This window comes from Streptococcus xiaochunlingii, assembly GCF_006385805.1.
GTDB classification, from domain to species: Bacteria; Bacillota; Bacilli; order Lactobacillales; family Streptococcaceae; genus Streptococcus; species Streptococcus xiaochunlingii.
The window spans coordinates 57,326-114,996 of the sequence record NZ_VFSG01000003.1; the positions used below are offsets into that span (position 1 = coordinate 57,326).

The following is a 57,671-nucleotide window of genomic DNA, read 5'->3' on the forward strand; positions in this document are numbered from 1 at the left end:
CCAAGAGGCTGGTTTTGTCCTTTCCTTTGGCAAAGTGGATGCCAGCTACCTCTACCGTGATTTGGTTGATGCTGTGCGGGAGGAGCAGAGCTTCCATATGGCAGCCAGCATTTTTAAAGAAGAGAAAAACTAGGAGGGGCTATGAGTGAACGGACGTATTCTCAAGTAAATACCGGGATTAGTGTACGTGAAGCTAGTTTTTTGAGCCCGGCTCAGTTTGATGCCCTTCTGAATAGCTCCGATGCAGAAGCGCGTGCTAATCTCTTGCAAGGGACGGCCTATGCCTTGGAGGCAGATCAACTGCGTCAAGTCCAAGTGGTCGAGCAAGCCTTGATGAAGCACCTTCTAGCAGAGTACGATTGGGCTTATCAGGTGGCTCCGAACCCTGCGGTAGTCGACCTCTTCGCCCTCAAGTACACCTATCACAATCTCAAGGTCTTCTTGAAAGAGCGAGCAACGGGGCGGGATTTGAACTTCCTATTATTGGATGCAGGTCCCTATTCCTTAGCGGTTCTTGAACAAGTAGCCAAGACCTTTTCTTCAGAGAACTGCCCAGAGTTTATGGCTCAAGAAGTCGCAGCAACCTGGCAGGAATATGTCGACTATCAGGATATTCGGGTTCTGGAGATCGGCATGGATTTGGCTTACTTTGATCATCTCAAACGCTTGGCGAAAGATCTGGACCATCCACTTTTAAAATCCTTGGTCACCTTGACCATTGATTGTTACAATGTCATCACAGTTGAGCGGGCCCTCAGTTTGAAAAAGCCGAACAGCTTTATGAAGCAACTTTTGTCTGATGCAGGGAGCCTCTCAGCAAGAGAAGTCATTCAGTGTGTCGAGCAGGGCAACCTCATCAGTTGGTTCCAACAAGTCAATCCCTTGCCTTATAATGTGGAATTGACACAGTACGAAGAGCAGATGCGAGCAGGCAGAGTAACTGCTGAGACAGTGGAATATCTGGAGCATGTGCTTAAGTACCGAATTTTGGAACAAGCTTCCTTTGAGACAGACGGGCCCTTGCCTTTAGCTCGCTATCTCTTTGGAAAAGAGCTGGAGGTGAAGAACCTTCGTTTGGTCTTGACGGGTCTGGATAATCAACTCCCGATTGACAAAATAAAAGAAAGGATGAGACCAATCTATGGCCAGTAAAACGCAAAAAATTGCCGTTGTGGGAAACCGTGATGCCATCCTTCCTTTTCAAATGATTGGCTTTCAGACCTTTCCCGTAGCAGAGGCTCAGGAAACCATCAATACCTTACGTCACTTGAGCCAAGAAGATTTTGGCATCATCTATCTGACGGAAGATATGGCTCAGGAAATCCCAGATACCATTGCCTACTATGATCGCCAAGTAACCCCAGCCGTCATCTTGATCCCTACTCATAAGGGAACGACTGGATTGGGGCGGCAGCGAATTCGGGACAATGTCGAAAAAGCAGTCGGACAGGATATTTTATGAGAACAAATGAATTTGGCCAAGCGATTGGCGATGCCATGCCTGATTTTACACCGGGGGGTCTGCCAGCTATTGAGCGGATCGAAGGTCGCTATACCGTGATCGAGCGCCTCTCAAAAGAAAAACATGGAGCAGATCTTTATCAGGTCTACGGGCCGGACTCTCCAGCAGCGATGTGGACCTTTCTGTTCAAAGGCCCTGCCCACAATAAAGAGGAGTGGGACCGCTTATTGGATGATCTCATGACAGATCAAGGTCGCTTTTACTATGCGATTGTAGACAAAGATTCAGGCAAGGCTTTGGGGACTTTCTCTCTCATGCGGATCGATCAAGCTAATCGGGTGATCGAAGTCGGAGCAGTGACCTACTCACCAGCGCTCCAAAAGACACGCATGGCTACGGAAGCCCAGTATCTCTTGGCGCGCTATGTGTTTGAAGATTTAGGCTACCGCCGCTATGAGTGGAAATGCGATGCCTTAAACCAAGCATCTCGCAAAGCAGCTGAGCGCTTAGGGTTCACCTATGAAGGCTGTTTCCGTCAGGCTGTTGTTTATAAAGGTCGTACCCGTGATACAGACTGGTTGTCTATCATTGACCAAGAATGGCCAGCTATCAAACAGCGCTTCGAAGCCTGGTTGGATCCAAGCAATTTCGATGCCAATGGCCAACAAAAGCAAGCTCTAAGAGAAATAGCACAAAAGTAAAACAAAGAAACAAAGGATTCCCAGGAGGAATACATGACTCAAGGAAAAATTATTAAAGTTTCCGGTCCCTTGGTGGTCGCATCAGGGATGCAGGAGGCCAATATCCAAGACATTTGCCGGGTCGGCGATCTTGGTTTGATTGGCGAAATTATTGAGATGCGGCGGGATGAAGCCTCTATCCAAGTATATGAAGAAACGTCAGGAGTAGGACCAGGTGAACCAGTGGTAACAACCGGAGCTCCCCTTTCTGTCGAGTTGGGACCAGGTTTGATTTCTCAGATGTTTGACGGGATCCAACGTCCCTTGGAACGCTTCCAAGAAGTTACAGCCAGTGACTTCCTTATACGTGGAGTTCAAGTTCCAAATCTAGACCGTGACACCAAATGGACCTTCGAGCCAAGTGTGGCAGAAGGAACAGAGGTAGTTGCCGGAGACATCGTCGGTACGGTTCAAGAGACCAATATGGTGGAGCACCGTATCATGGTACCGTTTGGAGTCAGTGGGCGTGTGACCAAGATCGCAGCAGGTTCTTACACAGTGGAAGAGCCAGTTTATGAGATCGAGCAGGCAGATGGTAGCCTCTTTACTGGTACTTTGATGCAAAAATGGCCGGTTCGTCGAGGACGTCCCTTTGCACAAAAACTGATTCCAGTAGAACCTTTGGTTACAGGCCAACGGGTCATCGATACCTTCTTCCCTGTGACTAAGGGTGGAGCTGCAGCTGTTCCTGGTCCTTTCGGAGCTGGGAAAACAGTTGTGCAACACCAGGTGGCTAAGTTTGCCAATGTAGACATCGTAATTTACGTTGGTTGTGGGGAACGTGGAAATGAAATGACGGACGTTCTGAATGAATTTCCAGAATTGATCGATCCAACGACTGGTCAATCCATTATGCAGCGGACGGTTCTGATTGCCAACACTTCGAACATGCCAGTAGCGGCGCGTGAAGCTTCCATCTACACAGGGATTACTATTGCTGAATACTTCCGTGATATGGGCTATTCCGTTGCCATCATGGCCGATTCGACATCGCGCTGGGCGGAAGCCCTTCGTGAAATGTCTGGTCGTCTAGAAGAAATGCCAGGGGATGAAGGCTACCCAGCCTATCTTGGTAGCCGGATTGCTGAATATTACGAGCGTGCAGGTCGGGTTAAGACACTCGGAACCACTGCGCGTGAAGGTTCGATTACCGCCATCGGTGCCGTTTCCCCTCCAGGTGGAGACATTTCGGAGCCGGTGACCCAAAATACGCTGCGGATCGTCAAGGTCTTCTGGGGACTAGATGCTCAGTTGGCGCAACGCCGCCATTTCCCAGCCATCAACTGGTTGAGTTCTTATTCCCTTTACCAAGATGAAGTGGGCCAATATATCGATCAGCATGAGCAGATTAGCTGGGCAGAAAAAGTGACCCGCGCCATGAACCTGTTGCAAAAAGAGAGTGAATTGCAAGAAATCGTCCGCTTGGTTGGTCTAGATTCCTTGTCTGAGAAAGACCGCTTGACCATGAATGCGGCCAAGATGATCCGCGAAGACTACCTACAACAAAATGCCTTCGATGAGGTCGATACCTATACCTCCTTCAGCAAGCAGGTTGCCTTGTTGACCAACATTTTAACCTTTGACCAAGAAAGTCAAAAAGCGCTGGAATTGGGAGCTTACTTCACAGAAATCATGGAAGGAACCGTGGCTCTTCGAGACCGCATTGCCCGGAGCAAGTTCATCCATGAGGACCAGTTGGCAACCATCCAAGCTTTAAAAGAAGAAATCGTAGAAACCCTACACCAAATCGTCGCAAAAGGAGTAGTAGACAATGAGCGTGATTAAAGAATACCGTACTGTCAGCGAAGTTGTTGGCCCCTTGATGATTGTCGATCAGGTTGAAGGGGTTCACTACAATGAACTGGTAGAAATCAAGCTTCATGATGGAACGACCCGTCAGGGACAAGTCCTCGAAGTCCAAGAAGACAAGGCCATGGTCCAGCTATTTGAAGGATCTAGCGGGATCAACTTGGAAAAAGCTAAAGTCCGCTTTACGGGACGTCCCCTAGAACTCCCAGTGTCTGAAGACATGGTGGGACGCATCTTTAACGGGATGGGCAAACCGATTGATGGAGGTCCAGAGATTATCCCAGAGAAGTACTTGGACATTGATGGACAAGCCATCAACCCTGTTTCGCGGGACTATCCGGATGAATTTATCCAGACAGGGATCTCAGCTATTGATCACTTGAATACCTTGGTTCGGGGACAAAAGCTCCCAGTCTTCTCAGGTTCTGGTCTTCCTCACAAGGAATTGGCGGCTCAGATTGCTCGACAAGCGACGGTTCTTAATTCGGAAGAGAACTTTGCCGTGGTCTTCGCGGCTATGGGGATTACCTTTGAAGAAGCCGAGTTCTTTATGAACGACCTTCGCGAGACAGGGGCGATTGATCGCTCGGTCCTCTTTATCAATCTAGCTAATGACCCCGCTATCGAGCGGATTGCGACTCCTCGGATCGCCTTGACCGCAGCAGAATATTTGGCCTATGAAAAAGACATGCACGTCTTGGTTATCATGACCGACATGACCAACTACTGTGAAGCCCTTCGGGAAGTATCTGCTGCCCGCCGTGAGGTTCCAGGACGTCGGGGCTATCCAGGTTACCTTTATACCAACCTCTCAACCCTCTACGAACGTGCAGGACGCTTGGTTGGAAAGAAAGGATCTGTGACCCAAATTCCGATCCTCTCTATGCCAGAAGATGATATCACCCACCCCATCCCTGACTTGACAGGCTACATCACCGAAGGTCAGATTATTCTGTCCCGCGATCTCTACAATAGTGGTTACCGCCCACCGATCAATGTTCTTCCCTCCCTTTCCCGTTTGAAGGACAAGGGTTCTGGTGAAGGCAAGACTCGGAAAGACCATGCGGCGACCATGAACCAGCTCTTTGCGGCCTATGCCCAAGGGAAACAAGCCAAAGAATTAGCCGTGGTGCTCGGAGAATCCGCCTTGTCCGATACCGACAAACTTTATGTCAAATTTACGGATCGCTTTGAGAAGGAGTACATCAACCAAGGCTTTACCACCAATCGGACCATTCAAGAAAGTCTGGATCTAGGTTGGGAATTGCTGGCTATCTTGCCACGGACAGAGCTCAAGCGGATTAAGGATGACATGATTGACGAATACCTCCCAAAAACTTCTCAGGAAGCACAAGCCTAGGAGTAGAAAGGAGGAAGTCAGATGGCACGATTAAATGTCAAACCCACTCGGATGGAGTTAAACACCCTCAAAGAGCGTCTGAAAACGGCAACCAGAGGACATAAACTTCTCAAGGACAAACGAGACGAGCTCATGCGACGCTTCATCGAATCGGTCCGTGAAAATGACCGCCTCCGTCAGAAGGTTGAGGCAGCTCTCATTGGCAATATGCAAGAGTTTGTCCTGGCCAAATGTCTGGAAAACGACCTCATGGTCCAGGAAATCTTTGCAGTTCCGACGCGGGAAGTCAGCCTGCATATCGAGACGGAGAACATCATGAGTGTGCGTGTGCCCAAGATGCATGCCCATATTGACAATCCATATGGAGACGATGAGGGAGACGTGGTCTACAGCTATGTGGCTTCCAATAGCCAGATGGACAACACCATTCAAGAAATGGAAGAGCTCCTTCCAGACCTGTTGCGCCTGGCAGAGATTGAAAAAACTTGTCAGCTCATGGCCGATGAGATCGAAAAGACACGCCGTCGGGTCAATGGATTGGAATATGCGACCATCCCCGATCTCAAGGAAACCATCTACTATATCGAAATGAAACTCGAAGAAGCCGAACGCGCCAACCTGGTCCGAATGATGAAGGTCAAATAAGATACAAAGCCGTTAAGCAACTCAAAGGAAAATAGGGAGCAGGACAGAAGCACTGTTGTATAGAATGCTTCGTTGTCCTGCCCCCACAAGGCTGATTAGGATTTTTCCGAGCTCTTAAAGCGAGAGAAAAATCCAATCAGCTACTGTGCCTTTGAAGTTAGTACTATTACAGTTTGCGTTTTACACACAGAATTTAGGGCGTGTTCAATTAATAAGATACAAAGCCGTTAAAACAGCACCTCAAGTGATGTCTACAGGACACGAACTTGGGGTGTTTTTTAGCCTCTATTCAACTGAAAAATCTTCTAAAATCCCTTCGTTCAGGACTCTCAAAGGCTTCTGATACAATGAATTTGTTTGATTATCCAAATAGTACTAACTATCGTTAATTATTAAGAGATTGTAACAAGAAAGGACTAATGTTACAAATTAGGGTCAGTTAGATTAAAAGAAAAGAAGAGCCATTTTAAAGACAAAAAATGTGGTAGAATATTAAATGTATCTGTCTGGAGATAAATCTCCGATAATAAGAAAACGAGGAAAGAACGTATGAAGAAAGTAAATAAAAAAGCTTTGATCGCTTCTACTGTTGCTATGGCGGTTTTGCCATTTACAACTGGTAAAGCAGAATCAAATGGGGACTGGGTTGCCCGTTCTGTAGATGAAATTCGTGCAGATATTTCAACTTCAGAAAACAAACAAACCTACACAATCAAGTATGGAGATACCCTAAGCACGATTTCGGAAGCTTTGAATGTTGACGTAACTGTTTTGGCAAACTTGAACCAAATTAGCAACATTGATTTGATTTTCCCAGGAACTGTCTTGACAACAACTGTCAATGATCAGAACCAAGTGACAGGTGTAGAAATCCAAACTCCTACAGCAGGCAATGCTGATGCAACTGTGACAACTTCTGCTGATTTGACAAACAACCAAATCAAAGTAGACAACCAAACTGTTGCAGTGGGTGATTTGACAAAACCAGTAGCAGATGAAAGCAACCAAGCTGTAGAACTCCCTCAAGCACCTGCAGTTGTAGCAGCAGTGGCAGAGCAAGTATCAGAAAGCTTGTCAACTCCAGAAGCGCCAGCTGAAACACCTGCACCAGCAGCTCCAGTAGCAGAGGAAGCCCCAGCACCAGTTGTTGAAGAAGCACCTGCGCAACCTGCTGCAGCGCCAGCTGAAGTAGCGGCTCCTGTAGAAGCACCAGTTGTTGAGGAAGCCCCAGCGACTCCAGTAGCTGAACCAGCTCCAGTCGTAGAAGTTCCAGCAGAACCAGAAGTTACTGCGGTTGCTTCAACACCACAATATGGTGCACCAGCACCAGTTGTTGATACGACAGCTTCAACTCCTTCAACAGCAACTCCAACTTCAAATGAAGGTCTTCGACCTCAAACAATTAAATTCAAAGAACAAGTGATTAATGAACTTGGCTTGACTGATATCGGTGGTTACCGTCCTGGTGACCCAGAAGATCACGGTAAAGGTCTTGCGATAGACGTTATGGTTCCAGAAAGTTCAGCGATTGGTGATCAAGTAGCTCAATATGCAATCGATCACATGCAAGAAAATGGAATTTCTTACATCATCTGGAAACAACGTTTCTATGCTCCAGTAAATAATATTTATGGACCAGCAAACACTTGGAATGAAATGCCAGACCGTGGTAGCGTAACAGAAAATCATTACGACCACGTACACGTATCATTTTACGAATAATTAAGACATAGCAAAGAATCAGGATATTCCTGATTCTTTTTTTGTATAAAAATAGATCCCATTGCTCAATGGGACCTAGCGGATTAAAGGATGATATCAGATTTTTCAACCTGATAGAGAGCCATACTCATAAACAAAGCAACAACAAGAAGAATAAGAATCCCGGGTGTCCAAGAGTGGAAGATTTGTTGGCTTGAACCAAATAAGATAGGTCCAAGTGCAGCAAAGACGTATCCTCCCGTTTGAGCTAGTCCAGAGAGCTGAGCAGTTTTCTCAGGAGAGCTAGACTTCATGGAGAAGGTAACCATGAGGTAAGGGAATAAGATACTCGTAAAACTTCCGATTAAGATATTCAGGATCAACCAGTAAATGAAGTTGTCTGTCTTTAGTAACAGCATGGCTATTCCAGTAAAACCAGCTAAAACAGTCGTTATCAGCATGATGCGACGGTTTCGTTTAGAAAGGCTGGTAGTGAGACTTGGAATGGTCATAGAGAAAGGAAGACTCATCAGGGTGAATACAGATGCTAAAATTCCTGCATTGGCTTGACTGATGCCGGCTTGGGTTGCCATAGTAGGAAGCCAGGTCATCGTGGTATAGAATAAGAGAGACTGGAGACCACAGAAAAGCATGATGGCCCAAACCTTGCCATTCTTATACCAACTAGTCTTATTTTCATTAGAAGAAGAGCTTTTTTTCAAATAATGATTATGACGAGCATTAGGGAGCCAGATCACAAGTGCAAGCGTACAGACAACGGTTAGCACCCAAACCAGACCTTGCCAAGAGGTGGCTTGAGTAATAGGGACAGCGACAGAAGAAGCTACCGCAGTAGACAAGCCCATTGCAGTGATATAAAGGGTTGTTAAGAAGCCAAGACGTTTTGGTTCATTAGCTTGGATCAAGCTTGGTAGAAGGACATTGATAAAGGCAATAGCAGCACCAATCAAAAGAGTTCCCACATAGAGGAGAGGCAGATTGATGGTGCGTAGAGCAGATCCAATCGTCATCAGGATCAAGACTCCGAGAAAGAGTCGCTCAATCCCAAAGCGTCTCGCCCAGCTAGTAGCAAAAGGAGAGAAAATAGCGAATGTTAGGAGGGGTAGACTCGTCAAGAGGCCAAGAGAACTCACCTCGACACCAAAGCTAGCAGCAATATCTGATAAGACAGTGGAGAGGGTCGTAAATGGGGCCCGCAAGACCACTCCTAGTAAAAGGATCCCTGGAATGAGAAAACGTGAATGGGTTTGTTTCATAATGTGCCTCCTTGTTAAAATGAACAGTATCCGTATCATTATAGCACAAGAACTTGGAGGAGGCAAAAGGAATTATCGAGGGACAAAGCCCGTAAAATAGCTATTTCGCCTACAAATATAGGAAATAATAGAAAGATAGAGCTGAAAAAAATTTTTGAAGGTTTTAAAACTTTCTTCACACATCCTTTTTATAGGAGTCTAGTTATCTCCGCTCAAACTGCGTCAACGTACCTAAACTCGCTGATGCTCGTAAAAAAATAAGGAACGTAGTTCTCACTAGCGTTCGAACTGCATCAATGTACCTAAGCTCACTAACGTTCGCCAAGGTACATAGAAAAAAGCCACCTGATTTGGTGGCCTTTATGGGAGATTATTATGAAAAAGTTTAGGATTTTCTATCAAACAAAGTTAGGAGGTCTTCATTTGATGGTACTAGTATAAATCGGAAAACTTAAAGAAAACTTAAGATAAGTTCCTGTAATTTTAAATCAGTCTTAAGACGGATAGTTTGATTTTTAGCTGTCATTCGATCTCATTCTAGGTGAACTTGCATTATTGTCAGAATTGTGAGAAAATAGTCTTCATCAAAGGAGGGAAAGAATAGCGAGATGAGAGAGGATATCAAGATTAACGACCGTGCCTTGGCACTGGAGAAACAATTGATTGAGAAGTTAGAGCTTGTGTTTGATACCGATGTTGAATTGGACGTCTACAACCTCGGTTTGATTTATGAGTTGGATCTGGATGAGGAAGGGACTTGCAAAGTAGTCATGACCTTTACCGATACCGCTTGTGACTGTGCGGAAAGTTTGCCTATCGAAATCGTCGCCCGCCTAAAAGAAATTGACGGTATCGAAGACGTCAAAGTAGAAGTAACCTGGTCGCCAGCTTGGAAAATTACACGAATCAGCCGATACGGGCGCATCGCCCTTGGTCTTCCTCCGAGATAAATCAATAAAACTCACTTTACAAATTCGTAAAGTGAGTTTTTTCATATCTTATTGTTTACCAGACTGTTCCATATTCCAGAAGTCGGTCACGGCACCGCGTGAAGCAGAGGATACCGTGTGGGCATACTTACCGAGAACACCACGGCTATACAGTGGTGGCAAGGTTGTTTCAGCCTTCCGTTTGGCCAACTCTTCGTCTGAGACGTGCATGGTGATTTCTTTGGTATCTTGGTCAACTGTTACCAGATCCCCTGTGTGGAGGTAGGCGATTGGACCGCCGACCTGAGCTTCAGGCGCGATGTGTCCAACAACGAGACCATACGTACCACCAGAGAAGCGTCCGTCTGTCAAGAGGGCCACCTTGTCTCCTTGGCCTTTACCAACGATCATGGATGACAAGGACAGCATTTCCGGCATACCAGGACCACCCTTAGGTCCTACGAAACGAACAACAACAACGTCGCCATCCACGATTTCATCCGAAAGAACCGCTTCAATGGCTGCTTCTTCTGAGTCAAAGACCTTAGCAGGACCAGTGATGTTACGAACTTTCACACCTGATACTTTGGCAACCGCCCCTTCTGGAGCCAAGTTCCCTTTCAAGATGATCAATGGACCATCCGCACGTTTTGGATTTTCAAGTGGCATGATGACTTTTTGACCTGGTGTCAAATCAGCAAAGGCTTCCAAGTTCTCAGATACTGTTTTACCAGTACATGTGATGCGATCCCCATGAAGGAAACCATTCTTAAGAAGGTATTTCATGACGGCTGGCACACCACCGACATTGTAAAGGTCTTGGAAGACGTATTGACCAGAAGGTTTCAAGTCAGCCAAGTGAGGCACACGCTCTTGGAAATCATTGAAGTCTTCAAGTGTCAAATCCACATTGGCCGCATGAGCGATCGCAAGCAAGTGAAGGGTCGCATTTGTTGAACCACCAAGGGCCATTGTGACTGTAATCGCATCTTCAAAGGCTTCACGGGTCAAGATGTCAGATGGCTTCAGTCCCATTTCAAGCATTTTGACAACTGCACGGCCTGCTTCTTCGATATCGGCTTTTTTATCAGCTGATTCAGCAGGGTGAGAAGAGGAACCTGGCAAGCTCAACCCAAGGACTTCGATCGCTGTCGCCATGGTGTTGGCCGTATACATACCACCACAGCCACCAGGGCCAGGGCAGGCATTACATTCCAGTTGCTTCACTTCTTCAGCAGTCATGTCACCATGGTTCCATTTCCCGATCCCTTCGAAAACAGAAACCAAGTCGATATCCTTGCCGTTCAGATTACCAGGGGCAATGGTCCCACCATAAGCAAAGATCGCTGGGATATCCATATTGGCAATGGCGATCATCGAACCAGGCATGTTCTTATCACAGCCCCCGATCGCTACAAAGGCATCCACGTTGTGACCGCCCATAGCCGCTTCGATAGAGTCTGCTATGATATCACGAGAAGTCAAGGAGAAGCGCATCCCAGGCGTTCCCATAGCAATCCCATCCGCAACCGTAATGGTTCCGAATTGAACCGGCCAAGCTCCCGCATCTTTTACACCTTCTTTGGCCAATTTTCCAAAATCATGAAGGTGCATGTTACAAGGCGTGTTTTCTGCCCAAGTAGAGATTACCCCTACGATTGGTTTTTCAAAGTTTTCATCAGTCATCCCAGTTGCCCGAAGCATAGCCCGGTTAGGAGATTTAACCATGCTATCGTAGACGCTACTGCGATGGCGAGTATCTAATTCTGTCATCTGATTCCCTCTCACGTATTTTTTTATTATTATAGCACAATTTACAGTCCAACGATAGAAGAAAATTCTTGAATTTTCAGACAATTTAGCTCAATCGCTTGCTTGCTAAAATAATTTACAGTTATATCTTGACTTTTGCGAACAAAGTGATATCATTTAGATATCATAAAGAAAGAAGGGCTCGTCCCATGGAAGAAAAAATTTTAATCCAAAAGAGAAACGGCTTAGCTGTTCTTGTAGGCTTGCTAGTTGGAGATCTTGTTTTAGTTTTTGCCTTTATTAGTGCGATTGCTAGTTTACCAGAAGGTTTCCCGCTTGCAATTGGAGTTATTACCTGTATTTTTCTCTTTATTGCTAGCCTGGTGTGCTATGCGGGGATCAAAATTATTAAACCGCAAGAGGCCTTGGTCTTGACCTTGTTTGGGGACTATATTGGAACCATTCGCGAAGCGGGTATTTACTTTGTCAATCCCTTCTGTGTCGCTGTCAATCCTGCCAATAACACCCGCTTGGGACAAAGTGGTGATGTCACCACCAAGTCCCCCATGTCTGTCAGTAAAACAGCAGAAGGCAACAATATTTCCATAGAGACAGGTAAAAAGAATATTTCTTTAAAAGTGATGACCTTGAACAACTCTCGCCAGAAGATCAATGACTGCTTAGGGAATCCTGTAGAAATTGGTATTGCAGTTACTTGGCGCGTAGTGGATACGGCTAAAGCAGTCTTCAATGTGGATAACTACAAAGAATATCTCTCATTGCAGTGTGATAGTGCCCTTCGTAATATTGTCCGTATCTATCCTTATGATGTAGCTCCTAATGTCGATACGACAGGAGATGGGCAGGCAGATGAGGGTAGTCTCCGAGGCTCCAGTGAAATCGTGGCCAGTCGCATTCGAGAAGAGATTCAAGCGCGTGTTAAAGATGCTGGACTCGAAATACTAGAAGCTCGTATTACCTACTTGGCCTATGCTCCAGAAATCGCAGCTGTGATGCTTCAACGCCAACAAGCGTCTGCCATTATCGATGCGCGGAAGATGATTGTCGATGGAGCAGTTGGGATGGTTGAAATGGCCCTTGAACGCTTGAGCGAAGGAGAGATTGTAGAGCTAGACGAAGAACGGAAGGCTGCCATGGTTTCAAATCTCTTAGTCGTTCTCTGTGGCAATCATGATGCACAACCAATTGTCAACACAGGAAGTCTTTACTAAAGATGGCAGAAGCTAAAAAAAAGCAGATTCCCCTTAGATTGTCAGCCAAGTTATATGCTGCTATCGCATCATGGGCAGAAGATGACTTTCGATCGGTCAATGGGCAGATCGAGTACCTGCTGACAGAATGTGTCAAACAACGAAAAAAGGATGGCAAATACGTTTCGGAAACGATTGATGAGCCATTTGAAATAGACCTTTAAGGAGAACTCCTGTCCCATTTGATGAGGCGGGAGATTTTTTTTAACAATTTTTTGTCAAGTAACTTTACTTTACAAAAAAGTTTTGTTATACTGTTAAAGTTGATGAAAATCAAACCTAATTGAATTTATATCTTAAAAGGAGAAAAACGAAATGGCAGTACCTGCACGTCGCACATCAAAAGCGAAGAAAAACAAACGTCGTACGCACTACAAAGTAACAGCTCCATCTGTAAACTTTGACGAAGCAACTGGAGATTACTCACGTTCTCACCGTGTATCACTTAAAGGATACTACAAAGGACGTAAGATCGCTAAAGCTGCATCAGCTGAATAATAGAAGGGAGATACCATGCGCGTAAATATTACACTTGAACACAAAGAATCTGGTGAACGCTTGTACCTTACTTCTAAAAACAAACGTAACACTCCAGACCGTCTTCAATTGAAGAAATACTCACCAAAACTTCGCAAACACGTTGTGTTTACAGAAGTGAAGTAAGCATTCAATACGGATTAATACAGAAGAAAAACGCTGATTTCAAGCGTTTTTTCTTTTTGCCAAATGCGATATATTGCACTGTATTTCAATTCAAACTCTACCTTTTTCTCTACCTTTTTCATACCTAGTTTAGCTATGTTTTTAATCAATAGTATATAATATAAAAAAGGAGAAACAATCGTGAAAAAGAAAGCTAATATATCTGAAGACAAGATTTATCGTTACACACTGTCTCGAACTTGGGACTCTACAAAACCTACAGTTTTATTTATTGGATTAAACCCTTCAATAGCAGATGAAAATATTGATGATCCTACAATTACTAGATGCATAAATTTTGCAAAAGATTGGGGATATGGAACTTTACTTATGGCTAATTTATTTGCTTTTAGAACTACTTATCCGAAAGAAATATATTTAATTGATGATCCTAATAGATTTAACTATATGGCAACCAACTTCTAAAAGTGCTATTTTCTATTGTCGATAGAGTTTGCCTATATTCCAAAGTAAGCACATCGAGAGGTTTTTCTATTGCTTTATTGACATAAAATTGTACCTCTACTCTATTCCTTATATTTTTCTATCATCTTTTGTGATACAATAGTATCAATTTATTTCTAGGAGGATAAGATATGATTTCTACTATTGGTATTGTGAGCTTGTCTAGTGGCATTATCGGAGAGGACTTTGTCAAACACGAAATGGACTTGGGTGTCCAACGTCTCAAGGACTTGGGACTCAAGCCTATCTTTTTACCTCATTCACTAAAAGGCTTAGACTTTGTAAAAGAACATCCTGAAGCTCGTGCAGAGGATTTGATTCAAGCCTTTTCTGATGATAGTATCGATATGATCCTATGTGCCATCGGTGGAGACGATACCTATCGCTTGCTACCCTACCTCTTTGAAAATGACCAACTACAAAAGGTTATCAAACAAAAGATTTTTCTTGGCTTCTCGGATACAACCATGAACCACCTCATGTTGCATAAGCTAGGGGTCAAGACTTTTTATGGTCAATCATTTTTAGCAGACATTTGTGAGTTAGATAAAGAAATGTTGCCATATAGCCTCCACTACTTCAAAGAATTGATTGAGACTGGAAAAATCTCAGAAATTCGCCCTAGTGACGTTTGGTATGAGGAAAGAACTGACTTCAGTCCCAAGGCTCTGGGAACACCTCGTGTCAGCCATGCAAATACAGGTTTTGACTTGTTACAAGGCAATGCTCAGTTTGAGGGAGAAATCCTCGGCGGTTGCCTCGAATCCCTCTACGATATCTTTGACAATTCTCTACACGCAGATAGCACAGACCTCTGCCAAAAATACAAACTTTTCCCTGACTTGTCAGACTGGGAAGGAAAAATCCTCTTGCTAGAAACAAGCGAAGAAAAGCCTGAACCTGATGATTTCAAAAAAATGTTGCAAACTTTAAAAGAAACTGGGATATTTGAAGTCATCAGTGGACTCTTGGTCGGAAAACCTATGGATGAAACCTTCTATGACGACTATAAGGAGGCACTATTGGATATCATTGATAGCAATATCCCGATTGTCTATAATCTAAACGTTGGCCATGCCACACCAAGAGCCATTGTTCCCTTTGGAGTCCACGCGTATGTAGACGCCACGGAGCAAGTCATTCGCTTTGACTATCACAAAGAAAGCTGAGAGGAATTTCTCAGCTTTTTTCTGTATTCTCAAACAATCAATATCTGATTGTTTTTTCTTTTTTTAACAGTTAGTCTCCTTTTGAATAATAAAAATAACTCATGAATTATATCTTTAACGGAATGAAACTCCCAACAACAATTCCTACAATTCTAGGATATTCATCATATGAAAGAAAGACTTAATTTAAGATTCCTTAAGCCTTGTTATACATAGAAATGTTGATTTTAAAAGATTTAGTCTGCGACATAATTAACAATTTTTAGATGTATTACACTATATTGGACAGTAAATGGACAGTGACAGAGTGTTTGAAGGAGAGAGGAAGAGGCCTAAGGGTCTCTTTTATGTAATTACTTTCAGTATTCTAAATAATAATAAATCAATTTCAGAAATTTTTGAACGTAATATAGTCAGAGTCTATAAAATGAATCTTTCTAAGTTTTTAAAAACTAGTTTTTGTATATTACATAACTTTTTGTTTGATCATCATTTTATTGAATTATATTTTGATATAATTAATGAAATAAGATAATAAAAGGTAGAAAATATGCAGAAGATAAAAGAGAGTACTGCTTTTGAAAAAATTCCTGAGATTTCAAAAAAAATAGAAGAAGTGAAAATCACCTCTTTCTATATGTTGAGCACAGATTTATATAAGATAGACAACAATAAACTAATAGAGATAATTACTAAAAAATTTGAAAATCATCCGGCTACGATTATGACACTAATAGGTACAAAAAATAATACTCTTTTAAAAAAGAAATATAAACCATGGAAAATTCCCAAAGAGTTGCAACATTTAAAAAACAAAGTGGATGAGAAAACTAATTATTATTTAGACTTATATTTTGCAAGATTAGAAAAAGGGAAACAGAATTGTTTATTTAGTGCTAGATCTATTCAATTTATTAAATTTGTTTTTGCTCCTTTAATAGAAGTGGATAGTGAGGAAGAATTACATTTTTTCTTTGTGACACTCACTGTTTTTCAAAACGGATCAATAGTTATCGAATTATTTGAAGATTTAAGATCATCATTCTATAGATTTGACTTTTTTTATCCAATTACAATGATGAGATGGCAAATATTTCCTGATTTTGAAAAGTGTGATAGAGAGTATTCTTTAAATACTAATCATCAACTTGATGATATATTGAAGTATATAAAAAAAGAGCTCTCATCAATAAATGGGGGATTGAAGTTAACGGAATGTATATTTTGTTTACATTTTGTCACAAATATGGAGCAGATGAATAAAATGGAGTTTTTTAAAGATGATAAATTGTATACTTGGATGGTTAATGCTCCCTACAACAAGAATAATGTATCTTCAAAATCTAGATCAAAAAATTATCTAACAAACTATTATGATTTAACTAATATCAATTACATAAATAAGGGGAGAAATTATATCATATGGTCTAATGATAATTCTAATAATTTTGAAAAAAATTTTTTGAGACAAGCCAGTTTCTTTTTATCTTCAGCAATTCCATTCTTTCAGCTAGTTTGTCTAGATGAAACCATTATGGATGGACTGGACAAATTCCAACTTTCAAATGATAAACAACTAATAAAATTTAACGAGTGGGTTCACGGTTATAAACGATCTTTTCTATATATCTATCGAATAAATCATATTGCTATTTTTGATTTATTTAATCATTTAAAAGAAAGTTCTTATTTCAAGCATGATGAATATATAGAAAAAATTAAGCAGGAGGAATACGATTTGTTAAAGGATAGAAATCAATTTAATGAGTTGCAGAAGAATAGAGTTATGGAAATTATACTTTTCTTCGTTAGTTTGGTCTCTGTTTTACAAGTTGTAGATATATTTACTAAAAGTAAAAAAATATTATTGATAAGTGCTCTACTTACTATAATTTTGTCGGTTAGTATGCTTATTTACAGAAACCGTAAATGATATTTAAAATTTGATAAAATAAATGTAAATGGCATCCGAACAGTTGATTTGTATAACTGTTCAGATGCTTTTCAATTTCTATCAATATTTTTTCGAATATGACATATTGTACTTGATTATGAATTCTGCCTTATTTTTAAAAAATGATTTGGTATTAATTTTAATTAGAGTAATATTAAAAATAATTATTTCTTTATGAAGATTGTTACTTTATCCGTATTTTCTGATATAAGATTAATGCTATATTACTTAAATAATGTACTCCAAATATAATTACAAATAGGTATAGAGGAGAAAAAAGTTGGATTTCTAAATAATTAAAGCTATATAAAACTGTGACGATTAAAAATAAGTTAAGATCAATTACAGATTCAACATAGTGACCTTTTAACGTAGGCTTAATCTTTTTATGACGTAAATTAAAGTACAAATTTAAGAAATCGGGAAGTTTTTTTAAAAATGTTGGTACAAAAATTGGTAAAGATAGTTTTATTATTTCAAATGTATTATCATAGCTTGAAACCACTAACAAAGTGATCAAACAAGAATTTAGATTTAGAAACTTTTCAAACTTTAAGAAGCGCGATTTCATGTCCCCGACATCAAAAAAGAAAGGACAAACATATCCTTCCTCGTTGTTAAAATTTTCGTCCCCCACTACAGTTAACAAACATATTAAGATTAGTAGTGAGGAAGTTTCCGACTGGAGAGAGTACTCACTACTTTATCTTATCATGAAAATAATTCAATTTTTTCTTAGTTCAATGACTTGATCATATCGACTTTCATTATCAATATGGTGAGCGATTTCTAACACCATCATCGGTAGTGAGAAAATCAAGTCTCGAACCATCTGGCTATTTTCTACGTCAAGAGCTGCAGTTACCTCATCTGCTAATAAAATATCCTTTTTACGAAGAAGGAAGCGGGCTAGTTCAATCCGGACCCGTTGTCCGCCTGAAATATTTTCTCCGTTATTAGTGATTACAAAATCAAGTCCATCAGTTAGTTCATGGTCGAGTTTGACCTGTCTCAAAACAGTCTCCAATTCTTGATCTGAAAAATCTTGTCCCAAACTAAGATTGTAGCGAACAGTATCATTAAAGAGGAAAGGATGCTGACTGATGATACCTACCTGACGAATAAAATAACTTGTTTTTGCTCCATCCCTTGTCCGACAAGTAATCATCCCATCATCCGCCTTTTCTTCCCCTGTGATCATTCGAAAGAGGGTTGATTTCCCACAACCACTTGGCCCTTTGATGAGGACTTTTTCGCCTTGTTGAATGGCTAGATTAAGATCGCGTATAATCTCTCTACCGTTATAAGATTTACTTAAATGAGAAATTTCTAGTTCTTCTACTTGTGAGATCGAATGATTGTCCGATTCACTATCATCTGCTCGATTTAAAATTCCGAAAATCTTTTCTGCCGTTGTTTTGGCTCCTTGTACTTCAACCACATCATACATGATATTTTGTATAGGACCTACCAGTTGACCAGCGGCAATATACATTGCAACCAGGCTAGCCACTGAAACATGATGACCATGCATGGCAAGGAAGAACCCCAATACCAAGGGGAGTACTTGGCTAAGAAAGACCATGAAACCATTACAAAAGAAAACAATATTATGGGTAAAAACAAACTTTTGAATGGCTCGTTGATAACGAAGATTGATATTCCAGACGCGCTGAGAATTTTCAGGCAAGGCTTGATTCATCCGCAAGGTTTGAGCCCCTCGAATACTATCAGAGATTTGGTTATGAACGGCTGTTCTTCCCTGAGACATTTCATCCCCTGAATTCTTTAGCTTATTATTCATTAAGAATTGTGGAATGGGACGTAAGATCGTGAAGAAAACAAAGATAGAACCCAATAAAACATTTTGGGCAATGATATAGATCGCCGTAATCAGCGCTCCAAATCCCCAACATGAAATAGTCATATAGCGTTCAAAAAAGTTATCTCCTAAAAATTCCATATCCTGTGTCAGCATGGTAATCTTTTCATCTTCACTATATTCCCTGTCTTCCATTAACTTATGAAACAATGCCGTTCGGATATTCATGTGAATTTCACGTCGAAAGACATTATTTGCATGATTACAAAATAACATTAGACTATACAAAGCGAAATAGACAGAAAAACCAAAGAGGGCAAATTTCCAAATAGAGGAATAGGTAAGGTTATTTTGATCTATCGATAGTGCTTTGGCAACAACCAAGGGTTGCCCCAAAGCGAGACCCCCATTTGCCAGTGCACCAATAATGGTTAGGTATTTTGTTTTTTTATCAAGATATTTAAAGATATGAATCATAAGTTTCTCCTAGAAAAAATAGAGAGGCTAGCACACCTCTCTGTAATTTAGAAACATTATTTACAATAATTGCAAATTCTGCTCAAGATAACTATAATAATCTCTTGCTATCTCTTTATTATGAGAGATCACTTCTTCCAATTCTTTTGTTATAAAAAAAGAATGATTATTTTTAGTATTAAAATAGACCGTACCTGAATCAAGTTTATGACTTAATACATATCGTGATAATTGCATATTATCACCTCTATTTCTTTGTGAATTATTTTACATATTCATTATACATCTAAGAACAAGTCTTTGTCAACGAATATTCAAAAGATTGAAAAGTTTAAACTTTTAATGATATTCTGAGTTTTCCCCCGTAAGTATTCATCTCATCCATCACAATAAAAGGTTACTGTTGGAAACATATAGGAGATTAGAAACTATGGTATACTAGTGATAATAAATAGTTATCGGTAGGAGAAATTATGAGATTAATAATAATTTTAAATGTCAACTCAGATTCATCCATTCAAACAAAAATTATCGAAAATAGAGAATACACTCGCAATGAATTGAGAGATATTCTCCATAAAAGTTTTTCTAAATTTATTGATGAAATCATATTTTACGATAATTTTGAGAGATTCAAAAGAAGTGTTTTTAATCACCTAGACGATTTTGTGTTAAATTTTGATTTTGGCTATAACAGTCGAATTAGAAACATGAGTGTCCCAGCATTTTGTGAAAATTATAAAATTAAATATTTCAACCCAGACCCATACGTACAAGTTTTATGTCAAGATAAATTTATGACAGAGAAATTTGCAGAAAATTTTGGTATAAAAGTCCCAAAAAGTTTGTTAGTATTTGCTCATTCATACAATAAAGACATTCTAGCGAACTTTGAATATCCAATTATTATTAAACCAAACTATGAATCAGAATCAATAGGAATTACTCAAAACTCTATTGTTGAAAATATGGAACAGGCAGATATAGCACTCAAGCAATTAATGAAGGACTTTGATGGTATTTTAGTAGAAGAATACATCGAAGGAAGAGAAGTAGCAATTACTATTCTGGAAAATGAAGGAGAGTTATTTTTTGAAGAAGTTGAACTTATTTTTCCAGAATCTAATGAATTCAAGTATCAGGCTTATACTTCAGAAATTAAACAAAAAATCGGTATAGAAATCGAAAAAAGTTGCTATTTAAGTGATAAAGATATTATCAACTTAAAGCAACTTTATAAGAACTTGTCTCCAAATAAATTGATACGAGTAGATGGTCGAATAAAAAATGAAGAATTTTATCTAATAGAGATCAATGCCAACCCTGGGTTGTATACAAAATCTATTGTACCTAAAACATTCAATATAAATGGCTTTACGTACGATGAAATGATAAAAACACTCTTTACTCATCATTTAAATTAAGGGTAGTTTCCACGAAGTTTCATACATTAACTTCATTTCGTAATCATTCTTAATAATATCTTCCTCTATTTTATTTTTGTATTCTTCCATTTTTTCGAGGTTATACATTTTTTGATAATAATGATAGAGATTGTAGTAAATCTTATCCAAAAAACGCTTAAAAGATGTCTTTGGGATGAGTTCCTCCAATTCAACAACAATTGACTGACATTCAAGACTACCTACTCTATCCTTCAAGAGATAATAAACAATTAAATTATTGTAAATAGCAAATCGGTCATATTCATCATATGCAGTGACTTTTGCGCTATTAAGTAACTCTGGTATTGCTTCATCAATATCTCCACTATAAAATTTTATTGTAGCCTCGTTATGAAGAATCATATGATTATATACAAGAGATTCACCGAAATAGTCTCGAGCAGTTATTAAAGATTGTTCGGCACGAGAAACATCTCTGTCTACAGCATATAAGTAAGCTAGATAGATAGCATGAAGTCCTGAAAATTCAGAATCTTGTTCCTTAAAAATTCTCTCAGTAATTGACTGAACAATTTTTATACGTTCAGAAAATTGGCTATAAAAAACATTAGATAATCTGATTAAGTAGGGATATAGCGGATGAGTGTCTTGCGTACTTAATTCCTCAAAAATACGTTTCGCTTCTTCTCGTCTTTCAAGTTGTACTAAGTTCATTATTAAAACTAAAGAAAGCTGGAAGTATTGTGATGAGTTTTTATCTAGCTTAACTATATTTTTTTCAATATAGTTGATAGAAGCATCAAATTTTTCACATCGATTTAATAATAATGCTTTGCCAAAAACAACCTTATCAGTATTGTGAGAGATAAAATTAATGAAGGAAAGGGATTGTTGATACAAATTAGCATCATAGGCAATTTTTACAAGTGTCAGTATAAAATCTTCATCAATTGTTTTTACATAATGCTGTATCAGATTGAATTTTTCAAAATAGGCTACACGCCCTTCTTGTGAATCAATTCTTATCAATCTCTCTCGAATTTTAGGGAAAATAGATTTGAGTTGTAAAAATTGGCGGTGAAGTAAATAATGGTCAACTAAAATATCAAGATATTCAGCATTATTAGTTTCGTATAACTTTTGGTTAATATATTTAACTAAAAGAGAACTTAGAGCTAGTCTTAACTTAGGGGAAAATGTTGTAGGGCTAACAACCATATCTATATAATTAGGGATTGATAAGGAAGAGTGATTTTGTTCTAGTAAATCTTTATTTACTAGAAAATCAATATTTTCCGAATCAAACTCCCCGTATAGTTGGGATAAAATTTCCATCAAATCAACTTGAGCTAACCTATTCTTTGTTAAGGAAAGTAAGATTAAAAGGGCTGTTTGTTTGTCTGATAATTCTTCAACAATTTGTTTAATCGTCTGTAATTTTACTGTCCGATCCAACCGTACTCTATTATCAAAATCCTTTAAAATTGTGGAGATTTCTGCTAAATCTCCTTTTTCAACACTGTCATGTAAAATTGTAAAATCTATTTGCTCATAATGCAATTCTAACTCTTCAGTTAATTGTTGGATGTAATGAAGAATATGTTCATTAGAAAGTCGATTTAAGTGATAGGTTTTAAGAAAAAATTTACTACTATTTTTCAAATACTGCTCCACTCTGTTATCGTCACACTCAAAAATAAACAGGCATTGTTGAGAAGTAACTATTAATTTATTAAATAAATCCAAAGAAGAACGATCAATCTGAGAGGCTTGTGGATACAAAATAGATAATTTTCTCTGTTTTAGAACATAATTAGCATATTCAAAGAGATTTTCCACTTGAGCTTTTAGCACAAATGTCTCATATTGAGTAGGTTCTTCTATCAATGAAGGTAAGTCAATCTCTGAAACTTCTAGTCCAATATTATTATCTTTAAAAAATGTTCCAATAAATGCTTTACCAAATATTGCTGAAATTTTCAGCAATATTTTAATAGCTTTATCACTAGTCATTTTTTTGGTGTAAAATTCTTTAAAATCATCATAACCATACTCGCTACTGATTTTATCCAATTCTATAACAAATCTTTTAAATGTTGAAAAATCATTGCTATCATCTAATGGAAGAACTTCTATAAAAGATAAGTTTAGTTTCTTAGATATTTCTTTAATAAATTCGGATTTCCCTACGCCTGAATCAGCTTTAATGATATAAACTTGATTCAATCCACGATTCAAATTATTAGTGTAATCTTTTTGTAAATTACGAAGCTCTTCTTTACGATTGATAAACTTCATGACATTCTCCTACCGATAACTATTTATTATCACTATACAAAATGCTTAAATAAGTTTAAAATAACATGATTATTACTAAAGGAGATATTCGTGGATTCTAAACTTATTTCTAATTACTTAAGTTACTGCGAAACGCATAAGCGTTTAAGCACACATACAATTCGAGCTTACAAAAACGATCTTTTACAATTTTACAATTCAAACTACAATAATGTTGAATCATATATTGAATTTTTAACAAAATCAAATATAAAATCAAACACTCTACGACGAAAAATCGCAAGTTTGAAGGTTTTTTATAACTATTTAAAATTTCAAGATATAATTGATGAAAATCCTTTTAATCAACTACGATTTCAATTTCGGAAGGAAAAAATATTACCTAAAACCATTCCTTATGATATTTTAAAAAGTGTCTACTCATATTCAGAACAGAAAGTTATCTATTCAAAATCTAAATATCAAAAACAAAAAGCTGAAAGAAATTTACTAATCATTTCCTTATTACTTTCAACTGGCATTCGGATTTCTGAACTTTGTCATATTCATCTTAAAGATATTAATTTTTCAAATAGAACACTTCATATTATCGGAAAAGGAAAAAAAGAACGTATCCTCTTTTTAGGAGACCAAACAACCTTTAGTTTATTGAAAACATATATAAATAAATACTGCGTCCGACCTAATGACTATTTATTTACTGGTCAAAATCCTCTTAAAGCACTTTCAGAACAAAGTGTACGTCTAATTTTAAAGAAGCTGGTTAAGAAAAACAACTTATCTATAACTATCACGCCACATATGTTTAGACACAGCTTTGCTACAATGCTACTGGATAAAGATGTAGATATTCGTTATATACAGCAAATACTTGGACATAGCTCTATTTCTGTAACTCAGATCTATACTCATGTATCTCAATCAAAACAAAAAGAAATACTCACTCTGTGTAATCCCATATCTTCCATTCGTTCTCGACCACAAAAGTAAAATAACTATAGCTAAATCAAAGCAGTTTGATGATTCCCCTCTAGAAATTTTTACTCTACTAATTTTAAAAGAACAAGTATCTAATTTCATTATTATCAACAAAAGGTAGTTCTATATTTTTGAACTACCTTTTACATATTCTAAATTGTCAAATTAAGTTAAACTTTTCATGTAACTCAGAAAAACATATATGGGATTTGAGAGTTCAAGTAATTCCTAAAAGTCTTTGAAATTATAAACGCATAATATCAGGTATTCAAAAAACTGATATTATGCGTTTTATTTTAGTCTAAATTAGGGAAATTATTTCCAGATAAAGTTTTTGGCAAGCCCCTTATCTGTTAAAGGTACATCTCCCCATCGAAATGAGCGAGCTACTCTTATTAAACGATCAAAAGAGTTAGGTTTACCTAATTATGGTTTTCACATATTCCGCCATACTCATGCGTCTTTAATGCTCAACGCTGGAGCAAATTGGAAAGAACTGCAAGAACGTATGGGACACAGATCTATTTCAACCACAATGGATATCTATGCGGAATTAGATCCTAACCGAAAGAATGAAGCAGTCGATATTTTAATAGGACGACTTGCACAAATTAAAAAAAACTAATTAGAGACTATTATATTTAGCTATAATAAATCACTTTACAATTAATGTAAATTTTATATTACTACTATAAATTTTAGGTATACAAAGATCTATAGATACTTTATTGGTAAGATTAATTTTATAACATTACTACAGTTAAAAAAATCCTACATTATAGTTTCAATTGTAAAAAAACTCATTATTGATACAGGAATGTTCTCAGAGATTTTTCAACTACTTTTGTACAATGTAAGTCAAATACAAAATTACCTACTTAATAATAGTTTAGAATTTTTTCAAAAAAGGCCTTAATGGTTGAATTATATAATCTTTAACAGTATAATCAAGGTAGTAGCTTTATCAGGAGGTTCTATGCTACAATATAGCGGGTGGCACGGCACCACCAATAAAAGGAAAAATAAGATCCTATCTGCTGGTTTTTCTTATAAAAAATATGAACCTGGTATTAATAAACAGAGACATCCGAACGACTTGGGTAATGGTGTTTACTTTTTTCTGCCTTTTAATAACGATACTGGTAAAACTATTGCTTCTGCTTATGTAGCAAAGTATAAATCATTTGAACTAAGCAAACCTGGGGTTACGCCCGAATTAGTTAACGCCGAAATCACTATAAAATCTATAGACAATATTTTTATTTTAGATGACCCAACAAACCAAAGTCTATTAGATGAATATCGACAAAAGGCATATATTGAAATTGAACGTGAGATTGCAAGTATTTCAGATAGCGGAGCCAAAAATAGAGCTACTCTTCTTAATCAAAATCAAGGGTTAATTATTGAACTGCTACTTGATTTAGCGTCTCAGTATGGAAAGAATTTTAAAGCCGTACAGTCCAAAACATATACTGATATTTCATTTTTACCAGTGATTAACGGCAAGAATGGAGAAGAAATTTGTATCCGTGATTTAAATTGTATTACAAACATTTTATAAATAAGGAGGCTTTTATGAGTTTATTATCAAACTTTTTAGGAACTGAAGAATTTTCTTTGATGGATTCTCCAATGTTTCAAGAATTAGTTGAAAATATTAAGGCCAACAAAATCTATTCAGTAAACAATGAATTTGATTATTATTTGAATATGTCAGGAAGTCCTAAAAAATATAAAGATGAAATACATTTTACCTCTCAATTAGATAATCAAAATGATTTTTATGATTTGAATTCTATAAATAAAGTAGATGCAATGTCTAAATATATTATAAAAAACAAGAAATCATGTTTTTCATATTTCCCAATAGATTCTGAAAACTTAATTACAACAAAAGAAAGTAGTGAGGTGGCAGCTTAATGTCCTCTTTACAATTTAAAGATTATTTTTTAAATGAAGTATCATATCGAAGAAATCCTAGTTTTGATCAAACAAATAGTACTATTAATTTAAAACCTGAATTATCTGCACAAATTTTAATAAGAAAGTCTGAAAATCTTGCTTACGTTAACTTAATAACAAAGCAAGGAAATATACATTCAGATGATTCTGCTTTTGAGCTTATTGTAGATATTGTTGGAGAATTTTCGTTTATATACGACAAAACAGAATTTGATATTAGTTTTGAAACTTTTCTTAAAGAGAATGGTTTAGCAATTCTTTGGTCCTATATTCGGCCTATTGTATCTGACATGATCACTCGTGGTAATGAGTTCCCAAACTTCTTATTACCTGTCATTAACATTAAAAAAATGCTTGAAGAAAAAGATTCAATCAAGTTAACATACGAATAAAAATAGTGTAATGTTTTTCAAAGATCCAATGACGTGCTTTTTCTACTTTAATGTACATTTAGAAGGTCTTTAGGAAAATATAAATAAATAAGTAAAATTTGTGATGAAAATAAATACACCCAAAGAGTTCTGTATTATAGTGATGCAAGTTAAAACTCTACCTTTTTCACTACCTTTTTTGAAATAAAAATAATGATTCGGATATTTAAAAGAAGAGGAACTTTAGTGTGAAGTTCCTCTTTTTGTTATTTGTTCTTTTACTTATAAATTGTAATACCTGTTTTGAACACCTCGTATTTGAATGAATTTCAATATATGCTTAATATCAATGTTTCCACATGTTTTTAAGAAAGAAATATTTCATCTAATTTGAATAACTTTCAATTGAATGGTGTGAATTTTACCCTAAAAATAAACGAATTGAGCTAGATTTCACCAAAAAGTTCACACCATTTGAATTGTTACTGTTTTGTACTTTTTATAGATTTAGAATTCTTTGTTTTCAAATAGTTTAGTGTCAATGTAAAAAATTACTATTGAATAAATAACAGTTAAAAGTAGTTGAATGGTGTAGCTAATTATCGAAATATTTCTTTCTTAAGAACTGGTTTGGAAAGTATGGGTTTCAGTTGAACTAAAAACAGCGTAGCATCAGCATCAAGCACTCACAGAATGCTATCTATTTTTTCAAAAAACTGAATGAGTTTGATATAGATATTTTTGTTTTTTGTTAAGTATAGTCTTTTCAGATAATGACTGTAAATATCTTTCAGATAGCTCAATTTTTGTAAGATTTTTAAAGGATATACGATAATTTCTTTGTATAGGAAAGTAAGGCGAATCATTAATAAGAATTGGAAAGTCAAATAACCGACCTATTTAATAATAGGCCGGTTATATTTATTTATATCAGTTTATTACTTGTTTTGAATCGCTTCCTTTACTTGGGCAATAGTGACAGGTTGAGAGTCTTTATAAATGACTTTTTCCCCTTTAGTATCAAGAATTTCTCCGACTAGAGGTTCGCTACTATCTGCAGATTTAACAGAAAACCCGCCACCCATGTTTTCAGGATAGGCAATGATAGTATCCTGATCTGAAAACTGATTTAATGTTTCCAAGAGAGTGGAATCTTTAGAAGCTTGTTTTACCATTATCTCAAGAGTTGGTGGTTTCGCTTGAATATCCTCACCTTTATCATTTGCAAATATAATGTTACTTCCGATAAGGACAGAAGAAATTAGAGTAATGATAAAAGCACATGTAGTGAATTTCTTGAGCATGTTGAGTCTCCTTAATAAACCTAGCCTTTCGTAGTTATTAGTGTAGTGTAAAATGCGAAAAGATATATCGTTTAGTTCTAACACATTAAACCAGAGAAATATAGTTTCCTAATTTTTTCCTTTCTATCTCTGTTTAAGCGGTAGTCCTTCCAATATTATTGTACGTTCTTTTTTTTGAAATGCAAGAAAAGAGAATTCTCAATTTGAAAAATTAAGCTTGACAAAAAAGCATCCCGTATTAGACGAAATGCTTTCAATAAGTGTAAATAAGTTTTAACGTTTACTAAATTGTGACGCTTTACGGGCTTTTTTCAAGCCTGGTTTTAAACCAATGAATTTCAATACATACTAATAGGTAGAAACCACAGGCATCTAGGCCCTTTTATTTTACCCAAAATTTCAAAAAGTTTGAGATTCTTTGATGAAAAGAGGGGAATTTCTACTGTGGTTTACTCTAAATGGCTTTACTCCACACTTATTCTATTGATTAACGACTCATTTAAGGAAGGGTCTCCTAATTTTTTCAAAAAAAGTAATTTTGACAGATATAGATAAATTCAAGATTTTTATGACCGTTAGATAGAAAAATTAACAGGTTACTTTATTATTTGTACCTAAAGCTTGTCCAAAAATCATATTTCTGAAACTGATGTAATTTAAAGTCAGTACTTATTCTTGCAATATTTCTTAGTGATATATGGGGAAAAACTATATAAAATTACAAACTAGTGAATATTAGAAATTAATATTTCAAAACTTATCTCTACTTATACTCCAACATATTATATCAGCCTTTCAGAAACTATAATTATTTAACTAATTTAAAATTCCCTTTCTATATACTTTGAACCTTTAAATGTATATAAAATTGCCACAAAAACTAATGACATATATATTACTGCAATATAACTATACGGTAAGTAAATCACTAAGGTAGAAAACAGTAACCTTGATACAATATCTCCTATTTGGAAATATGTCACCATCCCTCCAAATATTGTAGCTAACTTCGTTTCATCAATATTATTAAATATGATAGTCCCCAGTTTAGGATTTAATGCACTAACTAATACACTTGAAAGAAATGATGATAATATAATTAAATAAATATTTTGAAAGTAAAAAGCAACAAATGAAAGAAAAACAGTGGTCAAATTCATTTTTAACAAGGTGCCTATGGAAAGGTTTTTAAATTTTTTACTAATCAGAATTAAAGTACCCCCTAGTATTCCTCCTGAAACAGTGCTAATGCCCAAAAGTGAGATCGTAGTCGCAGAATTAATAATTGTCAAATTAGAACCTTTAGAAAGATTAACAACAACTAATGGCGTGAGAATTGCCAAACTCCCATTAAGAATTGGTATAACAAGTAAAGCAGCCTTCATGTTACCGATACTAAATAGATGATTAATTGAGAGCTTTAAATTTGAAACAACCTCAGAAAACGAAGATTTAAAATCAAATTTTGATATCTTACTGGTCGAGTTCATCTCCTCATAATAATCATTAATCTGATTTTTGATAACTAACATAATTAACAGGCTAATAGCAAAAGTTAGAGAATTTATAAAAGCTAAGTGAGAAAAACTTAGAATAGTGATTAAAAACGCCCCAAATGATTGATTTACAATATTCATCGTAGAAACAACTGTCTGCCTAAACGCCATAGTTTCTTCTCTTTCTGACTTTTTCACTATTCGATTAGAAATTGGATAGAAAAGACCATTTTCAAATTGTCCCAATGTATCTGCAACAAGGTTAACTATACTAGCAAATATGACTACTATAATAGATGGCTTAAAATTCATAACCACAGCAACCAATAAATATAGAACCACCCGTAGCCATAACGTTTTAATAATCATCTCCACTTTATTAAGCGTTCTATCTGCAATGATACCAAAAAATATTGTAAATAAGATAGGTATAGTCTCAGATATATTTACGATTGAAATGGCTAAATTACTGTCCTTAATCTCCGTAACATAGGTCATGAGAGCTATAAAATATAATGTATCCCCAAAATTTGATATTAAATCTGAAATCAGAACTTTCAGATATAGTTTATTTTTTAAAATTTTTCTCATATGTCTCCATTAGTATATACTTTAAAACTTCACTGCATAAAAAACATTCTATCCAATGGGGAGGAAGCCCCAGTCCTTTGTGCCATTAGAGCTAGAACTATCCCTGAAACACCATTTAGCAATCCAAAATTAATATAATCAATAACTTTATCAAAATTTACACCTCTAAAATATACGTCACGCTCCATAAATATGTTTAGATTTTTTTAGTGCCAGTTTTAAATAGTCAATAGCGTCTTCTTTGATTTGTTTAGATGATTTAGACATAATTAACCTCTTAATAAGTTGTTCTATACTAAGTATTATATCAATTTATGTGATAATTTCTCCAAATTATCCTTGCTATCCTAATATCATTCCTAAGAGAATCAAAGATTTATGACTAAATGGATAGATGATTACGAATATAAGGTTAGGGGATTAGAGAATTTTATCAATATACTTTATAACACAAGAAATCAAAATGTTACCAAATTAGAACGGGAAACAAAATCAGTATAGTTATTTGAAATACCATGGAAAAATTATAAGGCTGATAGTATTAATTTCACTATCAGCCTTACAGGTTATTTAACGTTTCAGAAAAACTATAATGTCAAGATTAATTAAACAGTATCTAATTCTTTCAAATAATTTTCTATCTTCATCAACATTAAAGGATTGTTATAAATCTTACATAACTCTCTTGCTTCTATATAATAATTTTTGACTTGTTCTTTGTCTAGAAATTTGGCTCCAGCATTTCCTACAAGAATAAGTAGGGGAGCCAGTTGGTAGCTTGTCTGTCTTTGTTTACAGAGTTCAATCGTCTCAAGAGCTTCTTGGATGGCTTCGTTATATTTTTCCTTTGATACTAAATAGTGAGCATAGTTATGGCGAACTCTAATATAACCAAACAAAAACTCTTGATGATCCAAATTTTTTGTCTGATATAACTCCATTAAATGTGAGTAGTTCTTTTCATAATCTTCTTCACGACCAACAAGGGAGTAGAAATTAGACAGTGTGTTTAATACTTTTAAGTAAATCAGAGTAGTTGAAGATACTTTGGATAATATATTTTCCAATGAAGAAATAGCCTTACACTTACTGTCATATTGATAGAAGTCAATAATAGCTTTAATCCATTCAAGGTAAGTTCGGTCTTCTAGTGTTAGAAAAGTACTTCGTTCAATCTCTATTCTATAAATATATTCCAAATCTTCATAATTTCTGTCATCTAATAGTCGAGCAGATAATTGCTTGAAATTAGAGAGGTTAGATTTAATTTCAATTTGTTCATTAAAAAAATAATCTAATGGTACTTCAAGTCGTTGTGAGAGTTTGAACAAAAGGTCTGCGGAGGGAATGAAATGCCCTCTCTCAATTTTACTAATCTGGCTTTGTTCACAAATTCCTTCTGCAAGAGTTTGTTGGGAGAGTCTCAACTCTTTTCTTTTCAATCTGAATTTCTCTGCGAGTGTATTCATTAAAGATAATAAACCTTCCTATTTGCTTAATTTTATTATAAAATTTTTAGTTCAAAATAACAAGTTAAAGGAATAAAATATTATTTATGGTAATAAAAATAAAAAAAAGTCCAAGAAACAATAAAAATTGGCTAAATAAAAATATATATGTTAGAATAAAAACAAGGAAACAGAAAGGGTTTTCATTGCGTGAGAAAAAAACGTGGAATTGTAGGTGAGTACGTATGACATACAAAAACATGTTATTAGGTAAAATGAAATACTTAATCCTGTTTTTGATTGCCATCCAGAGTGTCTTACTTGCTCTGGTGGCAATTTTTTTAGCAGGTTTACAGTATCAACAGTCATGGCAGAGTTATAATCATCATTCCGGGACCGTAACAGTTTATCTTCAGAAGTTAACAGAAGAGCAATCACAAGATGTATTTAATTATTTTTTAGAACAGAGTGACTTGTCCATATGGACAAAACGTTCTGAAGGTAATGATACAGGAGAAGGTCTAAATAGGATTTATATAGACATCCTTGGTAGCTCTGCTGGTTTTTCAGATTTTGAAAGTACGGGTAAAATAGTTGTCTCACAACAACAATTTGCAAATTTATTATCTCATAGTGATAATAGTATGACTATTGGACTTGACAAAGGCTCAAATAATATGCTTTACGAGCTTCCAGATTTATTATTTAGCACACCTGTAGTCATTGAACGATTAGATTATACTTTCCAAAACACTAATACGATTAATGGGATATACCATATCAATGGTCTCCACGATGATGTCTCAAGAGATAACTTTCTGTTGCGTCTTTCAAAGATGTCAGGTATTTCTGTTGAGGATTTGACAAAAGAAAGTTTTGGAAGTAGTACTGATCAGGGAATTTGGGGAATAATACTTGCTATCAGCATCTTAGTAAATGCCTTCATTTTACTGATCCTATTCTTAATCTGTGTTCTTCAATCCTTTAAACATTTCGGAACATTGATTCTTTTAGGATGGGATAGAAAAGAATTATGGTCTGCTTTTTTCAAAAATTCTCTACTATTTTCAATCTACATTATTCCAATTATCTCTTTATGTAGTTGGTTGTTGTCAGGCTGGTCTAGTTTTGGTTTATCATCGTTTATTCTAGTTTTTGCTGGAGTCAGCCTCTCAGTCTTGTTGCTACTATTGATATTCATTATTCCAACAATTATTGTTTATTCGGTTTCTCCATTAGCAGCAATTCATAAACGATTACCAATGAAGCCTTTAATGGTAACCTGCTTGTTATTCTATACCTTGGTGGCTGGTTTGTTAATCGCAGTCAGTTACTCTTTAGATGCTCCAATGAATCAGTTTATTGATAATATGAAAGTATCTAGGGAGTGGAAGAATGTTGAAGATATGTACGTTATATCCAGCTTTGTTGAGGGAGATGATGTAGGTACATATGCAGGAACTACAAATTCCCTTGAGCGTAGTATGTATAACTTTTACCAGCGTATATCTGAGCTTCCAGGTGTCTATATTGCCCAAGGACAATTTCTTAATCAGAAGTCCCTTGATGCAGTCTATGGGACATACCAGCATGTCCCTAAAAAACCATTTTGGTATTTGAAATTCTCCTATAATTACCTGCAAGACCTAGGTATTCCCCTAAGTGATGAAGAGTTGCTAGAGATGAGGAATGGTACTCGACTTTATCTTCTACCTAACACGCTCAATACAGAAGAACTTGAGGTGATGAAGGCGTATTTACAGGAAAGTGTCACTGTAAAACCGGGAGATTTACAAACTAATTTCACAGAAAATCCGAAATTTATGTTCAAGGTTTATCAACCGTCTCGACCAATATTTACTTGGTCAGATTCCATTTCTTATGGTACAACTAGTGAGAATCCAGTTATTTTTGTCTCAACACCAGAGAATTTATACTTCATGGAGTCGGCAAACTTAGTTGTTAGTGGCTATAATGGTCTTTTGAAGATTCGTGATAGGGAAACGATGGAACAGGTAGTGTCCGTTTTAGAAACAGAATTTCCAGATTTAACGGATAATCGGTTGAGTTTTACAACTGTCAAGAACTTTATCAATGGTCTTCAAAAAGATCTGAGTTATACATTTTATCTTTTCGGCACGATCATAGCGATTATCATAATTACGATGATGGCTATTTTCTGGAGTTTTGTCTTAATGTACCGCTTGTTATTTAAAGAAAAATTGTATGTTCAATACTTTATGGGATTCTCACCATGGAAAAGATATATTGGTGTGCTTTCTCTCATTATTAGTTTTTCTGTGATGGAACTAATCGTTTCTATCTTAGTGGGTTCTAAGTTGGGAGTATTCATGACACTAGCTACATTTGCTTTTCAGATAATGCTTCTTTACTTCAGTTTGTTCCGTAAAGAAGGAGAGAGTATCATACAATTATTTAAGGAGTAATCTCATGTCTAGAATTTCAGTACAAAATGTATCAAAACAATTTGGTTCAAGAGAAATTTTCAAAGACTTAAGCTTTGATATTGAGGAAAATGAATTTGTAGCTTTAGTAGGACCTTCTGGTTCTGGAAAATCGACTATCCTCAATATGATTGGACTATTGGATACTGTTGACAGTGGTAAAATCCTAATCAACGGAAAAGTTTTGCCTAAGGTAAATTCGCAATCAGCAGTTCATTACCGAAGGAATGTCATCAACTATCTTTTTCAATCCAATGCACTCATTTCTACATCTAGTGTGAAAGATAACCTGATGCTTGCCATGACTTTTTCGAATTTCTCTAGACAGGAGAAGGAGCAGAGAATCAAGGAAACGCTAGAATTTGTTGGTCTACAAAATCGGTTAAATAGTAAAATCAATGAATTATCGGGAGGTGAACGGCAGAGAATTGCGATTGTGAGAGCTATTTTAAAGCCCGGAGATATTGTCCTAGCAGATGAACCAACCGGATCGTTAGATCCTGAAATGTCTCAAAAAGCATTCGATTTGATTCGAACTTTGAGAGATCAGTTTGGTAAAACAATTTTGGTTGTTACGCATAACATGGAGCAAGCACGGCAATGTGATAGGATCATTTCACTGGAGTCGGTTCTTTCAAATTAACTCAACCATTATTAGCAGTTGATACGGTTACTTTTTATGGAATATCGAAGGCGGAGAGTTCAAACATGAAAAAATTATTTATACTCATATCCAACCTGCTTGCTAGTTTGTTCTTTGTTTGGGTATTTACCATTTGGACTGATACATATGTCTCCCTTTATTACCCCAACGTTGTTGTACGTGATTCTTCCCCTGAAACAACTTTTCAGCATGTTGCTACACGCTTGGAAAAACTAGCAGAAGAAACGGATAGCTTTATTGCGATTCAACACCAAGATCTTAACTCAGAAGGTACTACAGTTTTTTCTTATACGACCTTTGGGGACGGAAAGTTGCCTGATGGGCTTCAGGAAAAAAATCTAGAAGATGCTCAAAGTAGTAGTGTTGAAACAAACTATTTTGTATTCGATGGACACCTAGATATTCACTTGCTAAGGGAGGAGCTAAGTCAACTTGGCTTGACTAACATGCACCTGATAATTCCATCTAAACTATCTACGTTAATGGCTATCTTTAGTAACGGATTTCAGTTAATCAGTCTATTGATTTTCATCTTAACCTTTGTAGCACTGACTTTAATTAGTCAAATTAGCCAATTACGGTCGTCGGGCATTCGCCTCATTTCAGGTGAGAAACGGTGGTCCATTTTCCTTAGACCAGTTGGTGAGGATTTGAAAGGGATAGCTGTTGGTTTCAGTTTAGCTGGCGTGCTCGCCATTCTTATGCAAAAAATTCTGTCGCTTCCAACGCAATCCCTAATGACCATAGGAGAAGGCTTGCTCAGTTATAATCTCATCTTGTTGTCGATCTCCCTGTTTTTCGCTCAACTCTTCGCAGTTGGGATAAAAAAGATACACCTGATGCAGATTATAAAAGGGCAAGTGCCTGTCAGAGGAATCATTAGTTTGATTTTAATCGGTCAACTATTTGCGATTATTATTGTAACGCTGGGAATAGGGAGTAGCTTAAAGTATTCCCAAGCCTGGCAACAGCATCGGATTGGACAAGAGGTTTGGAGTCAGGAAAGGCAACTGATTATCCTATCTATCAGTCGTGACGGAACGAGTCCTGGTTTTGATGAACAAGCTCAAAGGAAACTCAGAACTTGGTATCAATTGATGGATCTGGCTGTTTCAGAACAAAAGGCTTTCTTATCTAGACACCAGTTAATTGAACGTACTTTGCAAAATGGCATGGCTTCCTCTAAAAACTTGACAACCTCTACAGAATGGCACGATTACAGCCCGAATGGCAATGTCCTTATCGTCACACCGCAATACTTGGAGCGTCAACACATTCCTGTAGATACAACTATTGAGCAAAAGATGAATCACCTTGATGTAGGGGAGTTTGTCTTATTGCTGCCTGAACACCTCCGTTCAGAGGAAGAACATTATAAATCTGTTTTTGAAGACGACTTAACCAGTCGCATGTCTAGTCAAGATGAACGACAGCAAATGACTGCTACGGTAGGTTATTTGGAATCAGGTCAGGATCGATTTGTGTATAATACGACCCCTATTTCTTACCAGCAGTTTTTGAAAGATCCAATCATCATTGTTATAACACCCCAATCAACTGGTCCACAGTCCATTTTCTTTTGGGTAGACGCAGTACAGAACTACGTTCTCTTTAATCAATTGTCTGATGCCCAGGAGCTTATCCAGAGACAAGGCATTGAAAATTGGGTCTCAGAAATGCAAACAGGTTACCACAACTACATCACATTATTGGATAATATCCAGAGGGAACTTTGGGTAATGCTAGCAGGAGCTGTGCTTGGGATTGCAACTTCAATCTTGTTGTTTAACACTATGAATAGGCTCTACTTCGAAGAATTTAGACGTGCCATTTTTATCAAACGCATTGCAGGTCTCAGGTTCTTAGAAATCCATCGCACTTATCTCTTTGCTCAACTGGGTGTGTTTTTACTGGGATTTGTTGCGAGTGTATTTCTTCAGGTAGAGATAGTAGTTGCTTTCTTAGTCTTGTTACTCTTTACTGGTCTATCTCTTTTACAGTTACATGTCCAAATGCAGAAAGAAAACAAGATGTCCATGCTTGTTTTGAAGGGAGGTTAATATGATTGAACTTAAACAGGTGAGTAAATCTTTTGGAGAACGAGAGTTATTTTCGAATCTTTCAATGACATTTGAGGCTGGAAAAGTCTATGCCTTAATTGGTTCAAGTGGTAGCGGAAAAACAACCTTGATGAACATGATTGGGAAATTAGAATCTTATGATGGGACGATTTTTTACCGAGGTAAAGACTTGGCCAAATATAAATCGAGTGATTTTTTCCGTCACGAATTGGGCTACCTCTTCCAGAACTTTGGCTTAATTGAAAACCAAAGTATTGAAGAAAACCTTAAGCTAGGTCTCATTGGTCAAAAGTTGAGTCGGTCGGAACAGCGGTTGAGGCAGAAGCAGGCTTTAGAACAGGTCGGCCTGGCTTATCTTGACTTAGATAAGCGCATCTTTGAGTTATCGGGCGGAGAATCGCAACGGGTTGCCTTGGCAAAAGTTATCTTAAAGAATCCACTCTTTATTCTGGCAGATGAGCCAACAGCTTCAATAGACCCAGCAAACTCTCAGTTGATTATGGAGATTTTGCTATCTCTTCGAGATGATAATAGGCTAATCATTATCGCAACACATAATCCGGCAATTTGGGAGATGGCTGATGAAGTGATCACGATGGATCGTCTGAAATAAAAATCCTTGTTTTTAATTGCACGATGAGTTACTGAAATATTATCATGAATCAATAATTGGAGTTAATTTAGAATTGTACTTTATTAATATTGAGGTAACTTTTTCTTGATAAAGGAAGAAATAGTGGAGAGGAAGTTAGAATGAAAAAATTCGACAATTATATTATTGAGAAGCCTTGCGATTCTAATTCAGATAAACTGCAAAAAATCTTAATAATTGAAAGTTTGGTAGATGATATTTTGCAATTTTCTCTCAGAATCAATAATAGTGTAGGAGAGATTTTCCTCCTACAACCGTTTCATAAGTATTAATCTATACGCTTACATATATCTTTTGGTCTCTATCCTTTTAGGTAAAAATACCGATTTTATGGTATAATAAAGATAACGTTATACAAGGAAGTGTGCCATGACTCTTGATGTAAATAAAGAAGAATTAACAATTTTAGGGATTCCCTTTGATAACTTTTCAGATTTCGATACCGTCTGGTATGCTATTGGGTCATCAATGATTGAAAATTATGAACCTACTGTTCAAGATGTGATTGATTTAAAAACTTATGTTATCAACAAACGAAAGGAATTGAATATTGGTTAAAAATCAATACGAAGGCTATGAGTACATTGACCCCAATCACCAATATACCTATCCAAATTCCACAGTCTTAATCAATAAACAAAATGTTACAAATATTGAAGAAGCCTACCGAAATGAACACTTATTCGTTACTAAAAGACTTGCAGATTTGCGTTTGAAAGCCATTAAAGTCTACTCCATGAGTAATATTTTAGCCATTCATAACTATTTGTTTCAAGATGTTTATGCTTGGTCAGGACAATATCGCAAGGTGAATATCTCTAAAAGTGGTAATCCTTTTATGTCGATATAGTCGTTTAATGCTGCGGAATCTTATATAAATCATCTCATTCATTCCTATCATCAAACTGCCAACTCAAGAGATGAAATCATTAAACATTTAGCAAAAATTCTTGATAATCTTAATTATTTCCATCCCTTTCGAGAAGGTAATGGACGAACTCAACGGGAAGTTATTCGTTCCTTAGCACTATCAAAAGGGTATTCTGCACAAATACGAGTGGAACAAGATGATGAAATTTACAACCTTTATATGGACGGAACTGTCTATGGAGAATTATGGAAATTAGAAAAATTATTTGATAAAATATTAAAAGAAATATAGGTTGTAATACTTGATAATTACAGAAAAAAATTTATTAAGCTAAAAGCCATTGAAACGTTGATTTCAAAGGCTTTTTTCTTTTTGCCAAATGCGAACTATTGTACTGTATTTCAATTCAAACTCTAGCTTTTTAAGATGGCAAAACATTCATCGTTATCCATCGAAGAAACTTCGCCTTTTTCTACGATTCTTAATTAGAAACTCATTTCTTGAAATAGCGCTTCACATCTGACCTACATGCTTCCAACAACGTTATTTCATCAGTTAATTCGAGTAACTGCAAGCCTTCATCAACTAGCTTTTTATCACTTAAACAAATTCCAAGTGTCACTTTAGCATTTCCTAGAAAATCATATCGCTTACTTTTTTTGGCCGTATCTAACAATAGATAACTGATACTGGTACACTTCTCCAGCAAACCATTCCACAGAAAAATACTAGCTAAATTTGAGAGTAATTTATACTTGGTGGGAAGAATCTCTGTATAATCAGAGTAATCATTGAGCCTATCTATAACTTCATCACAGATAGAAATCACTGTTTCTAGTGGAAGTGTAAATAAAATAACGACAATTAATTTAAGGTCACTATGATACCAGGCATCCTGATTTTTAATTTCGTTCCATGCATCCATGGCCATCATTCTTACCTTCTCATCTGGACCAGATTCTCGCAAACAAAGAATGACATCTACTCTTTTTAATATATTTGACACAGGAATGTCATTAGGATATTTTTTTAAATAAGTTACACTCTTATTCTTCAGTTCCAATAATTTATCATTTGATCGATAGGCATTGTTATCTTCTGCTAATAAGATAATTTCTTCCCTATCGGAGTGGTGGTAAGAATGGCATATATATCGAAATTCTTCGAAATCTAAGCCAACTTGCTTTAGAAGATGCTCCATCAACTCAAAACTAGGTACCACTTGGTTCGATTCAATACGCGATAAATGCGCTCTTGAAATGTAACCCTGGCAAACTTCCTCTTGACTAATATGTTTTGATTTCCGTATTTTTTTATAGATCGTACCGTAATCCCAACGCATAACAACTCCACCTCTAATTATGTGTATATATGTGACATTTTTACATTTCGATATATATTTAGTATATCATATATATTAAAAAAAGAGGGGAAAACGTGAAAAAATCACTATTTATTCTTTATAGTATCACTCCCACTCTTCAATTTGTTAGATAGTTGGCGATGGTGGGGATTCCATTAATTGAAGGGATGTGTCCATAGATGAACAAAAGAAGCTTCAAAAAAATGTTTCTAATATTTATTTTAGGTATCATTGTAGGTCTATTCTTAATCCCATTACTTAGACCACTTATAGTTGATTGGCTAAAAACTATATTTGGTTAATAGTAACGATAACCTTATTTAACAAAAAAGTTTTCCCTTTTATTTTTTAATAGCATTGTTTTGACAAATTAACTTCCACGTTTATTGGCGGTAGAAGTTGGTTTGAGAATTTAGCACTTTGATGACCTTAGATCCTTATAATCCTACACGTACAGGTATGACTTTTAGTTTTAGATATTCTCATTAGTTTAATTAAAGGAGGGACTGTGTTATGGTAACTAAGTATTACAAGTATATTCCTTGGTTGGTTTTAGGAGCTATTGGATCTTATGAGTCCGCAACTTATTTTGGACATAGTACATTTGATATACTGTATTTATCTATTGTTTTTATGATTGTTTACGTAGCTTTGTTCATTCTACACGAAAAATATCTGAAATATAAATATAAAGAAATATTTACACAGATTATGAGCAATCCTGAAAAAGATCATCATCCCTAGTAAGAAGTTAAGTAGGGGTTCAATACGAATCAATACATAAGAAAAACGCTGATTTCAAGCGTTTTTTCTTTTTGCCTAATGCGATATATTGCACTGTATTTCAATCCAAACTCTACCTTTTTTGGATAAATTTCAATGAATATACTAGCTTATAGAAAGAATTTAAAAACTATGACTTTCCGAAAAAGAGTCATTTTCCGGAAAGTTGAGTAATGTAAAAAGATGTGTATGAAAACATTAATTTAAGATTTCTTCAATTGTCAAATTAAGCTAGAAGAAAAAACCTCTAGCTATTAGCTAGAGGTTGCGATTTAGTCAGGTTTATTGATTTGAAAGTTTACGTTTCAATAAGATAGCACCTGATAGAACAACTGCTCCTAGGACAATGAATCCAGTAGCTGCGACTTCACCTGTACTTGGGAGAACTTTCTTCCGACCTTTACCGTTGCCATCGCCGGTACCTTCAGTTGTTGAAGATGATGGAGTTGGGTTTGGAGTAGTCGTCACTTTAGTAGTCGGTTCTTCACTTGTAGTAGTTGTTGTAGTCGTGGTTTCGCCTGTAGTAGTTGTTGTAGTCGTGGTTTCACCTGTAGTTGTCGTGGTTGAAGTAGTAGTCGGCTCTTCAGTTGTCGTAGTCGTTGAAGTAGTAGTCGGCTCTTCGGTTGTCGTAGTCGTTGAAGTAGTAGTCGGCTCTTCAGTTGTCGTAGTTGTTGAAGTAGTAGTCGGCTCTTCGGTTGTCGTAGTCGTTGAAGTAGTAGTCGGCTCTTCAGTTGTAGTTGTTGTTGAAGTAGTAGTCGGCTCTTCAGTTGTAGTTGTAGAAGTAGTTGTAGGCTCTTCAGTAGTTGTTGTAGAAGTAGTTGTAGGCTCTTCAGTTGTAGTAGTTGTAGAAGTAGTTGTGGTTTCTTCAGTTGTAGTTGTTGTAGAAGTAGTTGTGGTTTCTTCAGTTGTAGTAGTTGTAGAAGTAGTTGTGGTTTCTTCAGTTGTAGTTGTAGTAGTTGTAGAAGTAGTTTCTTCCTTCGGATTCACAATCGTTTTGGTCACTGAATGGTCTGCTCCAAAATCTTCAACATTAACCACAGTATCAGCTTCTTTGATGATATGACCTGAAGGGGCTTCAATTTCAGTTAAGATATATTTATCTTTCAACAGTTTACCAACGGCAATATTACCATTTTCGTCTGATTCAAACTCACCGATAACTTGATTATTAGCTTGACGAACAACTCTAAACTTAGCACCTTTAAGTGGTTGGTTAGCATCATCGACTTTATGAATATTGATTGAGTAAACATAACCAACACCAGCACCACCAGCAATTTGAACGGCAGCAGCATTCGTTACATTTTTGGTTTCAATACCTAGACCTTTAAGAGTTGCTTCATTTTTCAAGACCTCTCCGTCGGCTGGATCATAATTTAAACGAACATTATAAGAAATACGATATTGGTCATTTTCAGTAACATCGCCTAAATCGATAACAAATGATTGACCATCTTCGCTAATGGTAATCTTATGTTGGTCTGTTACATCAACTCTATCAGAGAATACCCATTCGCCAGTATCATAAGAGAATTTACCTTTAATAATTTTAATGCTATCTTTTTCGTATGAAGCATTCGTAAATTGTAAGTGATCTTCGAGTGTGGCATTCTTAATATTTTGCTTTGTACGATTGACAGAAATCGTGTATTGGACTTCCCTTTGGTCCCCTGCGTTTACCCAACTAGTCTTTGTTAGAAGTCTAGGATTTCCATCACCTATACCAGTAAATGAAACTTTACCAGCAACTTTTGTTTCTTTGTTAATGGTGATTTCTACTGGAACCTCACCTTTTTGAGGGTGTTTTTTGAAATCGATACGAGCGTAAAAGAAGAATGATCCGCTGGTATCTGAGTGTTTTTCAACATAATCCGTATAGGTAATTGTAATGGATTTATTATCTGGGCTTACCTCAGCATTTGCGATAACTTCCTTCGTATTTATATCAAGAATTTGAAACGAAGTGTTAGTAATCATCAAAGCATCTGGAACAGTAACTACAGTTGAATCTCCTGCTTTAACATTTTTTCCAGACAAATCATAATCAGCGTTGATTCGGAAAGTTGCCCACTGTTGTAAGTCCCAGTCGAGAACACCTCCTTCGTTATTTGATACTTTAATATTTTGGATTGTATCAACAAATTTTCCAGATACTGAAACCTCAGGAGTTTCTGCAGAGATTTTATTCCAATTAAATGTAAAAATCGCAACTAATAAACAAAGAATGAACGGAAAAATCCAACTTTTCTTTTTGTCCATTTTTACCTTCCTTTTTCATAAACTTGGGTGTTTTATAAAAATCATTTATTTACACTTTTATAAGGAAGAGTGTAATAAAATAATCGTTTATAAGACACACGGCTACAACATAACTTTGTAGGAAATACTGTTTAATATGCAAGATCACGTTGGGATTTGAAATCAAAAATATTTTCTACAAAGTGAATTATATCACAAATAAAACAATGTATCAACCCAAAATATGTTTGTATATTATAAAATCATATCAAAATATAGCATAAATTGATGAGGTGAGTTATATATCCAATTTTAATAGAGATGCATATATTAGAGTGGAGCAAATAATTTTGAAGTTTATTTTAAAGAGTTAAGGATTAGAAAAAGGATTTACCTCTAAATTAGAAGTAAATCCTTTTAAAACCTTTTGTCAAACCTTAAGATAAATTAGTAAGTTAAAATACAGACCGCTAGTTATTAGACATTTTACGTTTCAATACAATAGCACCTGATAGGACAAGTACTCCTGAGAATACTAGGCCAGTTGCTACGACTTCACCTGTACTTGGGAGAAGGACTTTGCGTCCACCACCGTTACCATCTGCATTTCCGCCAGGGTTTCCTGGTGTTGTGGTTGTACCATCCTTACCTGGTGTAGTTGTGGTTGTGGTTGTTGCATCTTCACTTACTGTAGTAGTTGTGGTTGTTGCATCTTCACTTACTGTAGTAGTTGTGGTTGTTGCATCTTCACTTACTGTAGTAGTTGTGGTTGTTGCATCTTCACTTACTGTAGTTGTAGTGGTAGTTTCACCATCACCTTCACCTCCACCATGGTTATCTGGATTTTCCGGAGTTGGTGTGGTGGTGGTAGTTGTTGTAGGTTCCTCGGTTGACGAAGTAGTTGTAGTTGTTGTAGGTTCCTCGGTTGTTGTAGTTGTGGTTGTGGTTGTTGTAGATTCCTCTGTTGAGGAAGTAGTTGTAGTTGTTGTAGGTTCCTCGGTTGACGAAGTAGTTGTAGTTGTTGTAGGTTCCTCGGTTGATGAAGTAGTTGTAGTTGTTGTAGATTCCTCTGTTGATGAAGTAGTTGTAGTTGTTGTAGGTTCCTCTGTTGAGGAAGTAGTTGTAGTTGTTGTAGGTTCCTCGGTTGATGAAGTAGTTGTAGTTGTCGTAGGTTCCTCGGTTGTTGTAGTTGTTGTAGTTTTATCACCATCAACACCACCATCTGCTCGAATATTTGATACAGAAGAATTCTTCTGTATTGCCACAACAGCTGCTTCACCTTTTATACGATACCAAGCTTGGCTATGATTTTCAAACTTAGCTTGATCAGGATTTGTTACTTTTGTTTTATATATAACTGTGAAACCAGTTAGTACGGCGTCCTCTTGAGGAATTTTAATTGAAATTTTTCCAGTTTGCGCATCTGCAGTAAATTGAGCATCAGGAAAATCTTTTAAAAAGTTTGTAATCGCATCAGATCCACTATAATATCCCGACTTTTTACCTGTTACAATAATCATCCAACTATCTGTCTCCAGAGTGTGGCCTGGCTGAATTTGATCTTCTACGCGTACTTCATCATCAACATCCACCTTCATATTATTGATATTTAAGCTCCATAGAATATGATCAGGATCGTTAGCTTTCATGTCCCCGGCCTTTAAGTAAAATGGTGCAGAGGACTTTCCGGTAGCTACTTTCTTGACGGAAATCTCCACCGTTTTGGTCCCACTCGTGATACGAAAACTACCAGTATGTTCTTTCTCGGTATTGGTTTCATTGTGGGCTTCGATTTCAAACTCCCCCCAACCACGAATGTTTTCAAGATTGGTTATTCCGTCATTGAAGGTCACTTTGGCTTCTCCATCAGTGATTACCATATCTCCTACATACGTACCTTCAATCGTTAATTTAATGGTTTTCTTAAATCCAGCCCCATGAATTGTTCCTGAATTTGGCCAAGTTACTTGGAGGGTATCTCCCGACTTAATTTTTTGAGCATGCTCGTCAAAAGTGAATTTAACAGTTGTTTGACCTCCGTTATACAATTCGTTTGATGAAACAGTTAATGAGCTGACATTATTGCTAACATCAGCTGCTTGCACCACTTTTTTTGGAGTGATGAGAATTAGTAGTAACGGTAAAAACGCAATAAATAGAAGCTTAGGCAGTTGTCCCTTAAAAATTCTTTTCATTTTTTCCAATATATCTCCTAAATTTTTAAAATCATTGTTTGTGTCAAGTACACGTTATAGGACTTTTTGAAAATTATTTAAAGATTCTCCTTCCTAAAGTTTTTAGTTATAAAACAATCCTATGTAGTGAATTATATCACAAGGTATACCAGGTTTCAATACTATAACTTTGATTATTTAAATTAAATAGTAGAAACAACTTAATGTGTTGTGCATTAAATATCAGATAATTGGAATTGACTCTTAAATAAATTGTCGAAAACGGTAAGTATTGCTTTTTCTCTAAAAAAGCGTATAATCAAAATCATACTATTTAAAGGGAGTCTCTATGAAGAAGAGTTTTATTCACCAACAAGAAGAAATTTCATTTGTAAAAACAACGTTTACTCAATATTTGAAAGACAAACTAGAAGTCGTTGAGGTTCAAGGTCCAATCTTAAGCAAGGTAGGAGATGGGATGCAGGACAACCTATCCGGTGTGGAAAACCCTGTCTCTGTAAAGGTCTTACAAATTCCTAATGAAACTTATGAAGTGGTTCATTCCCTTGCAAAATGGAAGCGTCATACCTTGGCGCGGTTTGGCTTTGGGGAAGGGGAAGGTCTCTTCGTCCATATGAAGGCTCTTCGTCCAGATGAAGATTCTTTGGATGCGACCCACTCAGTTTATGTTGACCAATGGGACTGGGAAAAGGTCATTCCAAATGGGAGCCGTAACCTAGCTTACTTGAAGGAAACAGTTGAAAAAATCTACAAGGCCATTCGTTTGACGGAGTTGGCAGTTGAAGCTCGCTATGATATTGAATCGATCCTGCCGAAGCAAATCACCTTTATCCACACAGAAGAGTTGGTAGAGCGTTATCCTGACTTGACACCGAAAGAACGGGAAAATGCCATCACCAAAGAATATGGAGCTGTCTTTTTGATTGGGATTGGTGGCGTCTTATCAGATGGCAAACCGCACGATGGACGGGCACCAGACTATGACGACTGGACAACAGAAACCGAAAATGGCTACAAGGGCTTAAACGGGGATATCCTTGTTTGGAATGATAACCTAGGGGCGGCATTCGAATTATCTTCTATGGGGATTCGGGTTGATGAAGACACACTCAAGCGCCAGGTTGCTATTACAGGAGATCAAGATCGTTTAGAATTGGAATGGCACCGCGCGCTCTTGAATGGCCTCTTTCCACTAACTATTGGAGGTGGGATCGGTCAATCGCGGATGGCTATGTTCTTGCTTCGTAAGCAACATATCGGAGAAGTCCAAACCAGCGTCTGGCCGCAGGAAGTTCGCGAACAATATGAAAATATCTTATAAGATAGTTGAAAGTAAAGCAACGAAAGAAATCGAGCCTTGCATGTGATGCGGGCTCTATTTTTAAGGGCTGGAGAAGTTACCTTTTTCTATTCCTGATAGGCTTGTAGACTGATTTTATCGCTTGAGCGCTGTCACGGACTATAAATTATGATAGAATAAATAGTACAATGCAAGCAAAGGAGTGGTGTCTATGAAATTACAAAAACCAAAAGGAACCCAAGATATCCTGCCACAGGAGTCCGCTAAGTGGCAATATGTAGAAGGATTTGCTCGCGAAACCTTTAAAAAATACAATTATGCAGAGATCCGTACACCGATTTTTGAGCATTACGAGGTGATTAGTCGTTCGGTAGGGGATACAACGGATATCGTGACCAAGGAGATGTACGACTTTTATGACAAGGGAGATCGTCACATTACTTTGCGTCCGGAAGGGACAGCACCAGTGGTCCGCTCCTATGTTGAAAATAAACTCTTTGCACCAGAGGTTCAAAAGCCAAGCAAGGTCTATTATATCGGTCCCATGTTCCGCTATGAACGCCCTCAGGCTGGCCGTTTGCGTCAATTCCACCAGATTGGAGTAGAGTGCTTTGGATCTAGCAATCCTGCAACGGATGTTGAGACGATTGCCATGGCTGACCAATTCTTCAAAGAGATTGGCATTGAAAATGTCGTCCTCCACTTGAATACCCTTGGTAGCACAGCTAGTCGGGCAGCTTATCGTCAAGCTTTGATCGACTACCTCCTTCCAATGAAGGACCAACTTTCAAAAGATAGCCAACGTCGTCTAGAGGAAAATCCGCTCCGCGTCTTGGACTCAAAAGAAAAAGAAGACAAGCAAGCGGTTGAGAATGCTCCATCTATCCTGGACTATTTAGACGAAGAAAGCCAGGCACACTTTGATGCCGTACGGGCTATGCTAGACGGTCTCGGAATTGACTATGTCATCGATACCAATATGGTACGTGGCCTAGACTACTATAACCACACTATTTTTGAGTTCGTGACAGAAGTGGATGGGAATGAGTTGACCGTTTGTGCGGGTGGTCGTTACGATGGCTTGGTAGAATATTTTGGTGGACCAGCAACGCCAGGTTTCGGTTTTGGGATGGGACTTGAGCGTCTCTTGTTGATCCTTGATAAACAAGGAGTTGAGCTTCCTGTTGAGACATCATTGGATGTCTACATTGCTGTGTTGGGTTCAGAAGCAGAAGTAGCTGCCTTGGAATTGGTTCAGGCCCTTCGTCGTCAAGGCTTCATCGCAGAACGTGATTACCTAGGCCGTAAGTTGAAGGCTCAGTTCAAGTCAGCTGACGTCTTTGGGGCCAAAACTATCATTGCCTTAGGTGGTAGCGAGGTTGAAAGTGGGCAAATCACCGTCAAAAACAACCAGACTCGCCAGGAAGTGACCACGTCCATCGAAGAAGTAAAAAATGATTTTCAGACTATTTTGAATCAACTATAAAAAGAAAAGACGGATGCCGAGAAGGTATCGGTCTCAGATTGAAGGAAAAATTCTTAGAAACTTTCCTTAGGTGAGTACGGACGTCAGCGAACTTCGTAGAAGTTCGCTGACTTATTAAGATACAAAGGGCGTCTGCGGATACAGTCAAAATAGGAAGTTTGACGCAGAATCTTGCGATTTTAGGAGAACTTATCTTTTTGACACAATCCGCAGCCCGTGTTCAATTAGTTTTGAACCCCTTCGCTTTTTAATTTCTATGCTCAGGCTAAAACAGTTTCCCAAACTGTTTTACTTTCAAAACTCCCGAATGCTTGAAACACCACTGTTTCAAGCATTTTTCTCACAGCGGAAAGTTTCAGAGATTCTTAAATGACTCAAAGTAATAGAAGTCAATTTTTTGAAAAATTATCTAGCTATTTTAAGTAAAAAATAGTCTGTCTTTTTTGTCTGTCCTCTATTTTCTCCTTGTGGAGAAAGCTGACAGTTGGGTCCATTTTTGATATACTAGTAGGGTATGCATGTGCTCTCAAGCATTTGCAAGTCTAGTAAAGGAAAAACAAAGTATGAGTGAGAAAGAAAAAGAATCGCATAAACTTGGCTTAAGTGTCGGGTCCAGTTTTCAAAATACTCAAGAGCTACGAAAGGTATTGGAACAATCGATTAGTCGGGAAGAAGAAGTTTTGACAGCTAGTCAACCGGTGGAATCAGAGCAGAACCAGGAAGAGAGCCAGGCTGCTGGAGAAGCGATGGAAACAGAAGCTTCGACCGGAACTCTAAGTCGCCTATCACGATCTGGTCATCGTCGCAAAGAGAAGGTTGAAGCGAGATCGAAAGAACAAGAGGATGTAGAAGAGACATTGGAAGAGCAAGAAGATGAAAAGTCGTTGGGGCGCTCTGCCACTAAGCGACCAGTTCCCTTGTCACTACCAATTGCTTTTAGTGTCCTACTTGGGCTGGTCCATGTAGCCCTTCCTTTTATTAATTTACTGGCGACCAATCAACAAACCCAGGACTTATATGCCGGTTGGGCAATGTCTCAAGGTCAAGTTCCCTATGGTCATTTCTTTGGGGTCAATGGTTTGCTCTACTACGGGATCGGCGCTTTAGGAAGTTTGGTAGGAGGTCAAGTTCTCCTGGTGGTCTTCCAGATTTTAGCCTACTTTTTTGCTGGGACGAGCCTGTATCGGATGGTCAGAAGCTTAGTTGCAAGTGAAAAAATTGCAGGACAAGTTCAGCTACTCTTCTACCTTCTTGCTGGAGTGCTTGGCTTTGGTGGGAACTATGCTGTCTTTTACGCCCTGCCCTTCCTATTTGGCTCTATGAATTTCATTCTCGCTTATCTAGAGGGTGAGAAAACAGATGAATCCTTTGTCGCTTATGGCGCAGGAGCCTGTTTGGCCTTTATGATGGTGCCATGGCTAAGTGTGATTTTTTATCTGCTTGCTTTTCTTGGATTGACAGCCTATCATGTGAAGCAAAAGAAATTTGCCCACGGTTTCTATCAATTCCTTGCTACCCTTTTGGGATTCTCAATTCTCTTTTATCCTTTAGGGTATATTACCGTGTGGAACGGCTCTTTTGGATATGCGATTCATCAGACCCTGTATAGTCTTCGCTCCCTCCAGTTTGATGCGGGGCACCTATTTGCCAACTTAGTTTATTACTGTTTATTGCTGTTAACGCTTGGTTTTGCTTCAGCTTTCGTCATGTCCTTCCGAAAAGTATCGACAAGTGGTCAACGTTTGATCCGGTTTATGAGTTGGTTTGGTCTTCCGCTAGTTGTTGCAATTGTGGTTGGTACACCAGAGCAAGGGGCCTATCAGTTCCTTAGCTTGTTACCTTTTGGTCTTCCCTTATTCGCTCTTTGGTTTGCCGGGGATGAGTCCACTTATCAGCGCCGGAAGATGAAGAATAATTCTATCTGGGAGCTTTATTTCTCCAGTCAAGCCTTCCTACCGATCTTAGCAATAGGTTATTTAGTTGGGTATCCAGTTGTGAATCAATTGGTTCTCCAAAACAACCTAGCGAGTGAACGAAGTACGATTGCCCACTATATCAAGAGTCATAGTGATTCCAAGGATACCATCTATGCTTGGGATCAGACGGCCCATCTCTATCAGGAAAGTGGTCGCTTGGCCGCTTCAGCCCTTCTAACTCCGACAGCCTATCTGGGGCCGAAGGAAAACCGAACTAATCTGACGAATCAGATTAAGCAAGACAAGCCGAAGTTTATTGTGGTCAATAAGGACCTAGATGTAACGTCTGCTATGCAAAAGGTTTTAACCCAAAGTTATGAAAAAGTGAACCTGCAGGGTTCGCAGTACACCTTGTACCAATATAAATAGACTATCAATATCTTGTGGTTTGAAAATGAAATAACATTTTTTGACACAAGATATTGATTTTTTATTTTTGAGTGATATAATATGGAGTGAATTCTATTTGTATAAAAAAGAAAGTGGGCGAGCGTATGATAACGTTACGAGAAGAGCATATCCAAAGTCTCCCCCAACTCTTTGTAGAAAAGAGAGATGGGCGGAAGGTCAAGTTTGATGTCGATAAAATTTACCGTGCTTTGGTCAAAGCGACAGAAGAAGTGACCGGTCTCACTCCGGCCTTGGAAGCGAAATTAGAAACCGTAACAGACCGAATCGTGGCTGAAATTTTGGAACGCTTCCCTCGTGGCGTAAAAATTTACGAGATTCAAAATGTCGTTGAGCATGAGTTGTTGCAAGCCAATGAATATGCGATTGCCGAGAGCTATATTACCTATCGCACGCAGCGTGATTTTGAGCGCTCAAAGGCAACGGATATCAACTTTACCATCGGCAAGCTCCTCAACAAGGACCAAGCTGTCGTTAATGAAAATGCCAATAAGGACAGTGACGTTTTTAATACCCAGCGCGATTTGACAGCAGGAATTGTCGGCAAGTCTATTGGTCTTAAAATGTTGCCCAAACACGTAGCCAATGCCCACCAAAAAGGGGATATCCACTACCATGATTTGGACTATAGCCCTTACACTCCGATGACCAACTGTTGTTTGATCGATTTTGAAGGCATGCTGCGCAATGGTTTTAAGATTGGGAATGCAGAAGTAGAAAGTCCCAAGTCCATCCAAACTGCAACGGCTCAGATTTCGCAAATCATTGCCAATGTAGCCTCTAGCCAGTATGGGGGTTGCTCAGCAGACCGGATCGATGAAGTCTTGGCTCCTTATGCAGAAAAGAATTATCAGAAGCACTTGAAAGATGCAGAGGAGTGGGTTCTCCCTGAAAAACGCGAGGACTATGCTTGGCAAAAAACGAAAAAGGACATCTATGATGCCATGCAGTCCTTGGAGTACGAGATCAATACCCTCTTTACCTCAAATGGGCAAACGCCCTTTACTTCGCTTGGCTTTGGTCTTGGAACCAATCGCTTCGAACGGGAAATTCAAAAGGCCATTCTGGAAATTCGAATCAAGGGACTTGGTTCAGAACACAGGACCGCTATTTTCCCTAAGTTGATTTTCAGTTTAAAAAGAGGGCTCAACTTAGAACCAGGTAGTCCCAACTACGACATCAAGCAGTTGGCCTTGGAATGTGCGACGAAGCGCATGTATCCAGACGTTTTGTCTTATGACAAGATTGTTGAGTTGACGGGCTCCTTCAAGGTGCCCATGGGTTGCCGCTCTTTCCTTCAAGGTTGGAAGGATGAAAATGGCGTTGAAGTCAATTCTGGTCGGATGAACCTGGGGGTTGTGACAGTCAATCTCCCTCGGATTGCTTTGGAATCTGAAGGAAATAAAGAGAAATTCTGGGAAATCTTCAATGAGCGGATGAACATCGCTGAAGATGCTTTGGTCTATCGGGTGGAGCGGACCAAGGAAGCAACTCCGGCCAATGCACCGATTCTCTACCAATATGGCGCTTTTGGGAAGCGTTTGGGTAAATATGACCAGGTAGACCAGCTCTTCCGTCATCGCAGAGCAACCATTTCACTCGGCTATATTGGATTGTATGAAGTAGCGACTGTCTTTTATGGTCCAAATTGGGAAGAAAATCCAGAAGCCAAGCAATTTACAATCGCCATCATCAAGGATATGAAGAAGCGGGTCGAAGAATGGTCCGACCAGTATGACTACCACTTCTCCATCTATTCGACGCCGTCAGAAAGCTTGACTGATCGCTTCTGTCGCCTGGATACGGAGAAATTTGGTCAGGTTCCGGATATCACAGATAAGGAATATTACACCAATAGTTTCCACTACGATGTTCGCAAGAACCCAACCCCATTTGAGAAGCTGGATTTTGAAAAAGTCTATCCAGAAGCAGGGGCCTCCGGTGGTTTCATCCACTATTGCGAGTATCCTGTGCTCCAACAAAATCCAAAAGCCCTAGAGGCGGTTTGGGATTATGCCTATGACCGCGTCGGCTATCTCGGAACCAATACACCGATTGACCGTTGCTACAAGTGTGATTTTGAAGGGGATTTCACACCAACCGAACGAGGGTTTACTTGTCCAAACTGTGGCAATAGTGATCCTAAGACAGTTGATGTGGTCAAACGGACCTGTGGCTATCTAGGAAATCCTCAAGCCCGTCCTATGGTTAATGGTCGTCATAAGGAAATCGCTGCGCGGGTCAAACACATGAATGGGTCCACGATTAAATCAGCTGGACACCAAGTGACAGATTAGAAAAGGAAGATTATGGGAAAATACCAACTAGACGATAAGGGCAAGGCCCAGGTTCAACGATTCCACGAAAAACATTCGACAGGTGGAATCAATAAAAAAGACCGAGTAGCCAGCCTGAGAGAGCAATTTTTAAAAAAAGCTAAGAAAAAATAAAAGTGAGAGTTCGCTCTCGCTTTTCTCGTATGGGGAGGTAAAGATGGAATTACGCAGACCGACTCTAGCAGATAAAGAAACTGTATTAGACATGATGGCAGAGTTTGAAGCGAATCAATCAGCTCACGATGGCGGATTTTGGGATGCTGAGAACTTTGACTACGAAGAGTGGTTGGAGACAAATATGCAAAAAGAAATGGGAATAAATTTGCCTGAAAATCGTGTTCCATCAATTCAGTACGTATTGTTTGATAAATCAGGCCATGCTTTAGGTTTTTTGAATCTACGGCTGAGACTAAATGAGGGGTTGCTGAATTATGCTGGTCATATCGGCTATAGTATCCGTCCCTCTGCGCGTGGGCAAGGATTGGCAAAAGAGCAGCTGCGGCAAGGCTTGCAAGTAGCCAAAAGTAAAAATATCAAACGTGCTTTAGTGACTTGTGATAGTGACAATGCTGCCAGTCGAGCAGTGATTCTGACTAATGGCGGAGCTTTAGAGGATGTTCGAGGCGGGAAAGAGCGCTATTGGATTGATTTAGATTGAGGAAAGTTTATGAAGTTACAACGACCAACTTTAGAAGATAAAGACGCGATTTTAGAGATGATTACTGAGTTCGATGCTGCAAAATCCTATATGCACGGTGGCATGGGCTCCACTTGGAAGCGAGCAAAGGATTTTGCGGATTGGTTGCGAATTGTAGAGCAGCAGGAGGATACTGAGAATCTGCCAGAATGCTGGGTTCCTACCATTCAATTTTTATCCTTTGATGAGACTGGCTACCCTCTGGGCTTTTTAGCCCTGCGCTTGTCCTTGAATGACAAATTATTTGTAGAGGGTGGTCACATTGGCTATTCCATCCGGCCCAGTCAACGCAGAAAGGGCTTGGCTAAGTTGCAGCTAGAGCTAGGACTAGCAGAGGCTCGAAAACAAGGACTAGAACGAGTGCTGATTACCTGTGATGAAGACAACGAAGCTAGCCGTCGCACGATTCTATCTGCTGGCGGTGTTTACGAAAATACAATCGACAGAAGTCAGCGCTACTGGATAGAGTTAGATGGGGAGGTGTCATGAACAATCCCAAACCTCAAGAATGGAAAAGTGAAGAACTGAGTCAAGGGCGCATCATCGACTATAAGGCTTTTAACTTTGTGGATGGCGAAGGAGTACGCAACTCCCTCTATGTAGCAGGTTGCATGTTTCACTGTGAGGGCTGTTACAATGTAGCCACCTGGTCTTTCAACGCAGGCATTCCCTACACCAAAGAGTTGGAAGAGCAGATCATGGCCGATCTGGCCCAACCCTATGTTCAGGGCTTGACCTTGCTTGGGGGGGAACCCTTTCTCAACACTGGCATCCTGCTGCCCTTGGTCAAGCGGGTGAAAAGAGAATTGCCCGACAAAGATATCTGGTCTTGGACCGGCTACACCTGGGAAGAAATGATGCTGGAGACGCCGGACAAATTGGAGCTACTTTCGCTGATTGATATTCTGGTGGATGGTCGCTATGATAAGAGCAAGCGCAACCTGATGTTGCAGTTTCGTGGCTCTTCCAACCAGCGGATCATTGATGTTCAAAAATCCCTTAAAGAAGGAAAAGTCGTCATCTGGGACAAGCTCAATGATGGCAAGGACTCCTATGAACAAGTGAAAAGAGAGTAGCCAGAGTCGGAGGGCAGATAAATTGATGAAGAGAGGTTTTCGTTGATTTTCAGTTTGCAAGCAGTGGGCTCTTTTTTCAGACAATTTCATTCTCACTGACAAAATTCACAAGAATTCATGGTATAATGGAATAGATTGTACGAAAGTTAGAGGAGTCTAATTCGTATCTTAAGGAACAGAATGAGGAAATGTACATGACATTAGTTTATCAATCAACGCGTGATGCGAAAAATACCGTAACAGCCAGCCAGGCGATTTTGCAAGGTTTAGCAACAGATGGAGGCTTATTTACTCCAGTGAGTTATCCAAAGGTGGACTTGGATTTTGACACATTAAAAGATGCTTCTTATCAAGAGGTAGCTAAACTTGTCTTGTCAGCCTTCTTGGATGACTTTACAGCTGAAGAGTTGGACTACTGTATCACCAATGCCTATGACAGCAAGTTTGATACACCAGCTATTGCCCCTCTTGTCAAACTTGATGGTCAATACAACTTGGAATTGTTCCACGGTTCAACCATCGCATTTAAAGACATGGCCTTGTCGATCTTGCCTTACTTCATGACGACAGCTGCTAAGAAACACGGCTTGGAAAACAAAATTGTTATCTTGACAGCGACATCTGGAGACACTGGGAAAGCTGCTATGGCAGGGTTCGCGGATGTTCCAGGTACTGAAATTATCGTATTTTATCCAAAAGACGGTGTCAGCAAGGTGCAAGAGTTGCAAATGACCACTCAAACGGGCGAAAATACCCATGTCATCGCCATTGATGGAAACTTTGACGATGCTCAGACAAATGTGAAGCATATGTTCAATGATGTGGCCCTCCGTGAAAAATTGGCAGCCAACAAGCTCCAGTTCTCATCAGCTAACTCTATGAATATTGGTCGTTTGGTCCCACAGATTGTTTATTATGTTTATGCCTACGCTCAACTTATTAAAACTGGCGAGATTAATACTGGTGACAAGGTTAACTTCACTGTACCGACAGGAAACTTCGGAAATATCTTGGCAGCATTTTATGCTAAGCAAATCGGCCTACCAGTCGGTAAGTTGATTTGTGCTTCAAATGACAACAATGTCTTGACAGACTTCTTTAAGACTCGTGTCTATGACAAGAAGCGTGAGTTTAAGGTAACCACTAGCCCATCTATGGATATCTTAGTGTCTTCAAACTTGGAGCGTCTCATTTTCCATCTTTTGGGAAATGATGCTGAAAAGACAGCTGAACTCATGAATGCCTTGAATACGCAAGGTCAGTATGAATTGACAGACTTTGATACAGAGATTTTGGACCTCTTTGCGGCAGAGTATGCAACAGAAGCAGAAACCGCAGCAGAAATTAAGCGTGTTTATGAGTCAGATTCTTATATTGAGGACCCTCATACAGCGGTTGCTTCAGCAGTTTATAAAAAATACCAAGCAGCGACAGGTGATGCGACCAAGACGGTGATTGCTTCAACAGCTAGTCCATACAAGTTCCCAGTCGTTGCAGTAGAAGCTGTAACTGGACAATCAGGTTTAAGCGACTTTGAAGCCTTGGCTCAATTACACGAAATTTCAGGTGTAGCCTTGCCACCAGCAGTGGATGGTCTCGAAACTGCTCCAGTTCGTCATAAGACAACTGTTGCAGCAACAGAAATGCAGGCTGCAGTTGAAGCCTATTTGGGATTGTAAGTGGGAGTCCCAAAATTAGAAAGCAGGAGTCTCTAGGACTTGGCTGGATAAATCCCACAATAGTTCTACAAGCAGAACTCAGTTAGGCAACTAGCTGAGTTTCTTTTCATCAGGAGGAAAGTGTGTCACGTCAACAACAAGTAGATCGACAAATTTTAAGAATTGCCCTTCCAGCCATCGGAGAAAACTTTCTCCAAATGCTCATGGGGATGGTAGATAGCTACTTGGTCGCTCAGTTGGGTTTAGTAGCCGTATCGGGTGTATCCGTTGCAGGTAATATCATTACGATTTACCAAGCTATTTTTATCGCTCTCGGAGCAGCGGTTGTGAGTCTCTTGTCTAAAAGTATGGGACAAAAAGATCAGAAAGCCATAGCTCGTCAGGCTACTGAGTCTATTAAAGTCACGTTTTTATTAAGTTGTATTTTGGGGGCCTTATCCCTCTGCTTTGGCAAGGAATTGATTGCCCTCTTGGGAGTTGAAGCGGCCGTTGCAGAAGCCGGAGGGATTTACTTATCCCTTGTCGGAGGAAGTATTTTGCTTTTAGGTCTGATGACGACCTTGGGAGCCTTAGTCCGTGTGGCTCATAACCCGCGACTACCCATGTATGTCAGTTTGTTGACCAATGTTTTGAATGCTCTGTTATCCAGCATCCTGATCTTTGTTTTTGGACTGGGCATCGCCGGGGCTGCCTTAGGAACGGTTCTCTCCCGCTTGTTAGGAACTTACTTGCTCTGGCGTCAGGTTCAACTTCCCTTCGCTCCTTTTCGTTGGGGCTTGGATCGAGACTTGCTGTCCTTAGCTTTGCCTGCTGCTGGTGAACGCCTCATGATGCGAGCAGGGGATATTGTTATCATTGCCATGGTGGCCGTTTTTGGTACTAGAGCGGTAGCTGGGAATGCTATTGGGGAAGTCTTGACCCAGTTCAACTATATGCCGGCCTTTGGAATTGCGACAGCGACGGTCATGTTAGTCGCCAAAAGTTTGGGACAGAATGATTTACAAGGGATAAAGCAAATCACCAGTCGGAGTTTTTGGATTTCCTTTCTCTCCATGCTCCCCCTCGCCCTTACCATCTTCTTGTTTGGAAGTCCTTTAACAGCCCTTTACACTAAGGATCCAGGAGCCCTTGCTGCCTCCTTATCCGTCATTTTGTTCTCCTTACTTGGAACGCCTCTGACAGCTGGGACAGTCATCTATACCGCGGTCTGGCAAGGGTTAGGCAACGCGCGTCTTCCCTTCTATGCGACCACTATCGGCATGTGGGTGATTCGGATTGGCTCAGGTTATCTGATGGGGGTTAGCCTCGGTTGGGGCTTGCCAGGGATTTGGGCTGGTACCCTTTTGGACAATGGATTTCGCTGGATTTTCTTAAAAACACTCTATCATCGGACATGGAAGGAATAAAATGTATGACACGAGCTTTTATTTGGGATTTGGATGGAACTCTTTTGGATTCTTATGAAGCTATTTTAGATGGGATTGCTGAGACTTATGCCCATTACTCTTTGGACTTTGATCGAGAAGCGGTCCATGCCTTTATCCTTCAACAATCCGTCCAGGCACTTCTTGAAGAAGTGGCTAGAGAACATGGTTTGGATGCGGAAGAGATGAATCGTCATCGTGCTTCTAGCTTGCGTGAGAAAAACGCCCAAGTTCATCTGATGCCAGGAGCTAGAGACATTCTAGCTTGGGCTAAAGAGGAAGGGATTGTCCAATTCGTCTATACCCACAAGGGGAAGAATGCCTACCCAATTTTGGAAGATCTAGGGATCTTATCCTATTTTCAAGAGATTGTCACAACGGACAATGGCTTTCGGAGAAAACCAGACCCAGAAGGAGTCGATTATCTAGTGGATAAGTATCAACTGGATCGGAGTGAGACCTATTATATTGGAGATCGAACTTTGGATGTTGATCTGGCAGACAATGCAGGAATCGTGAGTATTAATTTTTTGGATTACAAGCCGGATGTCAATCATGCGATTCGTCATTTGGATGACATTCGCC

47 protein-coding genes and 3 pseudogenes (2 of these 50 running past the window's edge) are annotated in these 57,671 nt (G+C 38.3%); 40 read left to right on the top strand and 10 right to left on the bottom strand.

All coding sequences use genetic code 11. The features are described from left to right. The 8 genes from FJR71_RS09020 to FJR71_RS09055 all read left to right on the top strand — a co-directional run. Positions 1-133, top strand: partial view of a hypothetical protein gene (locus FJR71_RS09020; RefSeq protein ID WP_140814723.1) — the end only. Its footprint begins 458 nt before the window's first position; 133 of the gene's 591 nt are visible here — the last part of the coding sequence; its start codon lies off the left edge, out of view; it ends in the stop codon at positions 131-133. An 8-nt stretch (positions 134-141) separates the two neighbouring features. Then, positions 142-1,152 carry a V-type ATPase subunit gene (locus tag FJR71_RS09025; protein WP_048789852.1) on the top strand — a complete coding sequence of 337 codons (1,011 nt, stop codon included), beginning with the start codon at positions 142-144 and terminating at the stop codon, positions 1,150-1,152. Next, entirely contained in the window at positions 1,142-1,462 is a 321-nt protein-coding gene (locus tag FJR71_RS09030; protein ID WP_048789853.1) for a V-type ATP synthase subunit F, read from the top strand. The genes FJR71_RS09025 and FJR71_RS09030 overlap by 11 nt, the downstream gene beginning before the upstream one ends. Next, positions 1,459-2,163 carry a GNAT family N-acetyltransferase gene (locus FJR71_RS09035; RefSeq protein ID WP_140814726.1) on the top strand — a complete coding sequence of 235 codons (705 nt, stop codon included), beginning with the start codon at positions 1,459-1,461 and terminating at the stop codon, positions 2,161-2,163. Before FJR71_RS09030 ends, FJR71_RS09035 begins: the two co-directional genes overlap by 4 nt. 33 nt (positions 2,164-2,196) lie before the next feature. Next, positions 2,197-3,987: a V-type ATP synthase subunit A gene (locus FJR71_RS09040; RefSeq protein WP_140814728.1), complete on the top strand. Its 1,791-nt coding sequence runs from the start codon at positions 2,197-2,199 to the stop codon at positions 3,985-3,987. After that, positions 3,974-5,371: a V-type ATP synthase subunit B gene (locus FJR71_RS09045; RefSeq protein ID WP_048690706.1), complete on the top strand. Its 1,398-nt coding sequence runs from the start codon at positions 3,974-3,976 to the stop codon at positions 5,369-5,371. Before FJR71_RS09040 ends, FJR71_RS09045 begins: the two co-directional genes overlap by 14 nt. A gap of 21 nt (positions 5,372-5,392) precedes the next feature. Next, a complete protein-coding gene (locus FJR71_RS09050) occupies positions 5,393-6,016 on the top strand; it encodes a V-type ATP synthase subunit D (protein WP_023024951.1) in 624 nt (207 codons plus the stop codon). A 549-nt stretch (positions 6,017-6,565) separates the two neighbouring features. Continuing rightward, complete coding sequence (locus FJR71_RS09055) at positions 6,566-7,738, top strand: LysM peptidoglycan-binding domain-containing protein (protein WP_140814730.1); 1,173 nt, start codon at positions 6,566-6,568, stop codon at positions 7,736-7,738. Between the two features lie 83 nt (positions 7,739-7,821). On the opposite strand, the gene FJR71_RS09060 is transcribed toward FJR71_RS09055, so the two are convergent. Then, the gene (locus FJR71_RS09060; RefSeq protein WP_140814732.1) at positions 7,822-8,994 is read right to left on the bottom strand and encodes a CynX/NimT family MFS transporter; all 1,173 of its coding nucleotides are present in this window, start codon (positions 8,992-8,994) and stop codon (positions 7,822-7,824) included. Between the two features lie 608 nt (positions 8,995-9,602). Between FJR71_RS09060 and FJR71_RS09065 the strand changes: the two genes are divergently transcribed. After that, entirely contained in the window at positions 9,603-9,944 is a 342-nt protein-coding gene (locus FJR71_RS09065; RefSeq protein ID WP_006595245.1) for a metal-sulfur cluster assembly factor, read from the top strand. Positions 9,945-9,992: 48 nt separating this feature from the next. Here the strand turns inward: FJR71_RS09065 and ilvD are convergent, their stop codons facing one another. Next, positions 9,993-11,696, bottom strand: a complete 1,704-nt coding sequence (ilvD, locus tag FJR71_RS09070; RefSeq protein ID WP_009732006.1) for a dihydroxy-acid dehydratase — start codon at positions 11,694-11,696, stop codon at positions 9,993-9,995. A 188-nt stretch (positions 11,697-11,884) separates the two neighbouring features. On the opposite strand from ilvD, the gene FJR71_RS09075 reads away from it, so the two are divergent. The 7 genes and pseudogenes from FJR71_RS09075 (at position 11,885) to FJR71_RS09105 (ending at position 17,215) form a co-directional block, all read left to right on the top strand. Next, positions 11,885-12,907, top strand: a complete 1,023-nt coding sequence (locus FJR71_RS09075) for an SPFH domain-containing protein (protein ID WP_140814734.1) — start codon at positions 11,885-11,887, stop codon at positions 12,905-12,907. Between the two features lie 2 nt (positions 12,908-12,909). After that, positions 12,910-13,110, top strand: a complete 201-nt coding sequence (locus tag FJR71_RS09080; protein ID WP_140814737.1) for a type II toxin-antitoxin system antitoxin — start codon at positions 12,910-12,912, stop codon at positions 13,108-13,110. A 151-nt stretch (positions 13,111-13,261) separates the two neighbouring features. Further along, on the top strand, positions 13,262-13,444 hold the full coding sequence (rpmF, locus tag FJR71_RS09085) for a 50S ribosomal protein L32 (protein ID WP_003009516.1): 183 nt from the start codon (positions 13,262-13,264) through the stop codon (positions 13,442-13,444). Positions 13,445-13,459: 15 nt separating this feature from the next. Further along, positions 13,460-13,609, top strand: a complete 150-nt coding sequence (gene rpmG / locus FJR71_RS09090) for a 50S ribosomal protein L33 (protein WP_001265622.1) — start codon at positions 13,460-13,462, stop codon at positions 13,607-13,609. Positions 13,610-13,789: 180 nt separating this feature from the next. Next, positions 13,790-14,041: pseudogene (locus FJR71_RS09095) on the top strand (DUF1643 domain-containing protein); the annotation flags it as partial. 203 nt (positions 14,042-14,244) lie between these two features. Continuing rightward, complete coding sequence (locus tag FJR71_RS09100) at positions 14,245-15,282, top strand: S66 family peptidase (protein WP_140814739.1); 1,038 nt, start codon at positions 14,245-14,247, stop codon at positions 15,280-15,282. A gap of 550 nt (positions 15,283-15,832) precedes the next feature. Then, positions 15,833-17,215, top strand: a complete 1,383-nt coding sequence (locus FJR71_RS09105) for a hypothetical protein (protein WP_140814742.1) — start codon at positions 15,833-15,835, stop codon at positions 17,213-17,215. Between the two features lie 745 nt (positions 17,216-17,960). Here the strand turns inward: FJR71_RS09105 and FJR71_RS09115 are convergent. Further along, positions 17,961-19,535 (bottom strand): ATP-binding cassette domain-containing protein, encoded by a 1,575-nt coding sequence (locus tag FJR71_RS09115; protein WP_140814746.1) that lies wholly within the window; start codon positions 19,533-19,535, stop codon positions 17,961-17,963. A gap of 473 nt (positions 19,536-20,008) precedes the next feature. On the opposite strand from FJR71_RS09115, the gene FJR71_RS09120 reads away from it, so the two are divergent. Beyond that, a complete protein-coding gene (locus FJR71_RS09120; protein ID WP_140814749.1) occupies positions 20,009-20,959 on the top strand; it encodes an ATP-grasp domain-containing protein in 951 nt (316 codons plus the stop codon). On the opposite strand, the gene FJR71_RS10015 is transcribed toward FJR71_RS09120, so the two are convergent. Then, on the bottom strand, positions 20,951-23,239 hold the full coding sequence (locus tag FJR71_RS10015; protein WP_172605129.1) for a hypothetical protein: 2,289 nt from the start codon (positions 23,237-23,239) through the stop codon (positions 20,951-20,953). The genes FJR71_RS09120 and FJR71_RS10015 overlap by 9 nt on opposite strands. 90 nt (positions 23,240-23,329) lie before the next feature. Here FJR71_RS10015 and FJR71_RS09130 point away from each other — a divergent pair, with 90 nt between their 5' ends. From FJR71_RS09130 to FJR71_RS09150, 5 genes and pseudogenes are all read left to right on the top strand, one after another. Continuing rightward, the gene (locus FJR71_RS09130; protein ID WP_140814751.1) at positions 23,330-24,229 is read left to right on the top strand and encodes a tyrosine-type recombinase/integrase; all 900 of its coding nucleotides are present in this window, start codon (positions 23,330-23,332) and stop codon (positions 24,227-24,229) included. Between the two features lie 361 nt (positions 24,230-24,590). Further along, positions 24,591-24,842: pseudogene (locus tag FJR71_RS09135) on the top strand (tyrosine-type recombinase/integrase); the annotation flags it as partial. Between the two features lie 351 nt (positions 24,843-25,193). Continuing rightward, entirely contained in the window at positions 25,194-25,781 is a 588-nt protein-coding gene (locus FJR71_RS09140) for a hypothetical protein (RefSeq protein WP_003002986.1), read from the top strand. 14 nt (positions 25,782-25,795) lie between these two features. Continuing rightward, positions 25,796-26,140, top strand: a complete 345-nt coding sequence (locus FJR71_RS09145) for a hypothetical protein (protein WP_003002962.1) — start codon at positions 25,796-25,798, stop codon at positions 26,138-26,140. Then, positions 26,140-26,574 carry a protein-export chaperone SecB gene (locus FJR71_RS09150; protein ID WP_003003041.1) on the top strand — a complete coding sequence of 145 codons (435 nt, stop codon included), beginning with the start codon at positions 26,140-26,142 and terminating at the stop codon, positions 26,572-26,574. Before FJR71_RS09145 ends, FJR71_RS09150 begins: the two co-directional genes overlap by 1 nt. Before the next feature lie 917 nt (positions 26,575-27,491). Here FJR71_RS09150 and FJR71_RS09160 read toward each other — a convergent pair. The 3 genes from FJR71_RS09160 to FJR71_RS09185 form a co-directional block, all read right to left on the bottom strand. Continuing rightward, positions 27,492-27,857 carry a hypothetical protein gene (locus tag FJR71_RS09160; protein WP_140814753.1) on the bottom strand — a complete coding sequence of 122 codons (366 nt, stop codon included), beginning with the start codon at positions 27,855-27,857 and terminating at the stop codon, positions 27,492-27,494. 821 nt (positions 27,858-28,678) lie between these two features. After that, positions 28,679-29,944, bottom strand: a complete 1,266-nt coding sequence (locus FJR71_RS09170; protein WP_140814755.1) for an MFS transporter — start codon at positions 29,942-29,944, stop codon at positions 28,679-28,681. A 605-nt stretch (positions 29,945-30,549) separates the two neighbouring features. Next, entirely contained in the window at positions 30,550-31,413 is an 864-nt protein-coding gene (locus tag FJR71_RS09185) for a helix-turn-helix domain-containing protein (RefSeq protein ID WP_140814757.1), read from the bottom strand. A 224-nt stretch (positions 31,414-31,637) separates the two neighbouring features. On the opposite strand from FJR71_RS09185, the gene FJR71_RS09190 reads away from it, so the two are divergent. The 6 genes and pseudogenes from FJR71_RS09190 to FJR71_RS09215 all read left to right on the top strand — a co-directional run bounded on the left by FJR71_RS09190 (position 31,638) and on the right by FJR71_RS09215 (position 38,416). After that, a complete protein-coding gene (locus FJR71_RS09190) occupies positions 31,638-33,839 on the top strand; it encodes an ABC transporter permease (RefSeq protein ID WP_140814759.1) in 2,202 nt (733 codons plus the stop codon). A 4-nt stretch (positions 33,840-33,843) separates the two neighbouring features. After that, positions 33,844-34,500 (top strand): ATP-binding cassette domain-containing protein, encoded by a 657-nt coding sequence (locus FJR71_RS09195; RefSeq protein WP_140814762.1) that lies wholly within the window; start codon positions 33,844-33,846, stop codon positions 34,498-34,500. A 65-nt stretch (positions 34,501-34,565) separates the two neighbouring features. Then, positions 34,566-36,581, top strand: coding sequence for a bacteriocin-associated integral membrane family protein (locus tag FJR71_RS09200; protein WP_140814765.1), 2,016 nt, complete (start codon positions 34,566-34,568; stop codon positions 36,579-36,581). A 1-nt stretch (position 36,582) separates the two neighbouring features. Further along, entirely contained in the window at positions 36,583-37,215 is a 633-nt protein-coding gene (locus tag FJR71_RS09205) for an ABC transporter ATP-binding protein (protein ID WP_140814767.1), read from the top strand. Positions 37,216-37,623: 408 nt separating this feature from the next. Beyond that, positions 37,624-37,812 (top strand): hypothetical protein, encoded by a 189-nt coding sequence (locus FJR71_RS09210; RefSeq protein ID WP_000171299.1) that lies wholly within the window; start codon positions 37,624-37,626, stop codon positions 37,810-37,812. Continuing rightward, positions 37,805-38,416: pseudogene (locus tag FJR71_RS09215) on the top strand (Fic/DOC family protein). The gene FJR71_RS09210 and the pseudogene FJR71_RS09215 overlap by 8 nt, the downstream one beginning before the upstream one ends. Positions 38,417-38,618: 202 nt before the next feature. Here FJR71_RS09215 and FJR71_RS09220 read toward each other — a convergent pair. Then, entirely contained in the window at positions 38,619-39,467 is an 849-nt protein-coding gene (locus tag FJR71_RS09220; protein ID WP_172605130.1) for a helix-turn-helix domain-containing protein, read from the bottom strand. Between the two features lie 534 nt (positions 39,468-40,001). Here FJR71_RS09220 and FJR71_RS09225 point away from each other — a divergent pair. Continuing rightward, positions 40,002-40,232 carry a hypothetical protein gene (locus FJR71_RS09225; RefSeq protein ID WP_045760127.1) on the top strand — a complete coding sequence of 77 codons (231 nt, stop codon included), beginning with the start codon at positions 40,002-40,004 and terminating at the stop codon, positions 40,230-40,232. A gap of 321 nt (positions 40,233-40,553) precedes the next feature. Here the strand turns inward: FJR71_RS09225 and FJR71_RS09230 are convergent, their stop codons facing one another. Together FJR71_RS09230 and FJR71_RS10055 are read right to left on the bottom strand one after the other, a co-directional pair. Next, positions 40,554-42,530: an LPXTG cell wall anchor domain-containing protein gene (locus FJR71_RS09230; protein WP_140814768.1), complete on the bottom strand. Its 1,977-nt coding sequence runs from the start codon at positions 42,528-42,530 to the stop codon at positions 40,554-40,556. A 449-nt stretch (positions 42,531-42,979) separates the two neighbouring features. Further along, positions 42,980-44,704: an LPXTG cell wall anchor domain-containing protein gene (locus tag FJR71_RS10055; protein WP_140814770.1), complete on the bottom strand. Its 1,725-nt coding sequence runs from the start codon at positions 44,702-44,704 to the stop codon at positions 42,980-42,982. Positions 44,705-45,032: 328 nt separating this feature from the next. On the opposite strand from FJR71_RS10055, the gene asnA reads away from it, so the two are divergent. The 11 genes from asnA to FJR71_RS09290 form a co-directional block, all read left to right on the top strand. Continuing rightward, on the top strand, positions 45,033-46,025 hold the full coding sequence (gene asnA, locus FJR71_RS09240; protein WP_140814772.1) for an aspartate--ammonia ligase: 993 nt from the start codon (positions 45,033-45,035) through the stop codon (positions 46,023-46,025). Between the two features lie 190 nt (positions 46,026-46,215). Beyond that, entirely contained in the window at positions 46,216-47,490 is a 1,275-nt protein-coding gene (gene hisS, locus FJR71_RS09245; protein ID WP_140814774.1) for a histidine--tRNA ligase, read from the top strand. A gap of 563 nt (positions 47,491-48,053) precedes the next feature. Then, complete coding sequence (locus tag FJR71_RS09250) at positions 48,054-49,835, top strand: MFS transporter (protein WP_140814776.1); 1,782 nt, start codon at positions 48,054-48,056, stop codon at positions 49,833-49,835. A 125-nt stretch (positions 49,836-49,960) separates the two neighbouring features. Next, entirely contained in the window at positions 49,961-52,171 is a 2,211-nt protein-coding gene (gene nrdD, locus FJR71_RS09255; protein WP_140814778.1) for an anaerobic ribonucleoside-triphosphate reductase, read from the top strand. 12 nt (positions 52,172-52,183) lie between these two features. After that, positions 52,184-52,324, top strand: a complete 141-nt coding sequence (locus FJR71_RS09260; protein WP_006595204.1) for a hypothetical protein — start codon at positions 52,184-52,186, stop codon at positions 52,322-52,324. Between the two features lie 43 nt (positions 52,325-52,367). Beyond that, entirely contained in the window at positions 52,368-52,868 is a 501-nt protein-coding gene (locus FJR71_RS09265) for a GNAT family N-acetyltransferase (protein ID WP_048690585.1), read from the top strand. Between the two features lie 9 nt (positions 52,869-52,877). Then, complete coding sequence (locus FJR71_RS09270) at positions 52,878-53,396, top strand: GNAT family N-acetyltransferase (RefSeq protein ID WP_048690583.1); 519 nt, start codon at positions 52,878-52,880, stop codon at positions 53,394-53,396. Further along, entirely contained in the window at positions 53,393-53,983 is a 591-nt protein-coding gene (nrdG, locus tag FJR71_RS09275; RefSeq protein ID WP_048690582.1) for an anaerobic ribonucleoside-triphosphate reductase activating protein, read from the top strand. The genes FJR71_RS09270 and nrdG overlap by 4 nt, the downstream gene beginning before the upstream one ends. 194 nt (positions 53,984-54,177) lie before the next feature. Continuing rightward, positions 54,178-55,662, top strand: coding sequence for a threonine synthase (thrC, locus tag FJR71_RS09280; protein WP_140814781.1), 1,485 nt, complete (start codon positions 54,178-54,180; stop codon positions 55,660-55,662). A gap of 122 nt (positions 55,663-55,784) precedes the next feature. Continuing rightward, positions 55,785-57,068, top strand: coding sequence for an MATE family efflux transporter (locus FJR71_RS09285; RefSeq protein ID WP_140814783.1), 1,284 nt, complete (start codon positions 55,785-55,787; stop codon positions 57,066-57,068). Between the two features lie 5 nt (positions 57,069-57,073). After that, positions 57,074-57,671, top strand: the 5' portion of a protein-coding gene (locus tag FJR71_RS09290; protein ID WP_140814786.1) for an HAD-IA family hydrolase. Its footprint extends 26 nt past the window's final position; the window shows 598 of its 624 coding nt (coding positions 1-598); it begins with the start codon at positions 57,074-57,076; its stop codon lies off the right edge, out of view.

What these genes read in the sequence shown, in the direction of transcription:
- FJR71_RS09045 (WP_048690706.1), top strand. Translation starts at nt 3,974, where the DNA reads ATGAGCGTGATTAAAGAATACCGTACTGTCAGCGAAGTTGTTGGCCCC.
- FJR71_RS09190 (WP_140814759.1), top strand. Translation starts at nt 31,638, where the DNA reads ATGACATACAAAAACATGTTATTAGGTAAAATGAAATACTTAATCCTG.
- FJR71_RS09250 (WP_140814776.1), top strand. Translation starts at nt 48,054, where the DNA reads ATGAGTGAGAAAGAAAAAGAATCGCATAAACTTGGCTTAAGTGTCGGG.
- FJR71_RS09160 (WP_140814753.1), bottom strand. Translation starts at nt 27,857, where the DNA reads ATGCTCAAGAAATTCACTACATGTGCTTTTATCATTACTCTAATTTCT.
- FJR71_RS09225 (WP_045760127.1), top strand. Translation starts at nt 40,002, where the DNA reads ATGGTAACTAAGTATTACAAGTATATTCCTTGGTTGGTTTTAGGAGCT.
- FJR71_RS09140 (WP_003002986.1), top strand. Translation starts at nt 25,194, where the DNA reads ATGCTACAATATAGCGGGTGGCACGGCACCACCAATAAAAGGAAAAAT.
- FJR71_RS09080 (WP_140814737.1), top strand. Translation starts at nt 12,910, where the DNA reads ATGGCAGAAGCTAAAAAAAAGCAGATTCCCCTTAGATTGTCAGCCAAG.
- FJR71_RS09260 (WP_006595204.1), top strand. Translation starts at nt 52,184, where the DNA reads ATGGGAAAATACCAACTAGACGATAAGGGCAAGGCCCAGGTTCAACGA.
- rpmG (WP_001265622.1), top strand. Translation starts at nt 13,460, where the DNA reads ATGCGCGTAAATATTACACTTGAACACAAAGAATCTGGTGAACGCTTG.
- FJR71_RS10055 (WP_140814770.1), bottom strand. Translation starts at nt 44,704, where the DNA reads ATGAAAAGAATTTTTAAGGGACAACTGCCTAAGCTTCTATTTATTGCG.
- FJR71_RS09145 (WP_003002962.1), top strand. Translation starts at nt 25,796, where the DNA reads ATGAGTTTATTATCAAACTTTTTAGGAACTGAAGAATTTTCTTTGATG.
- FJR71_RS09050 (WP_023024951.1), top strand. Translation starts at nt 5,393, where the DNA reads ATGGCACGATTAAATGTCAAACCCACTCGGATGGAGTTAAACACCCTC.
- FJR71_RS09065 (WP_006595245.1), top strand. Translation starts at nt 9,603, where the DNA reads ATGAGAGAGGATATCAAGATTAACGACCGTGCCTTGGCACTGGAGAAA.
- thrC (WP_140814781.1), top strand. Translation starts at nt 54,178, where the DNA reads ATGACATTAGTTTATCAATCAACGCGTGATGCGAAAAATACCGTAACA.
- FJR71_RS09150 (WP_003003041.1), top strand. Translation starts at nt 26,140, where the DNA reads ATGTCCTCTTTACAATTTAAAGATTATTTTTTAAATGAAGTATCATAT.
- FJR71_RS09185 (WP_140814757.1), bottom strand. Translation starts at nt 31,413, where the DNA reads ATGAATACACTCGCAGAGAAATTCAGATTGAAAAGAAAAGAGTTGAGA.
- FJR71_RS09060 (WP_140814732.1), bottom strand. Translation starts at nt 8,994, where the DNA reads ATGAAACAAACCCATTCACGTTTTCTCATTCCAGGGATCCTTTTACTA.
- nrdG (WP_048690582.1), top strand. Translation starts at nt 53,393, where the DNA reads ATGAACAATCCCAAACCTCAAGAATGGAAAAGTGAAGAACTGAGTCAA.
- FJR71_RS09055 (WP_140814730.1), top strand. Translation starts at nt 6,566, where the DNA reads ATGAAGAAAGTAAATAAAAAAGCTTTGATCGCTTCTACTGTTGCTATG.
- FJR71_RS09035 (WP_140814726.1), top strand. Translation starts at nt 1,459, where the DNA reads ATGAGAACAAATGAATTTGGCCAAGCGATTGGCGATGCCATGCCTGAT.
- FJR71_RS09205 (WP_140814767.1), top strand. Translation starts at nt 36,583, where the DNA reads ATGATTGAACTTAAACAGGTGAGTAAATCTTTTGGAGAACGAGAGTTA.
- FJR71_RS09220 (WP_172605130.1), bottom strand. Translation starts at nt 39,467, where the DNA reads ATGCGTTGGGATTACGGTACGATCTATAAAAAAATACGGAAATCAAAA.
- FJR71_RS09170 (WP_140814755.1), bottom strand. Translation starts at nt 29,944, where the DNA reads ATGAGAAAAATTTTAAAAAATAAACTATATCTGAAAGTTCTGATTTCA.
- FJR71_RS09120 (WP_140814749.1), top strand. Translation starts at nt 20,009, where the DNA reads ATGAGATTAATAATAATTTTAAATGTCAACTCAGATTCATCCATTCAA.
- FJR71_RS09030 (WP_048789853.1), top strand. Translation starts at nt 1,142, where the DNA reads ATGGCCAGTAAAACGCAAAAAATTGCCGTTGTGGGAAACCGTGATGCC.
- FJR71_RS09265 (WP_048690585.1), top strand. Translation starts at nt 52,368, where the DNA reads ATGGAATTACGCAGACCGACTCTAGCAGATAAAGAAACTGTATTAGAC.
- FJR71_RS09200 (WP_140814765.1), top strand. Translation starts at nt 34,566, where the DNA reads ATGAAAAAATTATTTATACTCATATCCAACCTGCTTGCTAGTTTGTTC.
- FJR71_RS09075 (WP_140814734.1), top strand. Translation starts at nt 11,885, where the DNA reads ATGGAAGAAAAAATTTTAATCCAAAAGAGAAACGGCTTAGCTGTTCTT.
- FJR71_RS09195 (WP_140814762.1), top strand. Translation starts at nt 33,844, where the DNA reads ATGTCTAGAATTTCAGTACAAAATGTATCAAAACAATTTGGTTCAAGA.
- FJR71_RS09115 (WP_140814746.1), bottom strand. Translation starts at nt 19,535, where the DNA reads ATGATTCATATCTTTAAATATCTTGATAAAAAAACAAAATACCTAACC.
- FJR71_RS09040 (WP_140814728.1), top strand. Translation starts at nt 2,197, where the DNA reads ATGACTCAAGGAAAAATTATTAAAGTTTCCGGTCCCTTGGTGGTCGCA.
- FJR71_RS09210 (WP_000171299.1), top strand. Translation starts at nt 37,624, where the DNA reads ATGACTCTTGATGTAAATAAAGAAGAATTAACAATTTTAGGGATTCCC.
- FJR71_RS09270 (WP_048690583.1), top strand. Translation starts at nt 52,878, where the DNA reads ATGAAGTTACAACGACCAACTTTAGAAGATAAAGACGCGATTTTAGAG.
- FJR71_RS10015 (WP_172605129.1), bottom strand. Translation starts at nt 23,239, where the DNA reads ATGAAGTTTATCAATCGTAAAGAAGAGCTTCGTAATTTACAAAAAGAT.
- ilvD (WP_009732006.1), bottom strand. Translation starts at nt 11,696, where the DNA reads ATGACAGAATTAGATACTCGCCATCGCAGTAGCGTCTACGATAGCATG.
- nrdD (WP_140814778.1), top strand. Translation starts at nt 49,961, where the DNA reads ATGATAACGTTACGAGAAGAGCATATCCAAAGTCTCCCCCAACTCTTT.
- hisS (WP_140814774.1), top strand. Translation starts at nt 46,216, where the DNA reads ATGAAATTACAAAAACCAAAAGGAACCCAAGATATCCTGCCACAGGAG.
- FJR71_RS09105 (WP_140814742.1), top strand. Translation starts at nt 15,833, where the DNA reads ATGCAGAAGATAAAAGAGAGTACTGCTTTTGAAAAAATTCCTGAGATT.
- FJR71_RS09230 (WP_140814768.1), bottom strand. Translation starts at nt 42,530, where the DNA reads ATGGACAAAAAGAAAAGTTGGATTTTTCCGTTCATTCTTTGTTTATTA.
- asnA (WP_140814772.1), top strand. Translation starts at nt 45,033, where the DNA reads ATGAAGAAGAGTTTTATTCACCAACAAGAAGAAATTTCATTTGTAAAA.
- rpmF (WP_003009516.1), top strand. Translation starts at nt 13,262, where the DNA reads ATGGCAGTACCTGCACGTCGCACATCAAAAGCGAAGAAAAACAAACGT.
- FJR71_RS09025 (WP_048789852.1), top strand. Translation starts at nt 142, where the DNA reads ATGAGTGAACGGACGTATTCTCAAGTAAATACCGGGATTAGTGTACGT.
- FJR71_RS09100 (WP_140814739.1), top strand. Translation starts at nt 14,245, where the DNA reads ATGATTTCTACTATTGGTATTGTGAGCTTGTCTAGTGGCATTATCGGA.